Origin of the sequence: Caballeronia sp. RCC_10, assembly GCF_041360715.1 — a bacterium.
Lineage (GTDB): Bacteria > Pseudomonadota > Gammaproteobacteria > Burkholderiales > Burkholderiaceae > Caballeronia > Caballeronia grimmiae.
The window spans coordinates 629,282-670,288 of the sequence record NZ_JBFUPT010000002.1; the positions used below are offsets into that span (position 1 = coordinate 629,282).

At 61.9% G+C, this 41,007-nt stretch carries 36 protein-coding genes and 2 pseudogenes (1 of these 38 running past the window's edge); 21 read left to right on the plus strand and 17 right to left on the minus strand.

The annotated features are described in order from the left end of the window. Nucleotides 1–2,018 carry the 3' portion of a CoA-binding protein gene (locus AB6804_RS07385; RefSeq protein ID WP_370885901.1) on the plus strand. 682 nt of this gene lie to the left of the window's left edge, so only the last 2,018 of its 2,700 coding nucleotides appear in the window; the start codon falls outside the window, past its left edge; its stop codon occupies nucleotides 2,016–2,018. Between the two features lie 382 nt (nucleotides 2,019–2,400). On the opposite strand, the gene AB6804_RS07390 is transcribed toward AB6804_RS07385, so the two are convergent. Beyond that, nucleotides 2,401–3,846 (minus strand): DEAD/DEAH box helicase, encoded by a 1,446-nt coding sequence (locus tag AB6804_RS07390; RefSeq protein ID WP_370885902.1) that lies wholly within the window; start codon nucleotides 3,844–3,846, stop codon nucleotides 2,401–2,403. A 370-nt stretch (nucleotides 3,847–4,216) separates the two neighbouring features. On the opposite strand from AB6804_RS07390, the gene leuC reads away from it, so the two are divergent. From leuC to AB6804_RS07435, 9 genes are all read left to right on the plus strand, one after another. Then, nucleotides 4,217–5,647 carry a 3-isopropylmalate dehydratase large subunit gene (leuC, locus tag AB6804_RS07395; RefSeq protein ID WP_370885903.1) on the plus strand — a complete coding sequence of 477 codons (1,431 nt, stop codon included), beginning with the start codon at nucleotides 4,217–4,219 and terminating at the stop codon, nucleotides 5,645–5,647. A 2-nt stretch (nucleotides 5,648–5,649) separates the two neighbouring features. Continuing rightward, on the plus strand, nucleotides 5,650–6,246 hold the full coding sequence (leuD, locus tag AB6804_RS07400; RefSeq protein WP_370885904.1) for a 3-isopropylmalate dehydratase small subunit: 597 nt from the start codon (nucleotides 5,650–5,652) through the stop codon (nucleotides 6,244–6,246). Nucleotides 6,247–6,282: 36 nt separating this feature from the next. After that, nucleotides 6,283–6,963: an isocitrate/isopropylmalate family dehydrogenase gene (locus AB6804_RS07405; protein ID WP_370885905.1), complete on the plus strand. Its 681-nt coding sequence runs from the start codon at nucleotides 6,283–6,285 to the stop codon at nucleotides 6,961–6,963. After that, complete coding sequence (locus tag AB6804_RS07410) at nucleotides 6,960–7,493, plus strand: SgcJ/EcaC family oxidoreductase (protein ID WP_370885906.1); 534 nt, start codon at nucleotides 6,960–6,962, stop codon at nucleotides 7,491–7,493. Before AB6804_RS07405 ends, AB6804_RS07410 begins: the two co-directional genes overlap by 4 nt. 904 nt (nucleotides 7,494–8,397) lie before the next feature. Continuing rightward, nucleotides 8,398–9,372 carry a ferritin-like domain-containing protein gene (locus AB6804_RS07415; protein ID WP_370885907.1) on the plus strand — a complete coding sequence of 325 codons (975 nt, stop codon included), beginning with the start codon at nucleotides 8,398–8,400 and terminating at the stop codon, nucleotides 9,370–9,372. A gap of 314 nt (nucleotides 9,373–9,686) precedes the next feature. Further along, a complete protein-coding gene (locus AB6804_RS07420; protein ID WP_370885908.1) occupies nucleotides 9,687–10,292 on the plus strand; it encodes a sigma-70 family RNA polymerase sigma factor in 606 nt (201 codons plus the stop codon). Beyond that, on the plus strand, nucleotides 10,289–11,023 hold the full coding sequence (locus tag AB6804_RS07425) for an anti-sigma factor domain-containing protein (RefSeq protein ID WP_370885909.1): 735 nt from the start codon (nucleotides 10,289–10,291) through the stop codon (nucleotides 11,021–11,023). Before AB6804_RS07420 ends, AB6804_RS07425 begins: the two co-directional genes overlap by 4 nt. A gap of 414 nt (nucleotides 11,024–11,437) precedes the next feature. Beyond that, a complete protein-coding gene (locus tag AB6804_RS07430; RefSeq protein WP_370885956.1) occupies nucleotides 11,438–11,656 on the plus strand; it encodes a hypothetical protein in 219 nt (72 codons plus the stop codon). Then, entirely contained in the window at nucleotides 11,634–11,852 is a 219-nt protein-coding gene (locus AB6804_RS07435) for a helix-turn-helix domain-containing protein (protein ID WP_370885950.1), read from the plus strand. Before AB6804_RS07430 ends, AB6804_RS07435 begins: the two co-directional genes overlap by 23 nt. 387 nt (nucleotides 11,853–12,239) lie before the next feature. On the opposite strand, the gene AB6804_RS07440 is transcribed toward AB6804_RS07435, so the two are convergent. Next, entirely contained in the window at nucleotides 12,240–13,223 is a 984-nt protein-coding gene (locus AB6804_RS07440; protein ID WP_370885910.1) for a LysR family transcriptional regulator, read from the minus strand. Nucleotides 13,224–13,338: 115 nt separating this feature from the next. Here AB6804_RS07440 and AB6804_RS07445 point away from each other — a divergent pair, with 115 nt between their 5' ends. Together AB6804_RS07445 and AB6804_RS07450 are read left to right on the plus strand one after the other, a co-directional pair. Further along, a complete protein-coding gene (locus AB6804_RS07445) occupies nucleotides 13,339–14,736 on the plus strand; it encodes an MFS transporter (RefSeq protein ID WP_370885911.1) in 1,398 nt (465 codons plus the stop codon). Between the two features lie 83 nt (nucleotides 14,737–14,819). After that, the gene (locus AB6804_RS07450) at nucleotides 14,820–16,061 is read left to right on the plus strand and encodes an amidohydrolase family protein (RefSeq protein ID WP_370885951.1); all 1,242 of its coding nucleotides are present in this window, start codon (nucleotides 14,820–14,822) and stop codon (nucleotides 16,059–16,061) included. Nucleotides 16,062–16,196: 135 nt separating this feature from the next. On the opposite strand, the gene speB is transcribed toward AB6804_RS07450, so the two are convergent. Genes speB through AB6804_RS07490 form a run of 8 tightly spaced genes read right to left on the minus strand, consistent with a single transcriptional unit; the run spans nucleotide 16,197 to nucleotide 22,854 of the window. Further along, entirely contained in the window at nucleotides 16,197–17,165 is a 969-nt protein-coding gene (gene speB, locus AB6804_RS07455) for an agmatinase (protein WP_370885912.1), read from the minus strand. A gap of 16 nt (nucleotides 17,166–17,181) precedes the next feature. After that, nucleotides 17,182–17,871 (minus strand): cupin domain-containing protein, encoded by a 690-nt coding sequence (locus tag AB6804_RS07460; protein WP_370885913.1) that lies wholly within the window; start codon nucleotides 17,869–17,871, stop codon nucleotides 17,182–17,184. Nucleotides 17,872–17,905: 34 nt separating this feature from the next. Beyond that, nucleotides 17,906–18,604 (minus strand): DUF1989 domain-containing protein, encoded by a 699-nt coding sequence (locus AB6804_RS07465; protein ID WP_370885914.1) that lies wholly within the window; start codon nucleotides 18,602–18,604, stop codon nucleotides 17,906–17,908. A 13-nt stretch (nucleotides 18,605–18,617) separates the two neighbouring features. After that, complete coding sequence (locus AB6804_RS07470; RefSeq protein WP_370885915.1) at nucleotides 18,618–19,853, minus strand: M20 family metallo-hydrolase; 1,236 nt, start codon at nucleotides 19,851–19,853, stop codon at nucleotides 18,618–18,620. Further along, nucleotides 19,850–20,659, minus strand: a complete 810-nt coding sequence (locus AB6804_RS07475) for an amino acid ABC transporter ATP-binding protein (protein ID WP_370885916.1) — start codon at nucleotides 20,657–20,659, stop codon at nucleotides 19,850–19,852. Before AB6804_RS07475 ends, AB6804_RS07470 begins: the two co-directional genes overlap by 4 nt. Next, nucleotides 20,656–21,309 (minus strand): amino acid ABC transporter permease, encoded by a 654-nt coding sequence (locus AB6804_RS07480; protein WP_370885917.1) that lies wholly within the window; start codon nucleotides 21,307–21,309, stop codon nucleotides 20,656–20,658. Before AB6804_RS07480 ends, AB6804_RS07475 begins: the two co-directional genes overlap by 4 nt. 20 nt (nucleotides 21,310–21,329) lie before the next feature. Further along, nucleotides 21,330–21,992: an amino acid ABC transporter permease gene (locus AB6804_RS07485; RefSeq protein ID WP_370885918.1), complete on the minus strand. Its 663-nt coding sequence runs from the start codon at nucleotides 21,990–21,992 to the stop codon at nucleotides 21,330–21,332. 7 nt (nucleotides 21,993–21,999) lie between these two features. Then, entirely contained in the window at nucleotides 22,000–22,854 is an 855-nt protein-coding gene (locus tag AB6804_RS07490; protein WP_370885919.1) for a transporter substrate-binding domain-containing protein, read from the minus strand. A gap of 1,048 nt (nucleotides 22,855–23,902) precedes the next feature. Between AB6804_RS07490 and AB6804_RS07495 the strand changes: the two genes are divergently transcribed. The 4 genes from AB6804_RS07495 (at nucleotide 23,903) to AB6804_RS07510 (ending at nucleotide 26,881) form a co-directional block, all read left to right on the plus strand. Continuing rightward, complete coding sequence (locus AB6804_RS07495; protein WP_370885920.1) at nucleotides 23,903–24,943, plus strand: hypothetical protein; 1,041 nt, start codon at nucleotides 23,903–23,905, stop codon at nucleotides 24,941–24,943. 359 nt (nucleotides 24,944–25,302) lie between these two features. Next, complete coding sequence (locus AB6804_RS07500) at nucleotides 25,303–25,416, plus strand: hypothetical protein (protein ID WP_370885921.1); 114 nt, start codon at nucleotides 25,303–25,305, stop codon at nucleotides 25,414–25,416. 197 nt (nucleotides 25,417–25,613) lie between these two features. After that, on the plus strand, nucleotides 25,614–26,006 hold the full coding sequence (locus AB6804_RS07505) for a hypothetical protein (RefSeq protein WP_370885922.1): 393 nt from the start codon (nucleotides 25,614–25,616) through the stop codon (nucleotides 26,004–26,006). Between the two features lie 245 nt (nucleotides 26,007–26,251). Next, entirely contained in the window at nucleotides 26,252–26,881 is a 630-nt protein-coding gene (locus tag AB6804_RS07510) for a hypothetical protein (protein ID WP_370885923.1), read from the plus strand. 348 nt (nucleotides 26,882–27,229) lie between these two features. On the opposite strand, the gene AB6804_RS07515 is transcribed toward AB6804_RS07510, so the two are convergent. The 6 genes from AB6804_RS07515 to AB6804_RS07540 form a co-directional block, all read right to left on the minus strand. Then, nucleotides 27,230–28,453: an alpha-hydroxy-acid oxidizing protein gene (locus AB6804_RS07515; RefSeq protein WP_370885924.1), complete on the minus strand. Its 1,224-nt coding sequence runs from the start codon at nucleotides 28,451–28,453 to the stop codon at nucleotides 27,230–27,232. Between the two features lie 120 nt (nucleotides 28,454–28,573). Next, a complete protein-coding gene (locus tag AB6804_RS07520; RefSeq protein ID WP_370885925.1) occupies nucleotides 28,574–29,908 on the minus strand; it encodes an MFS transporter in 1,335 nt (444 codons plus the stop codon). Between the two features lie 85 nt (nucleotides 29,909–29,993). Then, nucleotides 29,994–30,722, minus strand: coding sequence for a ribonuclease activity regulator RraA (locus AB6804_RS07525; RefSeq protein WP_370885926.1), 729 nt, complete (start codon nucleotides 30,720–30,722; stop codon nucleotides 29,994–29,996). 44 nt (nucleotides 30,723–30,766) lie between these two features. Continuing rightward, complete coding sequence (locus AB6804_RS07530) at nucleotides 30,767–31,975, minus strand: porin (protein WP_370885927.1); 1,209 nt, start codon at nucleotides 31,973–31,975, stop codon at nucleotides 30,767–30,769. Nucleotides 31,976–32,105: 130 nt separating this feature from the next. Further along, on the minus strand, nucleotides 32,106–32,777 hold the full coding sequence (locus tag AB6804_RS07535; protein ID WP_370885928.1) for a FadR/GntR family transcriptional regulator: 672 nt from the start codon (nucleotides 32,775–32,777) through the stop codon (nucleotides 32,106–32,108). Between the two features lie 134 nt (nucleotides 32,778–32,911). Continuing rightward, a complete protein-coding gene (locus tag AB6804_RS07540; protein WP_370885929.1) occupies nucleotides 32,912–33,829 on the minus strand; it encodes a LysR family transcriptional regulator in 918 nt (305 codons plus the stop codon). Between the two features lie 125 nt (nucleotides 33,830–33,954). Between AB6804_RS07540 and AB6804_RS07545 the strand changes: the two genes are divergently transcribed. Together AB6804_RS07545 and AB6804_RS07550 are read left to right on the plus strand one after the other, a co-directional pair. After that, a complete protein-coding gene (locus AB6804_RS07545) occupies nucleotides 33,955–35,238 on the plus strand; it encodes an MFS transporter (protein ID WP_370885930.1) in 1,284 nt (427 codons plus the stop codon). A gap of 46 nt (nucleotides 35,239–35,284) precedes the next feature. After that, complete coding sequence (locus tag AB6804_RS07550) at nucleotides 35,285–36,802, plus strand: M81 family metallopeptidase (protein ID WP_370885931.1); 1,518 nt, start codon at nucleotides 35,285–35,287, stop codon at nucleotides 36,800–36,802. 234 nt (nucleotides 36,803–37,036) lie between these two features. Here AB6804_RS07550 and AB6804_RS07555 read toward each other — a convergent pair whose 3' ends face one another. After that, the gene (locus AB6804_RS07555) at nucleotides 37,037–37,435 is read right to left on the minus strand and encodes a nuclear transport factor 2 family protein (protein WP_370885952.1); all 399 of its coding nucleotides are present in this window, start codon (nucleotides 37,433–37,435) and stop codon (nucleotides 37,037–37,039) included. A gap of 78 nt (nucleotides 37,436–37,513) precedes the next feature. Here AB6804_RS07555 and AB6804_RS07560 point away from each other — a divergent pair. From AB6804_RS07560 to AB6804_RS07570, 3 genes and pseudogenes are all read left to right on the plus strand, one after another. Further along, a pseudogene (locus AB6804_RS07560) lies at nucleotides 37,514–38,141 on the plus strand (LysR family transcriptional regulator); the annotation flags it as partial. Between the two features lie 837 nt (nucleotides 38,142–38,978). After that, nucleotides 38,979–40,691 carry a methyl-accepting chemotaxis protein gene (locus tag AB6804_RS07565; RefSeq protein WP_370885953.1) on the plus strand — a complete coding sequence of 571 codons (1,713 nt, stop codon included), beginning with the start codon at nucleotides 38,979–38,981 and terminating at the stop codon, nucleotides 40,689–40,691. 79 nt (nucleotides 40,692–40,770) lie between these two features. Beyond that, nucleotides 40,771–40,929, plus strand: a pseudogene (locus tag AB6804_RS07570) (chemotaxis protein CheW); the annotation flags it as partial. Between the last annotated feature and the right edge of the window lie 78 nt (nucleotides 40,930–41,007).

Consider the following 41,007-nt stretch of genomic DNA (forward strand, 5'->3'; position numbering starts at 1 on the left):
ACGATGCGCGCAGCAAGGCCGCCGTGCTCTATTGCGAACCGGGCGGCTACTATGAAGCCGATGCGACCTTTACCAAACCGGTGGTTGCCTGCGTGGTGGGGCGGTGGAAGAGCCGGCTGACGCGCGCGGTCGGTCATGCTGGCGCGATGGCCGGCGGTTCCGATGACGCACAAGCGAAGGAACGCTGGTTCATGGAGAAGTTCGGTGTCGACCGGCTCTTCAGCCCCGACGATCCATGCTGCTCGGCCAAGGGCGCGGTCGTCACGAACATTGCGCATATCCCGGCGGCGCTGACCGCCGTCATGCGCGCCAACGCGACGATGCCCGACTTCGAGCCCGAAGGCAGCCTCGCGCTCAAGCCGTGGTTTGGCTCCGATCAGGGTATCGAGTTGCCGTCTGATCTTGCAATTCCCGTGGTCGGCGCGGTCGCTCCGTATGACGAGCAAGTCGTGCAGGTCAACAGCCAGATCGGGGCGATTGCGCCGCGCCAGACGCTCAAGGACGCATCGGGCGCGTCGCAAATGGACGCGAAAACGCAAGTCAGCAGCCTGCACGGAACCTCGATGCTCGACGCCGCGACGCGCTCCCTCGAAGCGAACGTGAACCTTGCCTTGCTGCACGAATCCGGCGGCGAGAACGACGAGAGGCTGATCAACGTAGCGATTGCGGCATCGGTCAATCTGCATGGCACGCCGGAACTCGTCGCGGCCCAGGCGGCGCGCGAGGCGGGCAATGCCCCCAACGCGATTCTGGCGGCTGCGGCATCGATCGTCGGGCCGAATCGTCAGCGCGCGGCGCGCGATGCCGCGAAATGGCTGATCGATCGCTTCGCGGCTGCGGGCCTCACCAACGCGCTCGATGAAAGCTTCGATATCCGCCAGATCGACACCGCCGGCTGCGAGTCGCTCTTCGCAGATGCCCGCGATCCGCGCGCCGAAGCGATGCTCGCGGGACTTGCGAAGCGTGAAGCCAGGTCGGTGCTGATCCGCTGGCTGGCGTCGCAGCCGGCGCACCCGACGGCGGATGCCGTGCTCGCCGCGATCACGACCACGTTGGCGTGGGGTCCGCTCATGCGCAAGCGTGTGTCGCGCGTGACCGCAGAGAGCTTGCCCTGGTGGACGATGCTGTTCGGACGTCTGATCGGCGCTTCGGCGGACGCATCTCGTCACGCACCGGAAGGCTTCTGCGGCTTCACCACGGAATCGCTCTTGGGTGAACGCAGCCTCACCGAGGTTTGTTTCGCCGCATTGCTCGATTTCGAACCCGGCCGCGACGATCTTTTCGCCTTCAAGACGCTCGTCGGTCTCCTGCTCACCAACGGTCCAGGAGCCATCTCGGCGCAGGGTGCAAAGGGCGCCGTCTCGGCCGACGGGCCGGAAAGCCCCGAGCGCGTGCAACTCAACAAGGCCCTGGTCGGCTTTCTTTCGCATACCGGCTATACGCATGGCGGCAACGGGTATGAAGGCGTCGCGTTCCTGATCGAAGCGTTCCGGAACAGCGGCCTCGACGATCCGGCCGACCCTGCACATGGCGTGGACCTGCGCGCGCTGGCCGAGCGCGCGGTCGAGCGTTACGCGCAGTACAAGGCACGGCAGAAAAGCGCGGGTAGCCTCGACATCGCGAAGCTCCCGGGCGTCAATCATCCGGTGTTCAAGGACAGGCCCGTCAATCACGACCCCCGCGAGGTGTTCATCGCGAACTTGTGCGAGAAGCGCGGGGACTACAACGTGTTCCATGCGTTCTATCGCGAAGTCGTACAGGCGTTGTTCGATGCCGGCGTGTCCCGCAACGTGTACTGTGTCAACATCGATGCGGTGATCGCGGCCCTGCTGCTGAAGATGTTGTGGCAGCCGCTTCAACGTGGCGAATTGACCGAGCGCGATCTCGAGAGCGCCGCGTTCACGATCTTCCTTTATCCCCGCATGCTCGGATGCGCGGCGGAAATCGACGATCACCTGAACCGGGGACGCAACATGGACACCCGCACGCCAGCCTCTCAGTGCCGTTTCGTGGCTTGAAAGCCACCCGGCGCTGATAGCCAGCGAACATCAATTGTTTCTGTACCGCCGCGCTCGTCGGCAGCGCGGCCGTCGCGGCGAATGTGCATTGAAGCCGGTCCCCGTTCAACGCCAGCAGCCCGGCGGAATGCTGACGTTGGCGGCGTCGTGCGGAAGGACCGCACTTGCCTGCATGAGCGAACTTACACTCACGACCCAAAGCGGTGGTTCGAGATAAGCGGGATCTAATGACGGCGTTCGTGTGAAAAGCGGACTTCCTCGCCAGAGACCACCTCATTGCATCGTGTCCCGCCGATGTGATGCACGCCGGGTCCGCGCCGTTGCCCGCCAGCGTGTCGCAAACCTCCATCTGTTCGATGGCCGGCGTCACTCATCCCGCAAATCAGGGTTTGCGTTTGCTCGGGCCACCAGTGAATTTGTCAGCCGGCTTACGTGCACCGGTCGCTGAATTGCTGGCGCCCTTGCTGCGTAGCTTTTTCACCTCGAACGGATTAGTGCTGGACAGGCTTGGGCCTTCACTCGCGGCCACAACGCGCTCCACTGCAGGCTTGCGTTTGTTTAAGCCACTTTGCGGGCGCGGCTTTTTGGTAGGCATCTGCATGGCGCCAGAGGTCGCTTGCAGCACTTTGGGCTTCTTGGCCTTTTTAGGTTTCTTGATAATCTGGCCCGTCGCGCTGGTTTGCGGCACGCGGTGTTCTGCTTCAAAACCCGGCTCTTCCTCGCGTGGCAGCATTTGCCGAATCAGCGCTTCAATCGCGGCCAGCTGTGGCGCCTCATCGGCACACACGAGCGACACCGCCACGCCGCTGGCGCCCGCTCGGCCGGTACGGCCAATACGGTGCACATAGTCATGCGCCACGATCGGCAAATCAACGTTGATCACCAACGGCAAACTGTCGATATCCAGCCCGCGGGCAGCCACATCGGTGGCCACCAGCATATCTACTTCGCCTGTCTTGAAGCGCTCCAGCGCACGCAACCGCGCGGGTTGCGGTTTGTCGCCGTGGATGGTGTCGACCGCATAGCCCGCTTCATCTAACATGGCCGCCAGGTAATCCGCGCCTTTGCGGGTTTTGACGAAGACCAGCGCGTGCTCCCAGTTGTTTGCAGCCACGAGGTGCATGAAGAGGTCGGGCTTGTTTCTTTTATCAACGGTCACCACCCAATGCTCGATATTGCTGGCCGTTGCATTGGGCGGGCTGACGCTGATATGGACCGGGTTGCGCAGAATGCTCGCCGCCATGGCGCGGATGTCATCGGTGAACGTCGCGGAGAACAGCAAGGTCTGGCGCCTTGCGGGCAAGGCAGCAAAGACGGCGTTGAGTTCGCGCGCAAAACCCAGATCCAGCATACGGTCGGCTTCATCCAGCACCAGCGTTTGTACTTGATCGAACTGCACTGCGTTCTGGCGATTGAGATCCAGCAAACGGCCCGGCGTGGCAACGAGCACATCCACGCCTTTGCGCAACTTCATCATCTGCGGGTTGATACTCACACCGCCGTAGGCGGCCATTAATCGCACATCGAGGCCTTTGCCGTAATCGACAAAGCTTTGCAGCACTTGTTCAGCCAGTTCACGCGTGGGCACCAGCACCAGAACACGCACGCGGTTGCTGGACACCGACGGGCCGTCTTGCACCAGCCGTTGCAACAGCGGCAGCGCAAAACCCGCCGTTTTGCCAGTGCCGGTCTGAGCCGCAGCCATGACGTCCCTGCCACTTAGCACGGCAGGAATCGCCTTGGCCTGCACCGGTGTAGGCGTCTGGTAAGTGAGGTCCTGCAGGGTACGCAGTAATGGATCGAGCAGGCCAAGCGAGGCAAAAGACATGTTCGTATTCCGGGCCAAATCTGCAATTTTAGCGGTTACGGCGCTGATGGCACCGGCGCGGATCGCGTGATCGACGATGAGCTCAAGCGCTCCTCTCGCCGCGTTAGCGCATTCGTTTCTCCCGCAAAGGCACGATGCCACGGCGTGCACCGTCGAGCAATGACCGTCCTAACAACCCCCCGATACCCGTAACGAAACCGCCTCAGGCATCGACACCAGCACCATTTCGCATCATCGCGAATGACGATGGTGCCTTTCCCAAATAGCACGTACAAAGCGTCTCGTCGGGCGCATCATGCTCGCACAACATTGACTCGCCGAACGAAGGCGTGCCTTCGCGAGCGGCGCATTGACGGAGCGAGACGAAGCGATGCAACCCGAACACGGACCTGCCGGCCCGCAGACGCTTTACGACAAGATCTGGAACAGTCACCGCGTCATGTCACGCGATGACGGACAGGACCTCCTGTTCATCGATCGGCATTTCATCCACGACGTCACCGCGCAGTCCTTCGACATGCTGCGCCAGCGCGGACTCACGCCGCGCTCGCCCGAGCGCATCTTCTGCACCGCCGACCACTACGTGTCCAGCGCGGCGAACGGCCTGTCGGCCGTGACCGATCCCGAGCGGCGCTCGATGATCCTGGCGCTGCAGCGCGATGCCGCCGAGTCGCGCATCACCTTGTTCGACATGGACGATTCCCATCGCGGCATCGTCCATGTGGTCGGTCCCGAGCAGGGATTGAGTCTGGCCGGCATGATCGACGTGTGCGCGGACAGCCACACGTCGACGCACGGAGCGATGGGCGCGCTCGCGTTCGGCATCGGCGCGACCGAGGTGGCGCATGTCCTCGCCACGCAATGCCTATGGCAACGCAAATCGAGCAATATGCGCGTCACCCTCGATGGCACGTTGGGCAAAGGCGTCACCGCCAAAGACCTGATCCTCGCGGTCATCGCGCACATCGGTGTGGCGGGCGCTGCGGGCCACGTGATCGAGTACGCCGGCTCCGCAATCGCCGGCCTGTTGATGGAAGGACGGCTCACGCTATGCAACATGACCATCGAAGCCGGCGCGCGTGCCGGCATGATCGCGCCGGACGAGACCACTGTCGCGTACCTCGCGGGGCGTCCGTACGCCCCCGAAGGCGAACAGTGGGACCGCGCGATGGAGGACTGGCGCACGCTATTCATCGACCCAGGCGCGCGTTTCAATCGTGAAGTGCATATCGACGTGGCGGGCATCGCCGCGATGGTGACCTGGGGCACCACGCCGGAACACGCGTGCGCCATCGACCGGCGCGTGCCCGATCCCGCGATGCAGCCGGATCCAGATCTTCGGGCGGCCATGTCGAGCGCGCTCGACTACATGGGGCTGGCTCCCAACGAGGCGCTGGAAGGCGTGGCCATCGACCGGGTGTTCATCGGCTCGTGCACGAACGGGCGCATCGAGGACATGCGTAGCGCGGCCGAGGTCGCGCGGGGACGCCGCATCGCATCCGGCGTCGAGGCGTGGGTGGTGCCCGGCTCGCATGAGGTGCGGGCGCAAGCCGAGGCGGAAGGGCTGGACCGCGTGTTCCGCGAAGCCGGCTTCCAGTGGCGTTTTCCCGGCTGCTCGATGTGCCTTGCCACGAACGGCGACATCGCCGCGCCGGGGCAGCGATGCGCATCGACGTCCAATCGAAATTTCGTTGGACGGCAGGGGCCCGGCGTACGCACGCATCTGAGGAGCCCCGCCATGCCGGCTGCCGCTGCCGTGACAGGACGGCTGACCGACGTGCGCCGTCTCCTGGGAGCGTGAAGATGGAGAGCCCGACTCATCTCGATGCAATCGCGGTCCCGATCGTCGCCATCAACTGCGATACCGACCAGATTCTGCCCGCGCGTTTCCTGCAGAAACCGCGCTCCGACGACTTCGGCCAGTTCCTGTTTCGCGCGCTGCGCTTCGGGCCAGATGGCGCGGAAAGGCCCGACTTCGTGCTCAATCAGGCGCCGTTTCGCACGTCGCGCATCGTGGTGGCGAACCACAACTTTGGTTGCGGCTCATCGCGGGAACACGCTGTCCGGGCACTGTATGACTACGGCATCCGCGCGGTGATCGCTCCGAGCTTCGGCGACATCTCCTTCATCAACTGCCTGAAGAACGGACTGCTGCCCATCGTGCTGCCGGAGACGGTGGTGCTACCGCTGCTGGAACACTTGTCCGTCAACGCGGGCAGCAGCATCTCGATCGATCTGCCCGCACAGACCGTCAGCCTCCCCGATGGCGTCTCGCATGGCTTCGAACTGGAGCCGTTCGCGAAGGAGTGCCTGCTGCGCGGCATGGACGAGATCGATTGCACGCTTTCGCATCGCGACCGCATCGATGCGTTCGAGCGTGACCGTGTCAACGGATATTGACGCGCGTAATTTCAACAACAACCTGGAGGAGGTCAGATGAAGATAGCAGTCATGCCCGGTGATGGTATCGGTCCCGAAGTCGTGGCGCAGGCGCTCAAGGCGCTGCAAGTAGTGGCGCCGCAGGCGGAGACTCAGGAGGCGCCTATCGGTGAGGCCGGCATTCAGGCGCATGGTGCGCCGCTTCCGGAGCGGACGCTCGATGTCGCGCGCAAGGCGGACGCCATCCTGTTCGGCGCGGCGGCCGCGTCGACAGGCATCACCTATCTGCCGATGCTCGTCGCGAAGCAGCGCGGTTATTTCAAGGACGAAGGTCTCGATGTCACCATCGCCGCATTCTCCGGCGGCTCGAAGACGCTCGAGGCGTTGCTGGGCGGCGGCTCCGACATGGTGGCGGGCGCCTATTCCAATACGATCACGATGGCCACGAAGGGCCAGCACCTCGTCGTGGTGGCCGCGCAGGTGATATGCCCGGGCTGGATCTTCGGCGTGTCCCAGAAGCGCGGGTCGGACGTGAAGTCGCCCAAGGACCTGAAGGGTCTGCGCATCGGCGTGAGCGCGCCCGGTTCGAGCACGCATATCGCCGTAAACTACATCCTGCATAAGGCGGGGCTGCAGCCATCGGACGTGTCGATCATCGGCGTGGGACAGGCGGCCGGCGCGGTGGCGGCGGTGACTAGCGCTTCAGTGGCGCACCATTCGATCGAGGAGGAAACGTGAGACATATTCAGAAGTGGTCCGCATCCTTGATAGCAGTTGCGGCGATCAGTTTCAGTATCGGCTGCTCGCAATACGGCACGTCCAGCACAGGTCACCTTCAGGACGAGTCGGCGATAAATAGCGTGGTTTCCGAAATGACTCGGGGCTTCAACAGCCACGATGCGGAGGCTGCCACCCGGATGTACACCGACGATGCCGACTTCGTCAGCGTTCGCGGCGACGTCGCAAAGGGGCGGGAAGCGATCAAGAAGGAGTTGGCTGCCATTTTGAGCACAAGGGCAAGGAATGCATCACTCGATACTCGGGCCGTAGCCATCAGGTTCATTCGACCAGACGTCGCTCTTGTGCACGTGACCAACGAGTTGAGGGGGCTCGTAAATTCCGACGGACAGACTCTGCCCGCGCACCAGGAGCTAAGCCTTAGAGTGTTCGTCAAGGAGTCCGGGGTCTGGCGGGTTGCCGCGTTCCAAAATACTCTGACGAGACCATTTGAGCCTCGCTCGATGGAGAAGGGTGCTGCCACGCCGTGACAGACAAAGCCCGGTGACGCGGGGAGCAGTTCGGCCTGTTGGGATAGGCAGCAAGCGGCTCAGGAGGAGACGTCTACAGCGAGAGCGAAGCTGTTTGGCACGACGGCGCCAGCAAAGCGACCGCGCATTGCCTATCACTAAGTCTTTGAAGGACGAGGTTGCATGGAAACCGATTGGGAGTCTCCTTCGTGACGCTTCGAACGCCGCGTTTCATAGCTGCGAGGCATGAGAAGTCTCACGATATGCTGCAGAGCACCGAGACCGAACCGTCGTCGTGATTGGACGACCAGTGACCGTTCACGAATTCCTGATTAGCGCTTGGACGCTGCCCGAGACGGTGCGTTATTCGGTGATTCGACAGCCCCGCAATACGGGACTAACAGTCCGTATATTCCAGCCGCGAGGATTCTTGGCGCCCGCAGCGTGCGCGGAGATTATCGGCGCATGAAAGCATCCGCCAGGGGCCGATGGATTGCGAGCGATGATCGATGAGTACCGAGATCAATTTGATCCCAACGTCAAACTCGCAATCAACGCCCAAGAGGGCCACGGGCACACGCGGCGACTTCCTGATTCGGCCTTTCTCGGACGTTGAACATCCTGTGGTTATCGTCAAAGGATTGGCTCGAAGCTTAAACGAGTTCCTCCACCCCCAACTCGATGGGATGTCATTTTTGCCACGTAATCGAGTTGCTGCTCCCAATCGTGCTCTTCTGCAGCGTCATACATCGCGCTTCGCAACGCACGCGATTGTGTAACCATTCGTTACCCACTGAATCCGTCCTCGAAACGTTTCCGTATCAGTGACCGAGAGCGGCCCGCGCTGCTTTCCTGTTCCTGGTGCGTCGGGCTACGCGCAAATTGCCCGAACCGGCACCTCCAACGTAACTCCAGGGAGACGGACATGCCTGACAAATCTGCACTGACCGATGTACTTGACCGGCGCGTCGAGCGCCGTGAAAAACGCCGCCAATTCTTTCGTAGTGCCGGCGGCTTGGGGCTCGGGCTAGTGGGCGGCACGATCCTTGGCGCATGCGGCGGTGGTTCGGGAGACAGCGCACAGGCGGCGACTGGGCCGACCGACGCTGAGATCCTAAACTTTGCGTTGAACCTCGAGTATCTGGAGGCGACCTTTTATGCGTATGCGACGACCGGGGCCGGCCTTCCTTCGAACCTGGTAAGCGGAACCGGAACTCCAGGTAAGGTTGTTCCTGGCCAGCAGGTCCCTTTCTCGGACCCCGTCGTGGCCGCCTACGCTCGGGAGATCGCCAAAGATGAACTTGAACATGTGGCCTTCTTGCGCAGCGCGCTGGGCGGCTCTGCAGTCGCCATGCCTTCGCTTGATGTGGGCGGAACCGACCCCAACGGTGCATTCTCCGTCGCGGCGCAAGCAGCCGGTCTTGCGCCAGCTGGAATCGCGTTCAATCCATATCTCAACGACAATAATTTCCTTTTGGGGGCTTTCATCTTTGAAGATGTCGGGGTGACCGCATATAAGGGCGCGTCACCGCTCATCACCAATAAGACCTACCTGGAAGCTGCTGCCGGTATTCTTGCTGCCGAGGCCTATCACGCAGGGCTTGTCAGAACCGTTCTTTACTCAAAAGGGATGCAGACGCCAAGCCTCGTGACCGCAACGCAAGCGATCTCCGATGCGCGTGATTCGCTGGATTCGTCTAGTGACGTGGACCAGGGCATTGGGGGCGCGAATACTCAGGTCTCGAATATCGTTCCGCTAGATAACAACGGCATTGCTTTCAGTCGTAGTTACGACGATGTACTCAACATAGTCTATTTGAACAAGGGCGCAGTCTCGCAGGGCGGGTTCTTCCCAGCGGGTGTGAATGGCACGCTTCACATGAGTAGCGCTTTCGCTTAACGGTGATATGCATCCGTCGACTGAGGATCGCGAGAGTGCTCGGCGCTCGTTTCCTGTCGGTCGACTCAACGAATTCTCGTGGACATGCGGGATCCGGGCGCTTTCAGCGGCATCCTGGCCCATTCGGCTCAAGCGTCCACGCGGAGTGACCTCGATCGCGGCGCGCGTCAATGAGCCGAAGGTATGGCCAAACTGCGCCGATGTCCGCGGTCGTCCGAGAGAACTATATCTTTGCAGTCGCAAGAGATACTGATAAGGCGCAGTGCTATATTGCGCGTCATACGAGCTAAAACGAACCCCTACGCAACTTGCCGATGACGGACACGACCTCAGGCAGCGCCGAAGACCCCGACGCCTACTTCCAGGACGACGTCGAAGTCCAGCGTCGGGAACGCTTGAACCGAATGCTCCTAAGTGCGGCGACAGGCGACCAGCGAGCTTTCGCCGAACTGTATCGCGCGACCTCCGCGCGCGTCTTTGGTGTAATCGTGCGCATGATCCATGACCGAGGCGAAGCCGAGGACATCCTCCAGGAGGTCTACGTTACAGCGTGGCGCCGTGCGGATTCCTTCGACCCGGCGCGCGGCAGCGCCGTCACCTGGCTCCTCACTGTCGGTCGCAACCGCACGATCGACCGCTTGCGGCAGCATCGCGACGAACTGTTCACTGAATACGACGCCGCTGAAGTCGCCGACGAGTCTCCGACGCCAGCGGTCGTGGCGCAATCGAGCGAGGAACGGCGGCGGCTCGAAGACTGCCTGGATCTACTCGAGCCACAACAGAAGAAGGCTATTCGCGAGGCGTTCTTCACCGGCGCGACGTATAACGAACTGGCACAGCGCCTCGCCGTGCCGCTTGGCACGATGAAAAGCTGGATCCGCCGCAGCTTGATGCAACTCAAGGCCTGCCTCGCACGATGAATACGCCCGCCTCTAACGACGACGACCTACGTTGTGCGGAATACGCGCTTGGCGTGCTCGATGCGCAGGAACGCGCCGCGCTGGAACTCGATGCGTCGCGCGACCTGGCGCTGCAAAACACGCTGGATGCGTGGCAGCGACGGCTCGCGCCGCTCTCGGAAGATACCCGGCCGATTGCGCCGCCTGAGCGTGTATGGACGCGCATTCGCAGTGATCTCGGTTTCGCAGGAGGGCAGCCAAGCGCGGCCAGGCAGAGGCCATTCTGGGACAGCCTGCGGGTCTGGCGCTGGCTCACCGTTGGCACGAGCGTCGCGGCGCTCGTCTTGCTGGGCGCGGTCGTCACGCTGACGCAGCAAGTACCGCGAGCCCCGACGACGTCAACTGCTTCACACGGATACCTGGTGTCGACGATCGCACGTACGGACGGCTCCGTGCAATGGAGCGCGACCATCGATTTGCAACGCGCTCGCCTGGTCGTCACGCCTACGACGCCTGCGGCGATCCGCGCAGATCGGGCGACCGAACTATGGCTCGTCCCGCCGCACGCGAAGCCCATCGCCCTTGGTGTCTTTCCTTCAGATCGCCCCGCGACGCTGACGCTTTCGACCGAGACGATCGCTCACTTCAGTGAACAGGCTGTATTGGCTGTGTCGGAAGAGCCACCGGGCGGCTCGCCGACTGGCGCACCCACGGGACCGGTGCTGGCGACGGGCAACATGCACGCGATCTGACGATAGGATCATCGAAAGACTCCCTGCGTGTTGCGCCGGTTTGCAGCGATAAGACTATTTCAACTGAGCCTGCCTGTCTGGATGAACGCATGTGCTGTCGGCAACTTCGGTTTGCGGCCTGAACAGCCTTGGTTGACCCATCGCCATGGCTCGTCATCGGTCTCAGGCTCGCCGGCGCGCTTTATCTGATGTGGCTCGGAATAAGCGTCATGCGTGGACGAGGCCCGCAAGCGCGGTCACGCATGTGACGCCGCAGGCCCGACGGCCTTGCCTGCGTATCTCTCTTGAGGCGGCCACGGTATCGCTCGTCAATTCGAACACGCCTGGCTTCTTCGCGGCCGCTGTGCCGCAGTTGTCGATCTGGATACGCCGATACTGCCGCGACTCGCCACGCTCATCGCGATCGATGCAGACGTGGCGGCATTCTTCCTCGAACGATACTGCACGCGGATGCACAAGCCGACGCCATCGCTCTCGAAGCATGCGCTGCAACAGCTCGAAGTTCACGGTTGGCCCGGTAACGTGCGCGAGCTGGAAAACCTTGTCGAGAAGATGGTGAATTTGAATGAAGGCGATTGCATTGCGGATGTATCGCCGTTTTCGCAGCACGATGAACGCGCAGCCAGGCAGTGACACGCGCAACGCGTCACGTCACGAGCCAGTGTCGCTTCAGGAGGCCGAGCGCATCGCGATCGAGAATGCGCTCGAAGCATGTCGCTTCAATGTCACGACGTGCGCGAAGTTGCTACGCGTGTCGAAGCCCGCGCTTTACGCAAAGATGAAGCGGCACGGCATTCGTATCGAGCGGTCGCTTCGACATCCGTCCTAGGATCTCGTTTCCAGGAGCCACCGTATGTTCCTGAATTCGCCTCGATTTGCTGGAGAGCGAAGAACAGCGTGGCCAGCGCATGCAGTTGTTGCGACGACTCATCTCGGCGTTCGACGGCCTCTACGAAGCGCGCTTTTACGGATGCGATGCATCGCCGATCGTACAAGCCCTAAGGGAGGAAACTGCCCAGTGGTGTTCGTCGGTCCGACAGACTGCGAGCCTCAGATACGGTTGTCCTGCGTCTTCAGTTCGACGCTGCTGACTTGTTTCCCTTCGTCTTGCTTCCCGACATGGCACGCTCCAGAATTCAATCATTCATAAAGGGGCGATTTCGCTCACCGTTCTGAATCGATCGCTCCGTTAGACACTGCTGTGCGGACACTTGACTCAACGCGATGACATACGCCCCAAGCGTTTGCCCTTCGCACGAGCGCCTTCATTGCCGCTGGCGACGAGTCCGGGCGACGCGAACATCTCGACGAGTTGCTCGCGCAGCCACATGTGCGCGGGCGATGTTTCATTGCGCTGATGCCAGAAGAGGCTAATCACGCGATCGGGCGCTTCGAGCGGCGCGCGCACACTGACGAGTTCGCCCTTCGGCGCAAGCCGCTTGCATAGATCGCTCGGCAACAGGCCGATGAGATCGCTCGCGCGGATCATGTCGCACGCGACCGTGTAGTGGTTCACCGTCGCGACGAGGTTGCGCTTCAATCCACGCGATGCGAGGAAGCTGTCGAACGAAGGTTGCGTCTGCCCGGCGAGGCTCACATCGACATGACGCGCGTTGAGAAAGCGCCGCGTCGTCAGCCTGCCCGTTGCGGCGAGCGGATGATCGCGGCGCATCACGCAGCCGTACTCGACGGGCCACAACGAAAGCGATCGGATATGCGATGGCGGCAGCGTCTCGTTCACATACACGCCAATCAGATAGTCCACGCGATTGCCTTCGAGCAGCGCAGGCGCATCGAGCAGGATGTTCGGCACGGTATGAAAGCGCACCCCGGGCGCGGTCTTGCTGAAGCGCGTAGTGAGGCGTGGCATCACGATGCCCGCGACATAGTCGGACATGGACAGGCTGAAGTTGACTTCGGCGAACGCTGGCAGGAAGGTCTGCTCGTCCAGCGCGCCACGGATACGGCTCAGCGATTCGCCAATAGGTCCCCACAGCGCCATGGCGCGTTGCGTCGGCGTGACGCCCGCGCCGTGACGAACGAAAAGCGGATCGCCGAAGGCCTCGCGCAAGCGGCTCAACGCGTTGCTGACGGCGGGTTGCGTGAGCGATAGCTTCGTCGCGGCGCGCGTGACCGCGCCTTCGGTCATCAACGCTTCGAACACCTTCAGCAGGTTCAGATCGAGAGTTCGAAAGCTCATGGAAAGCCATTCACCGGATCAATGTGCGGGATCACGATTATAAATATGGTTGACGTGGGACGGCTCGTAGAATGGCGAGCTAAACCATGTGCCTCGCTCTGCTCTGGAGAATCCTGTGTCGAACGTATCCGCGCGCATCGAACGTCTTCCTTTTGGACGCTTTCACTGGCGCCTGTTGATGATGGGCGGCCTGGGCTATGCCTTCGACGCGATGGATGCCGCCGCGGTCGCCTTCGTGCTGCCCGTGCTGCGACACGACTGGGCGCTCACGAGCGTGCAGACCGGCGTGCTCGGCAGCGGCAATTTCATCGGCTACTTCTTCGGCGCGCTGTTCGCGGGCACGCTCGGCGATCTGATCGGCCGGCGCAAGGTGATGATGTATGCGCTGCTGCTTTACAGCATTGCTTCCATCGTCAGCGCGATGACCGATACATGGCCCACGTTCCTCGCCTCTCGCATCGTCGCGGGCATGGGAACGGGTGCGGAGAGCGCGATCATCGCACCGTATCTCGCGGAGTTCGTGGCGAAGCGTTATCGCGGAGTGTTCACCGGCGCACTCGCGGGCTTCTTTTCGTTCGGTTTCGTGGCGGCGGCGCTGCTCGGCTATTTCATCGTGCCCGCGTTTCCTGACGGCTGGCGCACGGTGCTGTTCATCACCGCGCTGCCGGTCGTGATGCTCTTGTGGTGGCGGCGTTCGCTGCCCGAATCGCCGCGCTGGCTCGAGAGCCGCAAGCGTCGCGATGAAGCCGAGCGCGTGCTCGGCCATATCGAAGCGGACTTCACGCGGCGCGGCATCGAATTGCCGCGTGCGGAAGCGGCGACGCCGAGCGGCGAGCCATCGGCTGAAACGGGCACCCTGATCGCCAACTTCCGCGCACTGTGGGCGGGCCGCCAGGCGCGCATCACGGTGATGACGTGGCTCATGTGGCTCTCCATCACCTTCAGCTATTACGCGTTCTTTACCTGGATTCCCGGCCTGCTCGTGCAGCACGGCATGAGCATCACGCGCAGCTTCGGGTATTCGCTGGCGATGTACGTCGCGCAAGTGCCCGGCTACTTCAGCGCGGCATGGTTCAACGAACGCATTGGCCGGCAGGCGACGATCGCATCGTACATGTTGTGCGGCTGCGCTTGCGCGCTCGGCATGGCGTTCGCGAACACGAACGGCCAGATCATGGTCGCGGGCATTCTTCTGTCGTTCTTCATGAACGGCACTTATGCCGGTGTCTATGCCTACACGGCCGAAGTCTTCCCGACCGCGGTGCGCACGACCGGCGCGGGAACGGCATCCGCAATCGGGCGCATCGGTGCGATCGTCTCGCCGATTCTCGTCGGCTATCTCTATCCGGTCTTCGGCTTCGCAGGCGTGTTCGGCGTGACGACCGTCGTCCTGCTGCTTGGCGCAATTGCCGTCGTCGTGATGGGCGTGCCGACGCGCGGGCGCTCGCTCGAAGACATCGCGGCGGGCGAGGCATCCAGCATGACGTCGGTGACCGAAGCATCGGCGCGATGACGCAATGAGCCACAGGTGACGATCCAAAGCCATAACGCCGCTGCGCATGCTCGGGCAGCGGCTTTTTCATGGAGAAGATGACAGTGCAAAGCATCCTGTTCAGCAATGCTGCCGTGCTCGATCCGGCACGAGGCGAGCTGCGCGAAGCGCATCACGTGCTCGTCGAAAACGGGCTCATCAAGGAAGTGTCCGACAAGCCGCTGCAAAGCGCGGCATCGCAGGTGATCGATCTGAAGGGCAAGACGTTGATGCCGGGTCTCATCGACCTGCACGTTCACGTGGTCGCCGTGCAGCTCAATCTTTCGCAGCAAGTGCACATGCCCAACGTGCTGGTGACGCTGCGTTCCGTGCCCATCATGCGCGCGATGCTGCGTCGAGGTTTCAGCACTGTACGCGATGCGGGCGGCGCGGGACATCCGCACAAGATCGCGGTGGAAAGCGGGCTCGCTGTCGGGCCGCGCCTTTTCGTGGCGGGACGCGCGCTCAGTCAGACAGGCGGACACGGCGACATGCGCGGCCGCTCCGACTACATGGGCAATAGCGCGCCGTGCGGATGCTGCGTGCGCGTAGGCGCGCTCGCACGCGTGGCGGATGGCGTCGATGAAGTGCGCCGCGCCGCGCGCGAAGAACTGCAGATGGGCGCGGATCATCTGAAGATCATGGCGTCGGGTGGCGTGGCGTCGCCGACCGATCCAGTCGGCGCATACGGTTATGCGGAGGATGAAGTACGCGCGATCGTCGAGGAAGCGCGCGCGCGCCATACGTACGTGATGGCGCATGCCTACACCGCCGATGCGATCTCGCGCGTCGTGCGCTGGGGCGTGCGCACGATCGAGCACGGCAATCTGGTCGATGCGCCCGCCGCCAAGCTAATGGCCGAACATGGCGCATACGTGGTGCCGACGCTCGTCACGTATGAAGCGCTGGCTTCCGAAGGTGCGCAGTACGGCCTCGGCGAGGAAAGCGTAGCGAAGATCGCGGACGTGCGCGAGGCGGGCTTGCGTTCGCTCGAAATCTATCGCGATGCAGGCGTGAAGATGGGCTTCGGATCCGACTTGCTCGGACCTTCGCAGCGTCTGCAAAGCGACGAATTCCGCATCCGTTCCGAAGTGCTCGGCAACAAGGCGGCGCTGCTCGCCGCGACCACGACCGCCGCCGAAGTGCTCGGCTTGCCCGATAAGCTCGGCTGCATCGCGCCGGGCGCATGGGCCGACATGATCGTCGTCGATGGCAACCCGCTCGCCGATATCTCCTGCATGCTCGGCCAGGGCGAGCGCATTCCGCTCGTGATGAAATGCGGCGAGATTCACTTCAACGAACTGTGAGGGCAGATGCGGCCGTGAGCCATGACTTTCCCGGCCGCGGATCGCCGGGAAAGCCATCGCCATTCGGCATTTTCACTCTTGCGCGCAGAGCATCCTGGTCTTCTCGCTTCATGTCCGCGAAGTAACTCACGGCACTCAGATACTGACGGGCGCGTTGATGGCCGGCATCGCGGCACGTCTGGCGAAGAGGCACAAGATCTCGTACATCATCGTCGCAGCGACGAGCGCGGTGTTGCCGCTCGGGTCGTAAGGCGGCGATACCTCGACCACGTCGCCGCCGACCCAGTTCAGCCCGTCCAGTCCGCGCAAGAGCGCCAGCGTTTCGCGCGTCGTCAGGCCGCCAATTTCCGGCGTGCCCGTGCCCGGCGTGAAGACCGGATCGAGACCGTCCACATCGAGCGAGAGATAAACCGGCGCATCACCGACGATTTTCCTCGCCTCTTCCGCAATCGCCGTTGGCCCGCGTTTCTCGAATTCCTCGATGAACACCACACGCATGCCGTGATCGAGCGAGTAACGCCAGCCTTCGTCGGTGTTCTGCGCGCCGCGAATGCCGATCTGGATCGTGCGCTTCGGGTCGAGCAGGCCAGCTTCGACTGCCCGTCTGAACGGAGCGCCATGCGTGAATTTCGAACCCTTGAACGCGTCCCAGGTGTCGGTGTGCGCATCGATGTGGACGAGCGCGAGGGGCGATTTCGGCGCTATGGCCTGGAAAACCGGATAGGTGATCGAATGATCGCCGCCCGCAATCAGCGCCATTTTTCCGGCGCGAAACACCGGCTCGAAGAAGCGGCGGATGTCCCCATGCGCGGCCTCAAGATCGTAGAGATGCTCGAACGGCACATCGCCGATATCTGCCACGCGGCACGCCTCGAACGGATTGAAACGCGTGACGTGATGGATCGCGCGCATCATCGTCGACATATTGCGGATTTCGCGCGGACCGAAACGCGCGCCGGGACGCGCGGTGACGCCCCCATCGAACGGTACGCCTGCCAGCGCGATATCGAGCGCCGCGAGATCGCGCTCGAACGGCACGCGCATGAACGTGGGGATTCCGGCGAAGCGCGGCAACTGCATCTGTGAAAGATCGGTGGCGGCCATGATGTGAGCGAGAGAGTCAGAAGGTGGGCGGGGTGTTGACCCAAAGAATGCGTGCGACCGTATCGCCCGGATTGCGATAGCTATGCGGCTCGGTGCTCGCGAAATAAAACGAATCGCCGGCTTTCAGCGAATAGGTCTGATCGGCGAGCGTCAGTTCCAGTTCGCCTTCGAGCACGTATCCGAGTTCTTCGCCGACGTGATGAATCTGCTCGTCGCTGCGCGCGAGCGGTTCGAGCACGTGGATGTCGCCCTGAAGCAACTGGCCGGGACTCGGCACGACCAAACGCTCGAGCACGATCGAACCGCGGCCGCGCCTGCTCCGATCCGTCGGGGCACGCGCCCCCGGAAAGCGCACGGACGGCCGCTCGCCCGCACGCTGCACGGGCGATGCCGTCATCGCGGGCGACGACAGCAGCGCCGCGATATTCGTATCCAGGGCGATCGCCAGCTTGTGCAGCATCGCGAGCGACGGCGTGGCGTGGCCGCCCTCGACTTTCGACAGCAAGCTCTCGGAGCAACCGGCCGTCTGGGCGAGCACCTTGAGCGTCATGTGCCGCACCATGCGCGCATGACGCAGGCGCGTGCCCAGGCCATCGGCGGCAGACGTGCCCGCTGCGCCGTCCACTTTGCGCGGAGCCCGTGAAGATGCCGTCTTGCGCGGGGCGCGGGCGGCATCGCCCGTCGATGAAAGTCGTTTGCTGGGCACGAAGAAAGTCCTGTCGAATAAAGGGAAACCGCGCTTACGCGAGAACCGTGAACTCGACCTCGAGCGGGTTGAGCGCGTTGATCGGAATGATATCTTGCGGGCACGCGGACATCACGACGACGCAATCCATTGCGGCTTTGATATCGACGTAATCGCCGGACTTCGATACGGGCGGCAGCCAGTCGATCGTGTAATCGGACTTGACCGGGATGTTCATCCACAGGTTGAACGGCTGCGGCACTTCTTTCGTGCGCAGACCGATGGCCTTCAGCGCAAGGCGCAGGTTGTCCGAGCAGTTGTCGTGGTAATGCTGGACACCGAGATTGCGATAGCGATACAGATCGCACGCCGCGATCAGCGTGTCGTGCACGCCGGGCGACGTGTCGGCGGCGAGTTCGGCAATCGGGCGGCGCTGGTTCGTCACGAGCGGGTCGCCCGGCTGCGGAATGATCTTGTCGATGGATGCGCGCGTGTGTTCGAACGACAGGAACTCGTTCAGATGCTGCGCGTTGAAGATCCACGTATCGCACACTTGCGTGCCGTGCGGATTGGCGATGCGGATCGTCTGCCCCGCCTTGACGCGCACGGCGCGGCCGCAGCGGGCGGGGACCGTGTAGGTCTTGCCGATTTCCGGCGTGCCGTCCGGCGAGATGGGTTCGTTGAGCGTGGCGTTGACGCCGGTTTCCTGGCCGTTGTCATCGGCGCAGGCGTGGATGGTGGCGGGGGCGTTCATGTCGATGGCTCCTTCAGTCGTTGCAGAGTGTGGTGAGGCAATGCGCGAGCACGCGCGCGCCGAGCACGAGATGCGCGGCGTCGGTGGCTTCTGCGGGGTTATGGCTGATGCCGTCGCGGCTCGGCACGAAGATCATGCCGCTCGGGCAATGCTGCGCGAGATACATTGCGTCGTGAAACGCGCCGGACGTCATGTGCAGTGCGCGGGCATCGAGCGCGCGGCACGCTTCGTCGATGCGCGACAGAACCGACGCATCGAATGCGACCGGCGCATGCGTGAACAACGCTTCGATGCGCGCTTCGTGGCGCTGTGCGATCGCGTTCACTTGGGCATCGAATGCGGCGAGCACGCCGGCATCGGGATGACGGAAGTCGACGGTGAACGTCACCGCCGAGGGAATCGTGTTGATCGAATTCGGTTCGATGCTCCAGCGTCCGAACGTGACGCGCGTATCGCCGCCGCCGAGTTCGTGCGCGATTGCATCGAGCTCGTGGCGCAATGCAATTGCCCGCGTCATTGCATCGCGGCGCAGCGCCATCGGCGTGGTCCCGGCGTGGGCCGCCATGCCGTCGACATGGAAGGCGTACCAGCGCACGCCCTGTATGCCGCTGACGACCGCAAGCGGAACGCCGGCGCTTTCCAGTTGCGGTCCTTGTTCGATGTGAAGCTCGACGAACGCATGCGGCGCGTCGCGCTCGATGCGTTGCGCGAGGTCGGGGAATGCGTTCCGGTGACGCTCTAGTGCGTCGCCCAGCGTGATGCCGTCGGTATCGCGCGCATCGGCATGACGCGTCATGCGCGACGGCTCCACGAACGCGCTCGATCCCATTGCGCCCGGCGAGAAGCGCGTGCCTTCCTCGTTGGTCCAGATCGCGACTTCGAGCGGACGGCGCGTGCGCACGTTCGCATCGCTCAGTGCGGCCAGCACTTCGAAACCCGCGAGCACGCCGTAACAGCCATCGAGCCTGCCGCCGGTCGGCTGGGTGTCGATGTGGCTGCCGGTCATCACCGGAGCCAGCGACGCATCTCCTTCGCGGCGAAAAAAGAGATTGGCGCACGCATCGACGCGCGCGCTGCATCCGAGCGCACGGGCACGTTCAATCAGAAAGCGCCGCGCTCCGAGATCGCGCTCGCCGAGCGCCGGGCGGTTCACGCCGCCGTCACCGCGCGCGCCGAAGGCGGCGAGAGCATCGATCGATTCGAGCAGACGGTCGGCGTTCACCGCATCGGCGATTTGCGTGGCGATCACGACGTCGCTCCTTGGCTCACGAAATCGAGACTGCGTTCGAGCCACGGCTTGAGGAACTGCTGAAGACGCGGGGTGCGTGTATTGCCGAAGAGCTGTGCGGGCGGTCCCGCTTCGACGATCCTGCCCGCTTCCATGAACACGACCTTGTCGGAGATCTTCGCGGCGAAGCTCATTTCATGCGTCACCATGACCATCGTCATGCCTTCTTGCGCGAGCGAGCGGATCACGTTGAGCACTTCTTCCACGAGTTCGGGATCGAGTGCGGATGTCGGCTCGTCGAGCAAAATCACTTCGGGTTCGATAGCCAGCGCCCGCGCGATGCCCACGCGCTGCTGCTGTCCGCCGCTCAGTCGCGCGGGATAGGCATCGGCCTTATGGTCGAGGCCCACGCGCTTGAGCGCGGCGAGGGCTTTTTCGCGGGCTTCGCGCTTGCTCGTCCTCTTGGCGAGCACGAGCGGCGTCGCCACGTTGTCGAGCGCGTTCATGTGAGGCCAGAGATTGAACTGCTGAAAGACCATCGAAATGGGGCGGCGCACTTCGGCGATGCTCGCTTCGCTATCGCGATCCTTCGCCGTGCGTCCCGTCGAGCGATAGCCGAGCAACTGGCCTTTGATCCACACTTCGCCTTCATCGTAGGCTTCGAGAAAATTCATGCAGCGCAGCGCGGTTGTCTTGCCGGAACCGGACGGCCCGATCAGCGTGACGATCTCGCCCCGCATCACATCCAGGTCGATACCCTTGAGCACGCGGTTCTCGCCATACGACTTGCCGACGGCGTGTAGCTTTAGAATCGGGAGGTCGCTCATGATGTCTTCCTTGAAAACGGAATGCGCGATGTCGCCGCCTGTGCGATGACCGACACAGCTTGGGTGAGCAGCCAGTAACACGCGATCAGCAGCGCATACGGACCGATATACGTGTAGCTCGATGCGACGATATCGCTTGCGGTCATCGTCAGTTCCGGGACGGTGATGATCGAGGCGACCGCGCTCTCCTTAATGACGAGGATGGTTTGATTGGCAATGAGCGGCGCGGCGAAGGCGAGCGCCTGCGGCAATTCGATCGAACGGAACGCATCGCGTCTGCTCACGCCGAATGCGGCGGCGGCTTCGAGTTGGCCGCGCGGCACGCTGGCCCACGCCGCGCGAAAAAGCTCCGCGAAATAGGCACTCGAATAGAACGCGAGCGAAACAATGGTGGCCTGCACGGCGGACAGCGTGATGCCGACGACCGGCAAGCCGAAGTACACGATGACGAGCTGGGAAAGGTAAGGCGTGCCGCGCACGAGCCACACGAACGCGCCGTAGAGAAGCTTGAACGGGTGGCCGAACGCGAGACGCATCGCGTTGAGGGCGAAGCCCGCGGCAATGCCGATGAGCGCGGCGAGCACGCTCACTTCGAGCGTGACGCCCATCGCTTCGATGAAGCGCGGGATGAGTGCAGTGACAGTGTTCATGCTGATGCCTCGTTCTCCGGTCAGGGACGCCGCGCCGCGCGTTGCGCATACACATGACCCGCGCCCGCGAGCAGCGACGTGATCGCCAGATAAAACACCGCGGCCAGCGCGTACACTTCGAGCGGCCGATAGGTCGATGACGAAAGCTGCTGGCTGACGCGCATCAGGTCCGTTACCGAGATCACCGACACGACCGCCGACGCCTTGACGATGTCGACCATTTCGGATACCAAAGCAGGTAGTGTCGCGCGCACGACCTGCGGCACTTCTATGTGCCACAAGGCCTGCCGCCGCGTGAGATTGAACGTCGATGCCGCCTCGATCTGACCCGGCGCGATCGAGCGAAAGCCCGCGCCGAGAATCTGGGACTGGTACGCGCCGGTGTTCAGCGAGAGCCCGATCACCGCCGCCGCGAGCCCCGGCAGTTCGAGACCGAGCGCGGACGGCACGTAGTAGAACACGAGCAGCTGCGCGAGCACCGGCGTGCCGCGCAGCACGCTGACATACACGCGCGCCGCGCCGCGCATCAGACGGCTGTCGCTCACGGACATCGTGTAGACGAACACGCCGACGAAGAAGCCGCAACACACGGCGACGCCCGAGAGCACGAAGGTCGTCAGCGCGCCGTCGAGCAACTGCGGCAGATAGCCGATGCAGCGCGTGAGCAGATCGGGACCGTTCATATCCATATCAGATGGAAGGGGCAGGCAACGTGGTCGGCACCTCCATCGTCGAGCCGAACCATTTCTCCTGGAGCTTCTTCATGGTGCCGTCGCTATTGGCCTTGGCGATGCCATCGCTGAAGAGCTTCAGAAGCGCGGCGCTGTCGGCATCCTTGCGGGCAACCCACGCGAAGTAGCTCTTCGGACCAATGGTCTGCGGCAACACGGCGAACACGCCCGGGCGCGACTTCAGCAGCGGCCCGAGATTGGCCACCGACTGTGCGACTGCATCGAGCCGGCCGACCGCCAGGTCCGCATAGGCTTCGTCGAACGCGACGTATTGCTTGATCTGCTTCAGACCGGGGCCGCCGGCTTCTTTCAGCTTCTTGTCGAGCGCCATCACGGCCTGCAGTTGCGCGGATCCGGTCTGCGATCCGACGACCTTGCCGTTGAGATCGCTCGGCCCCTTGACCGATGCATCGCCCTGGCGCATCAGCACGCCGGTGGTCGCATCCGCGACGGGCACGGTGAACGCGAAGTGCTCCGCGCGATCCTTGTTAACCGTCACCGCCGTGACGACCACGTCGAAGCGCTCGGCATCGAGGCCCGGCAACAAGCCCTGAAACGGCAGATCGAGCTGCTTGACCTTCACGTCGGGCAGGGACTTCAACACGTAGGCCATCAGATCGGCGTCGTAGCCGACGATCTTGCCGTTGTCCACATATTCGAATGGCGCGTAACGCGCTTCCGTGGCGATCGTGATTTCCTTGTTCGACTTGATGCGTCCGAGCAGATCGTCCGCGTGCGCGTAAGACGGCGCAGCCGCGTTGAGCGCGACCGCGCCTGTGAGTGCGATCAGCAAACGGCGAAGACCCTGGTTCATGATGCTCTCCTTGCGTGTGGGCTATTGTGAAAACAATCTGAATTTTATTCAAGTAACTTGAATGAAATTCATTAGGCATGAAGTGTGCCAATGAGCGACGCCAGCAGGCAAAGGCCCTTCAGTTTGCTTGTGCACGTTAACGGAGGGTGGACGCCTTCGCGTGCACCGTTGGCGCGACTCCGTGCACCGGTTTGGGAGCGGTCATGCGTCTGTCGACTGATGCGCCCAAGAGCATTGCGTACGGCGTCCAGCGCGAGCAGCGGATGTCGAATACTCAGGAACGGAAAGGTGGCTGCATGGATACGCACCATCAATAAGATGGTGGGGCAGGCATTTGCCCAGGCAACGCGTCGCCAGGAGGAGCGGGGCCAATTACGCCCCGTGGCGCGATCGGCGCTTCGGCCGATGCTTTGCAGGGGAGCTCGCTCGAACGTCCGCGGAGGCCGATTTGGCCACTTCTGCGTTGTCTGTCGTCGGAGCGTCGCAGGGCGCCGGCAACAAGCTGCGGTTCGACGACCCGGATCGATGCTGAGGCGAGAAGGACGCTTGCTGTCATTCAGAAATGGGAGTTATCTTTATGGCAGCGTTTTGCAGCAGTTTTTGCGGAGGACATGAACGCGAGACTCCGATGCGACGCTATCTCGTAGAGCGGTCGCCGAAGTGGTCTTCGGTCGCCTCGCGCTTCGAATCGGCGGTCGGAACTAGCACAGTGACGACAGCTTCCATCGAGAGCGCGGTAACAAGTAAGAACTCGTGCCCCCCATAAACACCGGCCTTTTCGGTCAACGGCTGGAGTGTGGCGAGACAAGCCGACACCGGCTTATGCCAATGAATACGGCGTGCATGAACGCTCGGACTCAAGCTGGCGCGTGGCAACTGCTCGCGGCGCGAGGTCTACGAGGCTTTCGCGATGATTCAGCGCGGTGCTGCTTCCTGCTCGGACTAGATCGCTCGAAGCACCGCTGCTTGCATGCGGCGCGCTCGAGAGCATCTGCAAGCAGGCGTTGCTCGCCGCTTTCCCACATGTACGTCTCGACGGAGACCGTTCATGAACCCGTTACAACAGATTCGGCGGCTTTGCCCTGTTCTTGGGGCAGCACTACTGCTGGGTGCTTCAATCGGGGCGTTGCTGCCTCGCGTTGGAGCGGCAGCTGATCAAGGTAACGCGGAGCATCTCCTGCTGCGGCACGTCGCGGACATTCCGATACCGGGACACACGACTCGTTTCGATTACGAAAGCGGCGATCCTGAGCGTCATCTGTTGATGGTTGCCCACTTGGGAGATGGAGAAGTCGTCGCCTTCGATACGCACGATGCGCGCGTCATTGCCACGATAACGAACGTCTCTGCCGTGCATGGCGTGCTTGTTATTCCGGAATTGTCGCGGGTATTCGCCTCCGCGACCGGAACGAACGAGATCGTTGCAATCGACGAGAAGACGCTAAAGGTTGTCGCTCGTATGCCCGGAGGTGTCTATCCCGACGGCATGGCCTATGCCCCCGATGTGCACAAGCTTTATGTCTCCGACGAGACTGGAAAGACTGAGACCGTCATTGATGTGTTAACGAACCAGCGCGTGAAGACCATTGCGCTTGATGGTGAGGTCGGCAACACGCAATACGATCCGGTGTCTCGACATATCTTTGTCAACGTTCAGACGCGTCGGCAGTTGATCGAAATTGACCCCTCGGCGGACACGATCGTCGCCCGCATCGACCTGCCCGGAGCAGACGGAAACCACGGCTTGCTCATCGTTCCGCAATCCCGGCTGGCATTCATCGCTTGTCAGGGGAACAGCAAATTGCTGGTGCTCGACCTGCGCACGAAGCGCGTATCGCAATCGTTCGAGGTAGGACGAGCCCCCGACGTGCTTGCGTTCGATGCTTCGGCAAGCACGGTGTATGTGGCCGGCGAAGCAGGTGTCGTATCGATGTTCCGCTATGACGGGACTCATGTAGCAAAGGTCGGCGAAGGTCTCCTTGGACCGAACGCTCACGTTGTGTATGTCGATGCAATGACGCATCGATCGTACTTCCCGCTGAAAAATCTTAACGGCCGTCCGGTGTTACGCATCATGGCGCCGCAGTGATGATGACACCGCGCGGAGGGGGGCGCGCAGACAGACGAACGCGCCTTGAATGGATGTCAGAAAGGAGCACGAATATGAATCGCTTATCGGAATCGCGGTGCTATTCACTGTTGCTTCGGCGATTGCCGCGCCATCTCATGTTATGGATGGAAGGCTGGTTGATGAGCACAGGATGACGCTTTATGTTTGTAGAGCACAAGGAGCACCAGACGCCAAATCATGCGAAGGCGGCTGTGCGCGGAACCTTCCGCCCGCGCTCGCAAGCTCGGACGATAAGGCTTCGGGCTCGCTAGAACTGGTCGATTCAGGCAACGGTGATCGGCAAGAACCTACAGAGGTAAGCCCTGTATCGCGGCGCGATGGATAAGAAGCCAGGCGATCGTACAGGTGACGGCCGGAATACAGTTTGGCGCAGTGTTCAGCCACACTGGCGCGAGACGAGATCTCGTGAACTTGTGCAACCGACTATGTGATCGAGCGGCCCGCGTGAGGGTCCGTTACGGCAATGGGAACGAGCCGTAATCTGCATCGGGATGACCTACAAGGGCAACTTTCGAGACGCTTTTCCCTCAAGTTTTGCGTTGTACTGCCGATAGCTCACGTGCCGACGAAAATCAGCGGTCAGCGCTTCGTCGTGCCCGGAAACAACGTAATAACGATATGAGGATGTATGAGGAAACTAACTTTTGCGGCCGCTATCGCCGCAGGTGCCTTCGCGCTGGCGGGGTGCGCCGGCACCGGTAATGACTCGCTGCGCTCGGAAACCGAGGCGAGTGTGTCCACGAAGATTGTTGACGGTAAAACAACGAAGGACGAGGTCCGTAGCATGTTCGGATCGCCATTGAAGACAGAGTTCACGGACGGGGGACTGGAGATTTGGCACTACGAGTTGACGAAGCTTCACTCTGACGCAGTCAGCTATATTCCAGTGGTGAACCTTCTGGGCTCGAGCGCGAGCGGCAAGAAGAAGGAACTGGTTGTTCTGTTCTCTGCCGACAACATCGTCAAGCGCTATTCGATGAGCGAATCAGCCGTTTCACACAAGACTGGCATTTTCAATTAATCGCAGGTATGGCTTTGGGTCGAGACTATCCCGTCGTTAAGGCCGGGATTGTCGAGGCCCGCACCCAGAACAGTTCGAAGTGTCCGCCCACGCGCATTGCCAACTTCATAGCATTAGGCCTGCAGCACCATCGGAAACCGATGCCACTTGACACCATGTCATGTTGAAAATGCGTTTGTGTGGCCACCACGTCGATAAGTCAATAAGCGAGAAGTCAATCGCGTAATACAGGAAGTCTTTGCAGCATGAAGAAAATCAGCGTGGCAGCCGTTCTACTGTCGACTCTGGCGCTGGCCGGTTGCGACGATAAGCCGAGCGACAAACTCTCATCCGAGGTGATTCGGAAGATCGCTGATAACGACTCGACCGAGGGTCTCGAAGTCACCAACTTCGAGCGTGCGAACGGGCAGGTCGACCAGAACTCAGCCAACCTCTACAAGGTGACCTACAGCTACAACCTGAGGCTTACCCAACCCTACGCTGAAACGGTGCTCGCGAACGCCAAGCTCTACCAGAAGGATAAGGCCACCAATGCCAGGCGAGAGACCGGCGCGTTCTTTGATGCGACCGCTTTGGAAAACAGCGTTACTAACATGCAGCAATCGATGCTGGTAAATCAGTGGATCGCCAATCAGGACGATGGTTTCAAAGCGCGCCGGGATGCCCTGCTGAATCCGTGTGCGCCGTGTATCGCTTGGTGGAATAGCGAAGAAGCTCCGGCGGAAGCGAAAGACCGCCGGATGTCCTTCATAGCGGCATGGATCGCAATGGAACAATACGGATTCAAGGACAGCGCCAAAGTCGGCGACGCCGTCCCCCGACACGCCTGGGCCTTCTTCTCCAAGACAGAAAAGGGCTGGCAGGCCGCGAACTAATCACAGTCAAAGCAGGGCCACGGTATGGCGCCGTCGCTACGCCGCGCGTTTGAGTAGCTAGCTCAAGAGGACCGTTAGAACGCCTCGCGTCGGGTTGACGTGCGGCATCCTTCATGCGATCTATGAACCACGCCTACATCCCGTAGCGCTTCATTCGGAAAATCAATCATGAATGAAGGTCGGGCGAAGGGTGTCGGGGAAAAGGTCAACGGCAAGATGCGATCCTTTCCCCGCGACGTCGTCATATTGACGGTCCAGATCACAGTGGTGCGAATATTGGGTTGTTTGGCTAATTCGTCGGTGCTGCGATCATGATCGTCACTCTCGCGACATCGTCCTTACGATCCTTTACGGGCGCGTCGGCCCCGCGCTCAGCTCACCGGGCCCAAACCTTAACAGACGCAGGAATTCGGGCCCGAGTTCGTCGAGACGGTTCACGCCGAGCAGTCCCATATCCGCATGAATCTCGGCCTTCACGAGACCGATGGCATGCTCGACGCCGGCTTGTCCGCCCACGCACGCCGCGTAGTTCATCGGCCGCCCGATGAAAGCGCATGTCGCGCCAAGAGCGATAGCCTTCAATACGTCCGTGCCGCGTCGAAAGCCGCTGTCGATCATGAGCGGCATATCTGGACAGGCTTCCGCGATGGGAGCCAGCATGCGCATCGGCGAGACCGAGCCGTCGAGTTGTCGGCCGCCATGGTTGGACACGATTATGCCGTCGGCTCCGAGGTTTCGCGCAGTCGCCGCATCGACCGGATGCAGAATGCCTTTGATCACCAGTGGACCCTTCCAGCGCGCGCGGATTTCGCGGATTGCATCCCAGTCCAGATGCTCACGTCCGCTGAAATCCCGGTTGGCGCGACGCGAGAGCAACGGCTCGCCTCGTTGCGCCGAGGCATTCTCGAAATGCGGCATGCCATGACGAAGCAACGTGCGCAGGAACGTGAAGAGCGACCAGTTCGGATGCGTCAGGCCGTCGCGCAATAGCTGAAAGTTTGGTCTGAGCGGAGTCCGGAACCCGTTGCGCATGTTGTTCTCCCGGTTTGGCACGACTGACGAGTCCACCGTAACGACCAGCGTCGATACATTGGCGGCGCTGACTCTCTCCACCAGCGCGCGCATTTCTTCCAGCGTTCTGGGCATGTAGATTTGAAACCATGCGCCCGGCGCGACTTCGACGACTGCTTCTAGCCGAACGAGCGACGCTGCGCTGAGAATCATGGGCACGCCGCATTCGCGCGCCGCCTGCGCCTGTGCGAGGTCGCCGCGATAGCCCGTCAAAGAACTGATGCCCATCGGCGCAATGCCGACCGGGGACTCGTAGCGCACGCCGAAGAGCTCGATCGACTGGCTTCGCTGCGACACGTTGCGCAGTACGCGCGGAACGAAGCCGAGTTCGTTGAAGGCCGCGCGGTTGTCCGCGAGGGACGCATTGTCTTCCGTCGCGCCCGCGACGTAACCGAAGAGCGGGCGCGGCAGCCTGCGCCTCGCCGCTGCTTCGAAATCGGCGAGCGACAAGAAGCCGCGCATTCGCCGGGGGACGTTTTTGGATTGCCTGGTTTTGATCATGCCGCGCAACGACCTTCCGTTTTCCATTAGTTCCGCGCTCGTCGGTCATCGTCACATGAGGACGCGACGAGCGCGCAGACCGTTTGTATCCGCCTCGACAGGGCAGGCTTTTGAGCGAAATCAGCGCGTGGCCCCGACCGCATCGTTACCGCCGCGTCCCGCCAGACCGAGACGGAACCACACGACGAGCGCCCCGGCTCCGAGCAACATCAGGGTGAAGGCTGGCACGAGCATCGGTGCGGAGGTGCTGTGCATGGCCTTTCCGACCCACGGCATGATGTTTTGCGCCAGGAATCCGCCGACGCTCGAGCCCGCAGCAATGACCGCAAGCGCCGCGGCGCCGCCCGCGCCCTTCATGAACGATGCCGGCAAGAGCCGTGGCGGCAGCGCCCAGAAGCACGGGATCATCAGATACAGGCACGGCGCGCCTGCCGAGAGCGCCGCGAAACGCACCGCATTCGAGAACGGCCCGACGCTCGCGATGAAGCACAGAATGCCGAGGAACGCCGCACCGAACGCGGCCGTCAGCACAGTGCGAGGACTGCGCAAGCGGCGCGGCAGCCACAGCAGCATCAGTGATGTCAGGAACCACGGAATCATGTTGAGCATGCCGTTGACACTGCTCGATACGCCGAAGCCCCGGACAAGGGTAGGGAGCCAGTATGCGATACCGTAAATCGCAATCGAGATCGTGCCATAGCCGATCGAAAAGAGCGCCACGGTCAAGAGCGAGCCGAACGACCAGGCGCTGCCCGTCGCGTGAACCGGCGCCGGATCGTGGCGCAGACTGTCCTCGATGACCTCCTTCTCGCGCTCGGAGAGAAAGCGCGCCGAACGCGGATTGTCCGGCAGGAAGTACAAGGAGACGAAGGTCAGCAAGACGGCGGGCGTGCCCGTCGTGAGAAACACCCACTGCCAGCCTTCAAGGCCGAGCAAACCGTGCAGTTCGAGCGAGAAGCCGCCGATGAGCGAGCCGAGCATGTTGCCCATGCTGCTGCCAAGCGTGAGCAATCCGATGATGCCGGTTCGCTGGCGCTCCGGAAACCACATGCCGAGATAGAGAATAATGCCGGGATACAGTCCCGCTTCCGCTGCGCCTAACAAGAAGCGCAGCACCTGAAACGCGGTTTCGGACGGCGTCCACGCGAGCAGCAGCGTCGCCACGCCCCACGTGAACATGATGCGCGAGATCCAGCGGCGCGCGCCATACCGATGCATCGCCAGATTGCTCGGCACCTCGCACAACAGATAGCCGATGAAGAACAGCGACGAAGCGAAGCCATACGATGCCTCGCTCATATGCAGGCTCGTGAGCATCTGCAACTTGGCGAAGCCGATGTTCGCGCGGTCGATATAGGCGGTGAGAAAGATCGCGATGAGAAGCGGCACGAGCCGCCACGCCACGCGCGTGAAGAGTTGAGCTTCCACACTACGGTTTGTCACTAGGGTCTCCATGCCCGGCGGCTTTCTGCGCTCGCCGTGGCGCTTGACGTTATGGTGGCTGTGCGGCGCACTAAGCGCGCCGCGTCGCGATTCCGAATTACTTGCTGCCGTCTGCTTGCCACGCTGCAAATTCCGCTCGCGTCGACTCGTCGGGCGGATACAGGCCGAAGGTGGAACGGCCTTCGCGCACGCGCGCATCGACCCAATTCTCGAAAAGCGTCATCCTGGCCGCTTCCTCGGCAATTTCGTTCGCGAGGTGCGCCGGGATCACGACGACGCCTTCCTCATCGCCGACGATGATGTCGCCGGGATACACGGCGACATCGCCACACGCGATCGGCACGTTCAAATCCACAGCGTGGTGGTGTATCAGGTTCGTCGGCGCGGACGGACGAGCCGCATAGCAGGGGAAGTCGAGCGAGCGCAGATCCGGCGTGTCGCGAAATCCGCCGTCGGTTACGATTCCGGCGACGCCGCGCATCATCATTCGCGTGATGAGGATGCCGCCCGCCGAAGCGGCGCGCGGGTCCTTGCGGGAATCGACGACCATGACGTGACCGGGCGGAATTTCTTCGACGCCGCGCCGCTGCGGATGACTCCGATCGGTGAAGACGGACAGGGTGTCGAGGTCCTCGCGCGCCGGAATATAGCGCAGCGTGAACGCCTCGCCGACCATGCGCGCCGCCGCCGGATTGACGGGCAGCACGCCCTGGACGCAGACGTTGCACAGGCCACGCTTGAAGAGGGCGGTGGTCAGGGTCGCCGTGCTGACGCCACGAAGGCGCGCGCGGTTCTCTTCGGTGAGCGAAGTGATGGTGTTATTCACTGGAAGCATCCTGTTGAAGGCAAAGCCGGGTGTGTGGCGACTCGTTAGAACTTGTGGCGCACGGCGAAGCGAACGGCGGCCTGCTGATCCGACGACGACGGCGTGAGGCCGTTGAGCGCCGCGCGCGCAGCGTGGCCGGTCGAGTCGGTGCCCGAGGCGTGTTGCAAGACGCCGATCAGATAGAAGTCGGTCCGCTTGGAAACCGCGTAGTCGGCAGCGAGCGCGCCCTGGTGATACCTGGCGTCATGCGCGCCGCTGTTCTTCGTGTAGCTGTAGGCCGCGCCGAGCGACAGCGCCGGCGTCCACTGATACTGGAAGTCGAGTTCGGCGCTGTTGAAGGTCGCCGTGCCGCTGGCTCCCGCAGGGTTCAGGACGGATACGGTGCCACTCAGGTTCTTGAACCTGGTGTTGGAGTAGATGGCCCCGAGCGTCGCCCGGCCGATCGCGTAAGTCGCGCCAGCGCCGATGATTTGCTGGGACTGCGCCGACGCATAACCATTGATCACCGGCGAACTGCCGAAGTTGTTGCTCGCCGCCGTGGCCCCGACTGCCGTGCCGAAAAACGAAGCGTTCGGGTTGCGTGCGTTGAGATAGCCCGCGCCCACGTTGAGCGGACCGCTCGCGTAGCCCACGCCGATGGACCAGATCTGATTCGTGCCGACGCTGCCGGGAACGCCGCCAAAGCTATAAAGCCCTTCGGCCGAAAAACCGTTCAGGTTGACCGTGCGGTACTTGACCGCATTGTTCACGCGGTTCGCGTTGTTCAGATTGTCGAGGTCAGCCGGATGCGCGCCGATGCTTCCCGAGAACATGGCGCTCGGCATCAGCGCATGCACATAATCGACGACCGGGTCGTACTGGCGGCCAAGCGTGAAGGATCCGACGTTCGTCGAGAGTCCGACATAAGCCTGGCGGCCGAATTCCAGCGACCCTTGGCCCATCCGGCCGTTGTTCACGTCGAAACCGTTCTCCAGCACGAAGATCGCTTTCAAGCCACCGCCCATATCTTCCACGCCGCGCAGCCCCCAGCGGCTGCCGCTCAGGATGCCGCTAGACAAGCTGAACAGGTTGTGGCCGTTGCCGGGGCTCGTCTGCACGTTGCTCGTGTAGTTCACGCCTTCGTCGACGATGCCGTATAGCGTCAGGCTGCCTTGCGCGTTCGCCCCGCCCGCGGCCGTCAACGCGCACGCGGCGACGAGTCCGGCGAGCGGGAGGTGCTTGAGGCAGGTTCGGACTTGGGCTTGCTCTTTCACTGAATGTCTCCTGGTTGTGTTTGGTTCGTCTTGGGAACTGTCAGGCGCAGCATGTAGTAGTCGGAAAATCAGGTTGTCAGACAAAGTATTTAAAATCTTGCGGCGCTCATCGAACATGGGCGCCGCAACGTCAGTCGTTACTTGGCAGGTCGATGCCTTGACGCTTTGCCGCCGCGCGCAAATGACGCTCGGCGGAAACGGCGGCCTCGATGCAATCGCCGCGTTCAATGGCAGCGAAGAGCTCACCGTGCTCGCGCCAGGCGAAGTCGCCGGCGTGGTGCGCCGTCTTTTCCCATTGCGCGCGCCGCGCTATCGCGAGTTGGCTGTGAAGGAAATCGTGGAACGCGACGAAGTAATCGTTCTTGGTCGCCGCCGCGATGGCGCGATGAAAAGCGACGTCCGCCGCCGACGCCGCTTGCGAATCGTTGCGCTTCAGTTCCATCTGCCGAATCGCATCGCTCATATGCTTCAGGTCCGCGCGCGTCCGGCGCCGCGCGGCCGCGGTGGCGGCCTGCGTCTCTATCCACAGCCGAAACTCGAACAATTGCGGAAGATCGATGCGGTTACCGTCTGGGCTGGGAAGGCGAAAGACCGTGCCCGAAGGTGTGCCGGAGATGAACGAGCCGGCGCCCCGGCGCGCGGTCAGCACGCCATCGGACTTCAATTGAGCGATGGCTTCGCGGACAACCGAGCGGCTGACGTTGAGCCGCTCCGAGAGCTGCTGCTCGGTCGGCAAGCGGGATTCTGCGGGGAAGTTGCCCGCCTGAATCTCTGCGCGGATCGCTCCGACTACTCGCTGCACCAGGGAGTCAGGTCTTTCGAGTTCAAGCATTGCATCGGCGATTAATCAGGTTGTCGGACAATATCGCGTCGAACGCGCGGTGTCAACGCCGAAATCCCCGGCGAGGACGGCGATCAGTGGTTTGGATGAGCGCCTCAGGCGCTCGTCGCAAATACGCTCATCCGCTGCAGAATCCAGCTCAACAGTTCTTCCGCCGCGCCGGAGAGGGGCCGTCGCGCCTTCACCAGGATGCGAGCTTTCGCCGCCTCGAACAGCGGATGAAGGATGGGCAAAGCGACCAACTCGCCCGCATCGATCTCCCGGTACACGGAAAACGCACCGATCAACGTCGCGCCTTCGCCGCGGGTTACGAACTGACGCAGGACCTGCAGCGAGTTAGTGACGAGCGACGGTCTGACCTCGATATTTTCCGTGTAGGCGAGCATTTCGATGACCTGTCCGAGACCGAAGGCCGGCGGCATCAATGCGAGCGGATACCGCAACATCTCGGCGATGGTGACGGCGCCGCCGCGCTTTGCAAGCGGATGCGCCGCATTGACCAGCAATACGACCGGCTGCGATGACGTCGCCCGATACACGATGTCCGGATGCGCCGGCGGGTTGTACGCGAGCCCGATGTGCGCGCGGCTCTCGGCGACTTCCTCGAGCACGTCGTTGACGGGCAGGATATCGACGGCCACATCGAGCTTCGGATAGTGCATGTGGAAGTCGCTCAGCACTTCCTCCATCAGGCCGTCGATATAGCCTTCGCTGATCGCAAGCCGGATGTGCCCACGCTGCAGGCCGTGCAACGCCCGCAACCGGTCTTCGAGTTGTTCCTGCTGTGCCTGGCAGCCACGCCAGTACTCAAGCAGATGAGCCGCCGCCTCGGTCGGTTTCACGCCGCGTGCCTGTCGTTCGAACAGCGCCGCGCCGACTTCCTCCTCGAGCAAGCGGATTTGCCGCGTAATGACGGATGCCGCCGTGTTGAGGCTGTCCGCCGCCGCCCGGATGGAGCCTTGCGTAAGCACTTCGTGGAAGTACCGCAGCCTTCGTTGGTTCAGTTCGCGCATCTTGCGACTCGTTCTAGCGTTGCCCAGCAGGCAACGATAGCCGACTTCGGTTGCTCTTGCTCATCGCATTTTGGATGTCGAAGATAAATTCACCTCACGACCGAAACGTTCATCGGAGAACGCCCTTGTCCGCCATTCCCTCCACGCACGTCACCGAAGTGCACGCGGCGCTGTATCGCAAGCTCGACTGGCGGCTGCTTCCGTTCCTGCTGCTTTGCTACACATTCGCGTATCTCGACCGCGTCAATATCGGATTCGCCAAACTGCAGATGCAGAGCGATCTGGGTTTCTCCGACGCCGTTTATGGCCTCGGCGCGGGCATCTTCTTTCTCGGCTATGTGCTGTTCGAAGTTCCCAGCAATCTCTTGCTGCCGAAGGTCGGCGCACGCAAGACCATCAGCCGGATCATGATTCTTTGGGGTTTGACCTCGGCGGCGATGCTGCTCGTTCGCAACGAAACGACCTTCTATGCGATGCGCTTCCTGCTCGGCGTGTTCGAGGCCGGCTTCGCGCCCGGCATGATTTTCTATCTCACGTACTGGTACGGCCGCGCGCGCATGGGGCAGGTGATGGCGATCGTGATGCTCGCCGGGCCGATCGGCGGCGCCTTCGGTGGGCCGCTTTCGACGTGGATCATGACGTCGTTCTCCGGCGCCCACGGCCTCGATGGCTGGCAGTGGATGTTCCTCATCGAGGGCCTGCCGTGCGTGCTGTTCGGCGTACTCGCGCTTTTCGTGCTCGCGGACCGTCCCGCCGACGCGCGCTGGCTTTCCGACGATGAAAAGCGCCTGCTCGCGTCCGAACTCGATACTTCCGGCGGTCATCATTCGTTTGCGCAGGTGGCGCGCGATCCGCGTGTCTATCTGATGGCCGTGCCGTACTTCTGCTTCATCTGCGGCATCTATGCCGTGAGCTTCTGGCTCCCGTCCATCATCAAGGCAGCGGGCGTCAGGGACACGATGCAGGTCGGCCTGTATTCCGCGATTCCCTATGTTGCTGCGGCCATCGCGATGATCGTCATCGGGCGCAGTTCCGACCGGCGCGGCGAGCGGCGCTATCACAGTGCGGTTCCCGCTCTCGTCGGCTCGCTGGCGCTCGCGCTCGCCACCTTCTTCGGCGGCGATCTGGCGACATCGCTGACTTGCATGACCATCGCGACCGCAATGATGTGGTGCGCCTACACGGTGTTCTGGGCGATGCCTTCCGAGCATTTGAAGGGAGACGCCGCCTCGGGTGGAATCGCGCTCATCAACACCATCGGGCTGATCGGCGGCTTTCTTAGCCCGACGATCATCGGCTGGGCGCAAAGCGCGACCGGCAGCCTGCACGCCGGCTTGTACGTGATGGTTGCGCTGCTCGCCATCGGTGCACTCGTGCTGATCGCCATGCGTCCCGCGCGTGCGGCGTGACCATCGCCATTCATCGAACAGACCACGAAAACGAGAGGTTTCCATCTTGCCGAGTTCCAATCGCACCATTCTCATCGCCGGCTTCCAGCACGAAACGAATACGTTCGCGCCATCGAAAGCCGCCTATGAAAACTTCGAGCGCGGAGAAGGTTTTCCGCTGATGTGTCGCGGCGACGACGTGCTCGCGCTGCGCGAGGTCAACATTCCCGCCGGCGGATTCATTCGTGCGGCGCAAGCGTCGGGGCACACGCTCGTGCCGGTGATCTGGGCGGGCGCGAGTCCATCGGCGCACGTGACACGCGACGCCTTCGAGCGCATCGTGGGCGAAATCGTCGAGGCGGCGCGCACGCGTGAGTTCGATGCGGTGTATCTCGATCTGCACGGCGCGATGGTCGCGGAGCATGTCGACGACGGCGAAGGGGAGCTGCTCGCTCGTCTGCGCGAAGCGGTCGGGCGCGATGTGCCGATCGTCGCTTCGCTCGACTTGCACGCGAACGTCACGGAGCGCATGTTGCAAAACGCCGATGCACTCGTCGCATACCGCACGTATCCGCACGTCGATATGGCGGACACCGGTGCGCGCGCGGCTGCGCTGCTGGAACGGCTTTTGGCGGGCGAGACGCTGCATGGCGCGTCACGGCGGCTGCCGTTCCTAATTCCGATCAACGGCATGTGTACCTTGCTCGAGCCGTCGCGCGGCATGTACGACGCCGTGAGCGCGGCGGAGGCGGGCACGGTCGTATCCGCGTCGTTCGCGCCGGGTTTCCCGGCGGCGGATTTCGCCGAATGCGGTCCGGTGATCTGGGCTTACGCAGATTCGGCGCAGACCGCGCATGCTGCCGTCGACTCGCTGTATCGCCGCATGCTCGACGACGAGCGCGCCTGGTGCGTGCCGTTCCTCTCGCCCGACGAAGCCGTGCGCGAAGCGATGCGCCTGTCGAAGGGCGCGAGCCGTCCGGTCGTCATCGCCGATACGCAGGACAATCCCGGCGCGGGCGGCGATGCCAACACCATGGAGATGCTGCGCGCGTTGGTACGCAATGGCGCGACCGGCGCGGCCTTCGGGCTGATCTACGATCCCGAGGCGGCCGCTGCGGCGCATCGTGGGGGCGTCGGCGCGCGGTTGGAACTGTCGCTGGGCGGCCAGTCCAACGTGCCGGGCGATGCGCCGTTCACGGGTGAATTCGAGGTTATATCGCTCTCGGACGGACGTTGCCGCTACGACGGCCCGATGATGAACGGCATGCAGGCAGAGCTCGGCCCGGTGGCGTGTCTGCGTTTCGGCGGCGTGCTGATCGCGGTGAGTTCGGCCAAGGCGCAGATGCTCGATCGAAATCTGTATCGCGTCGCAGGCATCCAGCCCGAGGACATGAAGATTCTGGTCAACAAGAGCTCGGTGCATTTCCGTGCCGATTTCGAGCCGATCGCGGAGGCCGTTCTTGTCGCAAAGGCGCCCGGCCCAATGGTGGCTGACCCGGCGGACTTGCCTTGGACACGTCTTGCGCGAGGCATGCGGACGCGCCCGGGCGGCGAGGCGTTCGAGGTCGGCAGCGAAGTCATGTGAGCGAAAGCATTGGCCGGCGGCAGGCGTGGGAATGACCGCTGTTGCGTCGAGAAGCGGCGTCCAAGTCGTCGGGCGGTGAGGGGCGGCTTGAGGTCGGAAGTACGCACTGCCGACTGTCCGTTGCCGGGCCGCTGAATTCGAGTGACCGCTTTCGAACGATGCGTTCGGGAGCGGACTGACGCAGCCCGACCCGATCCAGCCACCGGGTCCCGTGATCGAGCGAAATCGATTCGGCTACGCGTATTTGTCACCTACCGTACTGCGAATCGGATGGGTATCGTAGACGATGGTCATCCGCTCGATTAGCCCGTTGTCGTCGAATTCGAAAACGTCAACGCACTCGAAACGCACCGCGGACCCATCCTTCAGTCCCCAATCATAGACAAAGTAACCGGTCGCACGTCGAGCCCCCGTCGTGCTGACGCAGATGTCGATAGGCGTTATTCTGCTTTCTCCAGACGCTGCGGTGACCTTCGCAAAGAATGGCGCAGGGCGCATCCAGCCGAGAAACGGCGAGAAGATTTGGGCGTCGGGCGTAAACAACGCGCAGATCGCCGCGACATCGCCGCGCTCCAGCTTCTCGAGATAGTTGCGAACCTGCCGTGTATATAGTGCTTCCGACGATGAGGCCATCTTCATTCTCCGATCATTCGGTGACAACTCGCGCGCCCGAGCGGACGTGCATCCGTCCAGCACGATATCGAAGCACCGATGATCGAACAATCGAAAAATTCGCAACCGGGTATGCAACGCATGCATATCCATTGGCCGACCTCACGCGCGCGTTGCCGTCGCTGACAGCGGTCCAGTCATTAGTCGCCGCAGCGCAACCGGCGCATCAGCAGAGCCGCTGACCATCTGTGTCGAACGCAGGGGGCGGTGAGCCGTCAGATCCAGCAACTGGAAGCGCACTACCGGTGTGCACTTTTCGTGCGCCATGCGTCGGGGCCGCTGACAGCGGAAGGAAGCGAACCGTCGACCGTGGCCGTAAGCGTACTCACGCAACTGGTTCAGCACGCAGACATGCACGCCAAGACAGCGTCTATTCGTCACCTGCGGTTGCCATCCACGTTCGCGATTCGCTGGATGCTCCCACGGCTGGTAGACATAAATAACGCGTTGCCTGAAACGGAACTGCGCATCTCCACGTCGGCGGACGACACACAAGATTTTCAGTATGCCTGACGTCGACGCCATCGTTGTTCGTGGAACCGGGCAGTGGGCGGGTACGGACGCGGTTTCGTTGTTTGCCGAGCAACTCACACCGATGTGCACAGCCGAAATGGCCGCATCACCTAGTTCGGCAACCACGTTAGCCATTGTCCAATATGGCCGGCCTCGCCCATTGGCAAACTGGGGAAACCGTCCAGCAAGGATGCGCAGATTTTGTAATGTCGCGACGCGAGAAGCCAAATTCAATTGTGTCTGGACCGTGGGACGGTAAAAAAACGCCGCCCTTTTGAGAGCGGCGTTGCCAACAGTCCTGACGACTTGACGAACCTGGAGAGTCCGAGTCGTATTTTCAGAGAGCTATTAGTTTCTGTTGATGCCTCGAATCATTATTTCTTATACCGCCGTTGGGAAGTATTACGTCTAGATTACTACCAGGCACCTCCGAACGCTGCATGCCGAGGCTCGACCGAGGTGTGCCGGAGCCGCAAACATGGGCCTGTGTAGGCGTCGGACTTGGCCTCTCGCCTTCGAGGCGTGTTGACGCTCCGGCTTACGATTCGCCGACACCGAGTCCACCATCCGTGCGTCATTAGCGTCGCATTTCTAGGGGACGGGTTCAGTATGTGAGACCACAGCCGTTATTGCTTCAGTGAAAGCAACGTATTAAAACCGCCCTGAAGATATCGGTGACGCCATCTAAACAGCAGACTGCTGTTGACGTCGTCGCGACGCGCGACCAGCGATACCGACTTTCTTTTTTTGACGCCGGGCTTTCGTCTTTCAGGGCATGCCCGGTTGAAGCCGGGGATTTGAAAATTACGGCGGTGGTCGGAAATGTACGTTCTAACGCGATGTCGAGATGGCCGGCATGGAGTAGTAAATAACCAAAAAGCTCCAGAGCGATTTACGTCAACCTGGGCTGACACCCAGCTTGAATCAAACGTTTGCGGTCGCAAACATTATCTGTAGCGTAATCAACGCGTCAACCGTATTAAGGCAAATGATGACTATTACAAAACGACTTTTTCTTGCTTTTGGATTGCTTATGGCGGCGCTGATCGTCACCGGCGCATCGGCTATCCTTCTGCTCTCGCGTTCTCAAGAACGATTTGAATACATCCAAGTCAATACCATTCCCAGTATTGCCGACATTGGCAAGACAATCGCTGAAACATCGAATCTGAGAGCCCTGCTTTATCAGTACGTGGTCGTGACCGACGAGTCCAAACGCTCTGATGGCGAAACGCGCATTAACGCCAGCCTGAACAAGCTTGGGGAACTCGTCGAGTACTACAACAAAAACGACATTACCGATGCAAAAGACCAGCAAATGAACGATCAGGTCAAGGCGGACATTGCGACGATCAGGGCGTCTCTGGCTGACTTTCTGCCTAAATCCCGGGAAAGTGTTCCCGGTGGCGCCGAGCTGCTTGTCGACGGAAAGGGCATTGGGGGCGCAGTCGATAAGATTGTGGCCGACCTGAATACCCAGATTAACTATAACGTTGAATTCGGTAACGGACTGCGCAAGGAAAACAAGGCCGCGTACGCAACGGCCCTGTGGGGCATGGCGATCGGCATTCTGGCCGTCGTACTTATTATCGGCGCGTTCGCGGTCCAGGTCGTGCAAGGCGTCCGGGCGAGCTTGAGCGGCATTCAGCGCACGTTGAGCGATGTCAGCAAATCTCTGAACCTCACGCGCACGGTCAGCGTGAACCGCATGGACGAAGTCGGTCAGACGGCAACCGCCTTCAACTCATTGCTGGCACGTGTTTCAGGCGTGCTTGCCACCGTGATCGGGTCCACGGAATCGGTCGGCACCGCAGCCAAGGAAATTGCGGCGGGTAACGTCGATCTTTCGGCGCGCACGGAAGAACAGGCGGCGTCGCTCGAAGAAACGGCGTCGAGCATGTCGCAATTGACGGTCACTGTGAAGCAGAATGCCGACAACGCACGCCACGCCAACACACTGGCCACGACGGCCACCGAAATTGCAGATGCGGGTCATGACGCGGTCCAGACCATGGTTGGTACGATGGGGCAGATCAGCACCAGCTCGGCGAAGATTTCGGAAATCACTGCATTGATCGAAGGCATTGCATTCCAGACCAATATTCTCGCGCTCAACGCAGCCGTTGAAGCGGCGCGCGCAGGCGAGCAGGGCCGCGGCTTCGCGGTCGTCGCGACCGAGGTCCGCACGCTGGCGCAGCGTTCGTCCACGGCGGCCAAGGAGATTAAAGACTTGATCGAATCGTCCGTCGGACTGGTTCAGGATGGTTCAAAGCAAGCCGCCGATATGGGCGTCACCATGGGGCAGGTCAAGCAGGCGATCAAGCAGGTTTCCGATATTGTCGGCGAGATCGCAGCGGCGTCGCATGAGCAAAGCCGTGGCATCGAGCAGGTCAATCAGGCCGTGCATCAAATGGATGAAGTCACGCAGCAGAACGCCGCGCTGGTCGAACAAGCGGCCGCCGCTGCACAATCGCTCGAAGAGCAGGCGGTGACGTTGAAAGATGCTGTGTCGGTGTTCACCGTGGCGGCTAACCAGGCGGCGGGAAAACAGATTGCAAGCGCTCAGCAAAAGCCGCGCGCCACGTTCCCTCGCGCAAAGCCAAGCACTGTTGCTTCGAACAAGCGGTCGGAACCGAACGCCATCGCGGCATCGAAAGAGCCGGCAACTGCCGAGACCGCTGACACAGCGTGGGAACAGTTCTAACACCAATACTGAGTGCTGCATATCCGATCGAAGGCGGTCGCTTCCGGGCCTTCTTCGGTCTTTTACCCGCCCAATTCCCATGAACACACGAACAAAAGATTCGACTTCCGGCACGCCGCAATTCCTTGCATTCGCACTGGGAGCCGAACAATACGCGGTAGGCATATTGAGTGTGCAGGAAATCCGCGGCTATGACGCCGTAACACGCATTGCGAACGCGCCAGAACACATCAAGGGTGGGCGGTTTCAAGGTTGAAGCGCAACAGCGAATTTAATGTTTAGAGCCATGAGGTTGAGCTGCGGAAGCGAGTGTGGC

Bases quoted from the DNA above. Each gene is read 5' to 3' on its own strand.
- AB6804_RS07500 (WP_370885921.1), top strand. From the start codon at position 25,303: ATGGATAAGAAGCCAGGCGATCGTACAGGTGACGGCCGGAATACAGTT.
- AB6804_RS07390 (WP_370885902.1), bottom strand. From the start codon at position 3,846: ATGTCTTTTGCCTCGCTTGGCCTGCTCGATCCATTACTGCGTACCCTG.
- AB6804_RS07565 (WP_370885953.1), top strand. From the start codon at position 38,979: ATGACTATTACAAAACGACTTTTTCTTGCTTTTGGATTGCTTATGGCG.
- AB6804_RS07475 (WP_370885916.1), bottom strand. From the start codon at position 20,659: ATGAGCGACCTCCCGATTCTAAAGCTACACGCCGTCGGCAAGTCGTAT.
- AB6804_RS07405 (WP_370885905.1), top strand. From the start codon at position 6,283: ATGAAGATAGCAGTCATGCCCGGTGATGGTATCGGTCCCGAAGTCGTG.
- speB (WP_370885912.1), bottom strand. From the start codon at position 17,165: ATGGCCGCCACCGATCTTTCACAGATGCAGTTGCCGCGCTTCGCCGGA.
- AB6804_RS07520 (WP_370885925.1), bottom strand. From the start codon at position 29,908: ATGGAGACCCTAGTGACAAACCGTAGTGTGGAAGCTCAACTCTTCACG.
- AB6804_RS07415 (WP_370885907.1), top strand. From the start codon at position 8,398: ATGCCTGACAAATCTGCACTGACCGATGTACTTGACCGGCGCGTCGAG.
- AB6804_RS07485 (WP_370885918.1), bottom strand. From the start codon at position 21,992: ATGAACGGTCCCGATCTGCTCACGCGCTGCATCGGCTATCTGCCGCAG.
- leuC (WP_370885903.1), top strand. From the start codon at position 4,217: ATGCAACCCGAACACGGACCTGCCGGCCCGCAGACGCTTTACGACAAG.
- AB6804_RS07420 (WP_370885908.1), top strand. From the start codon at position 9,687: ATGACGGACACGACCTCAGGCAGCGCCGAAGACCCCGACGCCTACTTC.
- AB6804_RS07510 (WP_370885923.1), top strand. From the start codon at position 26,252: ATGAAGAAAATCAGCGTGGCAGCCGTTCTACTGTCGACTCTGGCGCTG.
- AB6804_RS07465 (WP_370885914.1), bottom strand. From the start codon at position 18,604: ATGAACGCCCCCGCCACCATCCACGCCTGCGCCGATGACAACGGCCAG.
- AB6804_RS07505 (WP_370885922.1), top strand. From the start codon at position 25,614: ATGAGGAAACTAACTTTTGCGGCCGCTATCGCCGCAGGTGCCTTCGCG.
- AB6804_RS07490 (WP_370885919.1), bottom strand. From the start codon at position 22,854: ATGAACCAGGGTCTTCGCCGTTTGCTGATCGCACTCACAGGCGCGGTC.
- AB6804_RS07555 (WP_370885952.1), bottom strand. From the start codon at position 37,435: ATGGCCTCATCGTCGGAAGCACTATATACACGGCAGGTTCGCAACTAT.
- AB6804_RS07435 (WP_370885950.1), top strand. From the start codon at position 11,634: ATGAACGCGCAGCCAGGCAGTGACACGCGCAACGCGTCACGTCACGAG.
- AB6804_RS07495 (WP_370885920.1), top strand. From the start codon at position 23,903: ATGAACCCGTTACAACAGATTCGGCGGCTTTGCCCTGTTCTTGGGGCA.
- AB6804_RS07440 (WP_370885910.1), bottom strand. From the start codon at position 13,223: ATGAGCTTTCGAACTCTCGATCTGAACCTGCTGAAGGTGTTCGAAGCG.
- AB6804_RS07480 (WP_370885917.1), bottom strand. From the start codon at position 21,309: ATGAACACTGTCACTGCACTCATCCCGCGCTTCATCGAAGCGATGGGC.
- AB6804_RS07515 (WP_370885924.1), bottom strand. From the start codon at position 28,453: ATGATCAAAACCAGGCAATCCAAAAACGTCCCCCGGCGAATGCGCGGC.
- AB6804_RS07540 (WP_370885929.1), bottom strand. From the start codon at position 33,829: ATGCGCGAACTGAACCAACGAAGGCTGCGGTACTTCCACGAAGTGCTT.
- leuD (WP_370885904.1), top strand. From the start codon at position 5,650: ATGGAGAGCCCGACTCATCTCGATGCAATCGCGGTCCCGATCGTCGCC.
- AB6804_RS07425 (WP_370885909.1), top strand. From the start codon at position 10,289: ATGAATACGCCCGCCTCTAACGACGACGACCTACGTTGTGCGGAATAC.